Raw genomic sequence first — 57,671 nt, 5'->3', positions numbered from 1 at the left:
ACGGTGCGCCAGTCGGTGATCAAGGGTGCCGACAGGTACCTGGCCACCCTGACGTCACAGCCGTACGGCATGCCGTATGCCCCCGAGGACAACCTCTACGACTGGGGCTCCAACCACCAGATCCTGCACAACGCGGTCGTCATCGCCACCGCCTACGACCTCACCGGCGCCTCGAAGTACCGGGACGGCGCGCTGCAGAGCATGGACTACGTCCTGGGCCGCAACGCGCTGAACATCTCCTACGTCACCGGCTACGGCGAGGTCAGCTCCCAGAACCAGCACAGCCGTTGGTACGCCCACCAGCTCGACCCGAATCAGCCGAACCCGCCCAGGGGCACGCTCGCCGGAGGCCCCAACTCAAGCATCCAGGACCCCTACGCACAGAGCAGGCTCCAGGGCTGCGTCGGCCAGTTCTGCTACATCGACGACATCCAGTCCTGGTCGACCAACGAGCACACCGTCAACTGGAACTCCGCCCTGACCCGGATGGCGTCCTTCGTGGCGGATCAGGCCTGAGGTTCCCCCGCTCCACCTCCACCGGTCGCCCTGGCCGCTCATGGGCGGTCAGGGTGTGGCGCCGGGCCTGATCGAGCGGCTGGTGCACCTCGACGTACTCGCCGTGCGGCAGCCGCTTGATCACGCCGGTCTCCCGGCCGTGCGCCACCAGCTCCCTGTCCCGGAGCTGGAGGCCGAGGCAGACGCGCCGGGTGACGGTGAAGACGACCACCGGGACGACGAACACGGCGATCCTGACCGCCCACGTCACCGTGTTGACCGACAGATGGAGCCGGGTCGCCACGATGTCGTTGCCGCCGCCCGCCAGCAGGATCAGATAGAGGCTGATCCAGGCCGCGCCGATGCCCGTACGGACCGGGCGGTTGCGCGGGCGGTCCAGGAGGTGGTGCTCCCGCCTGTCGCCGGTGATCCGGGCCTCCAGGAACGGATACACGCCGATGAAGACCAGCAGCAGCGGGAAGACGACGACCGGGACCAGCACGCCCATGACCAGTGTGTGACCCCACAGACCGATCTCCCAGCCCGGCATCACCCGGACCAGCCCCTCGGCGAACCCCAGATACCAGTCCGGCTGGGCGCCCGTGGAGACCTGATCGGCGCGGAACGGGCCGTACTGCCAGACCGGGTTGATCGTCGCGACCGCCGCGATCAGTGTGAGCACGCCGAAGACCAGGAAGAAGAAGCCGCCCGCCTTCGCCATGTACACCGGCATGAAGGGCGAGCCGACGACATTGCGCTCGGTCCGGCCGGGGCCCGCGAACTGCGTGTGCTTGTGGTAGAAGACCAGCAGAACGTGCGCCACCACCAGCGCGGCCATGATGCCGGGGACCACCAGGATGTGCAGCGAGTAGAAGCGGGCCACGATGTCGTCGCCGGGGAACTCGCCGCCGAACAGGAACATCGTCAGATACGTCCCCACGATCGGCACCGACAGCAGCGCGCCCTCCACGAACCGCAGCCCCGTCCCCGACAGCAGGTCGTCCGGCAGCGAGTAGCCCATCAGCCCCTCGAACAGGCCGAGGAACAGCAGGGACCAGCCGAACAGCCAGTTGACCTCACGCGGCTTGCGGAACGAACCCGTGAAGAAGTGCCGCATCATGTGCGTCAGCATCGCGGCCACGAAGATCAGCGCCGCCCAGTGGTGCAGCTGCCGGATCAGCAGCCCGCCGCGCACATCGAAGCTGATCTCCAGGGTGGAGGCGTACGCCTCGGACATCCGGACGCCGTTCAGCGGGACGTAACCGCCGTGGTACACCACCTCGTTCATCGAGGGATGGAAGAAGAAGGTGAGCCACACGCCGGTGAGGATCAGCACGATGAAGCTGTACAGGCAGACCTCGCCGAGCAGGAACGACCAGTGGTCGGGAAAGACCTTCCGCAGGTACTTCCTGCCGAGCGTATGGGTGCCGAGGCGGCCGTCGAACCAGTCGGCGAGCCGCTCGCCCTTCCCGGGCCGCACGGTGGTGGTCACTCCTCCTCCTTGCGGACGTGCGTGAGCTTGTCGGGATTGGCGACGATGTAGACGCCGGACACCCGGTCGCCCTCGGGGGTGAGATCCATGACCAGCACCGCGTACGGCTCGTCGCCCTGGAACAGCACGATCGCCTCGTCGCCGTTGACCCGGCGGTGGTGCAGTTCCAGGCCCCGCCCGGCACCCCGGGTGCCGAGCGAGCCGATGAGGCGGACCGCCTTGTCCCGGCCGTGCACCGGGCGCAGTCCCGCGCCCTTGCGCTTGCCGCCGCCGTCCGACCACACCGTCACGTCCGGCGCGAGGATCTCCATCAGCGCGGCGATGTCCCCGCCTAGGGCCGCCTGCACGAACCGCTCGGTCGCCTCCCGGCGCACCCGCGGATGCGCCTGGTACAGAGGCCGGCGCGCATGCACATGCGCCCGCGCCCGGTGCGCCAACTGCCGTACGGCCGCCGGGGTGCGGTCGATCAGCTCCGCGATCTCGGTGTGGGGGTACCCGAACACCTCGTGGAGCACGAACACCGCACGCTCCAGCGGCGTGAGCGACTCCAGCACGACCAGCATCGCCAGCGACACGGACTCGGCGCGCAGCGCGGGATCGTCGGCGCCGTCGCCGGCGACCAGCGGCTCCGGCAGCCAGGGGCCGACGTAGGTCTCACGGGAGCGGCTGAGCGCGGCGTGCCGTCCCAGGGCGTGGTTGACGGCGATACGGACCAGATACGCCCGGGGGTTGCCGATCCCGTCGAGGTCGCGGCCCCGGCCACGGGCCGTCCAGGACAGCCAGGTCTCCTGAAGCACGTCCTCGGTGTCCGCGACACTGCCCAGGATGTTGTAGACGAGGCCGAACAGCAGCTCACGATGGTCGACGAAGACTCCGGTCGCCTCGCTGAGCCGCTCGTCGGTGTCGGGCACAGGGAACTCGGACATGGGCAGGCCTCCGCAGTGGTGCGCTCACTACTGGGAGGGCCGGGGGGATCCGGGTTGTGACACCGACGGCCGGATTGTGACCTACGTCTCACCACCTGCCCGGCGCGGCTCAGGACGCGTCGTGGAAGACGAGCCCCGGCGAGCGCCGGCGGCCGGAGCGCACCGGGCTCACCCCGTGCCGCATCGCCCCGGCCGACCAGCCGCGCCGGATGCGCACGGGCCGGTCGCGGGTCGTGAAGACCAGGCCGTGGCCCTGAACGAGCGCGGTGGCGGTGCCCCGGGGCTGGGCCCTGGGCCGCCGCTCATCAGGGTGCAGCGCGTTCCAGTCGCCCTCCCCGTACCGCGGCAGGATCTGCGCCGACCGGTCCCGCCCGGCCGCATGGCAGCGCTCCGGCCACTCGTCGAGCGAGTCCGGCCAAGGCGCGGGGCGGTCGAGCCGGGCCGACCGGGCACGGGCGATGGGCGGCAGGCGCGGAAGTGCGCGGCGCGCAGGGCGGCCACCGGGGCGGGCAGGTCATGGGTGAAGCAGCGGTATGCCGCCAGGTCACGGCACTCCGCGGGGGTGGGCAGCCGGCCCGTCCGCGCGCTGCCGTACGCGTCCAACTCCTCGGCGGGGGCGGCCCGGTCCGTCCCGTCGACGCGTCGGCGGGCCCGGTCCGTGTGCCGGGTGTGCCGACCTTGCGGTACCGCAGTAGTGGCGTCGTGACCTGGGGGTATTTACGCGTAAGTACCTGCGCGGTACCCTGAAGTGCATGCCAGCCCTCAACGTGGAGTTCAGCGACCGCGAACTGGAGGACCTGCGGCAGATCGCCAAGGAGCGGGGTACGTCGATGAAGGCGCTCGTGCGTGAGGCCGCCGCCGCCGACATAGCTCGCCACCGTGCCCTCCAGGAGGGTGCGGAGGCCTTCCGCCGATTCTTCGCGTCCCATGCCGACGAGTTCGCGGCCGCGTTTCCCGACGACGAACCGAAGGCCAAGAGCGAGGGGCAGGTCGCCTGACCGATGGGTCCCGTCGTCCATATCGACGTGCCGTGGCTGCTCCAGCGCCACGAAGAGGTCCTGCCCGACCAGCCGACCATCAACGACTTCTCGGCCCTGGTCGCGGCCGTCGCCCGCCACCGCGTCGACCCCCCGCGCCTCGGCGTGGACTCCGACCCGGCCTGGCGGGCCGCCGCCCTGCTGCACACCCTCGCCCTGCTCAAGCCGCTGCCGTCGGCCAACGCCCGCTTTGCCTGCGCCACCGCCGTGGCCTACATGTTCGTCAGTGACGTAGGTATCGACCCGCCGTACGGCGCCCTCGTCGACCTCGCCCGCGACCTGATCTCCGGCAAGGTGGACGTCTACGGCGCGGCAGACCGGCTGCGCTCATGGCAGATCTGACACCTCCATTGGGCTGCGCGGGGCGTGCGCCGGGGCGCGTGCGCGGCGCACTGGCGAGTGCGCCCGATTCGCACGAGGCACATGGAGAATCGGGAAAACGGGTGCCCAGAGGTGAGTTGGCGCTGCTTCTGACCTTCTTCCAATGAGGCGGATGTTGCCCAAGTGCCTTGTTGGTATGAGTGTGTTGTGCAAGGGTGAACAACACATGTGGGGGGCATTGGTGGAGCCGCATTCGTCCTGGGGGGAACAGGGCCGGATCGGCACTCGTGAATTCACGCTCCCCGCGTCGTCGCCCAAAAGGTACGCACCAGGCTGGAGTTCCTTTTTCGGCGGCCAGCACATCTGAGAGTCACCTGCGCGTGGGAAGGAATCCGCTCAGTGCCCACCCCCCACCCCCCTCGGCCTCCCTACCCCCCGCCCGGCGGGGTTCCCGGAGAATCCGACGAGGGCCTCGCCACCCGGCTCAGAGGCCGTACGGACGCCGAGGCCTCGCCTTCCGTCGCGCTGCTGATGGCGCGGCACTGGCGGCCCGCTCACGAATACGCGGTCATCTGCCTCGCCGCGAAGTCGGACGTCGCCTCCATGGTCACCGCCGCCGCGTTTCACCAGGTTCTCGGCCGGCTGGCGCTGGGCGAGTCGGCCGACGCGGTGCGCCCGCGGTTCCTCGTGGCCGTACGGGACACCGTCGGACAGTGGTCTGCCGAGGAGCGAATATCCGGTGTACTGCCGGATTTGGTGAAACCCGCCGGCGGCCGCGGTATGCGTGCCGCGAAGTCCATGACGCCGGAAAATCGCAAGCTGGCGGAGCGTTCATTCCACGCCCTTCCCGGACTCTCCCGGTGCCTGCTGTGGCACACCGAGGTGGAGGCGGAACCGATAACCGTTCCCGCCGGGCTGCTGGGCATGGACACCGTCACCGCGGCGGCCGCTCTCGAACAGGCCCGTGAAAAATTCCGCGAGGGTTGTGTACATGCCCATCGGGAACTCGCGCCGAGTAAGGATTGCCGCTTCTACAACCGTCTCCTCGACGTCCCGATCCGCCGGGGCGGCGCACTGCTGCCGGATGTCCAGCAGCATCTCGGAGAGTGCCGCTACTGTCGTTTCGCCGCCGAGCAACTGAGCCATTTCGAGGGCGGATTGGGTGTGCTGCTCGCCGAGGCCGTGCTCGGCTGGGGCGCGCGCCGCTATCTCGACTCCCGTCCCGGCCGCGCCGAGCAGGGCGCACGGCCACGCGGCTCGGGCCGGCACGGCAAGGCACGCCAGCGGATCCTGTCCCGCATCCCCGCGCCCGCCCGTCGTCGTATCGCTCAGGCGCCGCGGCCCACCCGGGTGCTGCTCACGAGCGTGGGTATCGCTTCCGCCGGGCTCTTGGCGAGCGTGCTCGTGTCCAGCCTGTGGGCCTCGGACGATGGAATCGACCCGAGCGAGTCCGCCGCCGCGACCGGTTACCCGGGAACGGCCTCCCGGCCGGGCACCGCCCAACTCCCCCCCGCGCCGCTGCAGTCCACGCTGCGCAACGAGGCCGCCGACCTGTGCCTGGACATCCGGGGCGAGGCCGAGGCCGGCGCCGGGACCGAACTGGCCGCCTGCTCGTCCGCCGAGACCCAGCAGTGGTCGTACGAAGTCGACGGACTGCTGCGCAGCGTGGCCAACCCGGACCTGTGCCTGGACTCGCACGTGGACGCCGGCGTCGTCATCCTCGGCACCTGTGCCCCTGAGGACTCCGAGCGCGGCGACGACGTGCGCTACGACCTCACCGTGCGGGGCGAGTTGCTGGCCCGCTGGCAGGAGGGGCTCGCGCTGACGTCCACCACGAAGGACGAGGGCGCCGACATCGTCGTCAAGGTCGGTGACGGTTCCGCCGAGCAGCGCTGGCTGACCGACCAGGCGTCCACGGGGACCGCGCAAGGCCCGTCCGGCGGATCAGGCCGGCTGCAAGGAACGCCGCCCCGTCAGCGCACGTGAGGCGGCGGCGGTCACCGCGGCGCAGTCCGTAGTCGGCGCATGGCACCGGTTCCGACTCCGGCGCGGCGAGGATACGCAGACCATGCCGACCGGCAGGCAGGAGGGGAGGGTCAGGGCCGGGTCGCCGACTCGTGCAGGATGCGGGCGAGTTCGCGGGGCTGGGAGAACATCGGCCAGTGGCCGGTGTCCATCCGCACGAGTTCCCAGCGGTCGCTCTTCAGCGCCTCGGCCACCGCGTCCATGGGCTCTTCGCCGTCGAGCAGGCATTTGATGTACGTCGCCGGGAGGTCGGCTACCGGGCGGGCCAGGACGGCCGGTTCGGTGAGGGTAGCGCCCGGGTGGGGTGTCGCGCCGACGACGATCCGGGCGATCTGCTCGTCCGTCAGGCCCTGGCCCGCGAAGTCGTCGACCCCCGCCGATGGCCAGAAGCCGTCGTGCGCGGCGATCTCCTTGCGTACCTGCTCGCTCGGCCAGCCCGACAGGAAGCACTCCCCGTCGACCGGGACATTGGAGTCGACGAACACCACACGGGCCAGCCGGTCACCGATCCGCTCCGCCGCCTGCCCCACCGGCACGCCCGCGTAGCTGTGTCCGACCAGTACGACATCCCGCAGATCGAGGCGCTCGACCTCGTCGACGATGTCCTGGACATGGGTCTGCTGCCCGGCCGTCACGCCCCGCTTCTCGGCCAGGCCCGACAGCGTCAGCGCATGCGCCTCATGACCGGCCGCGCGCAGGTCGCCCGCCACCTCGTCCCACGCCCATGCCCCGAGCCATGCTCCCGCCACCAACACGCAATGAGTCATGCCCGCACCGTAGTCGAGGGGTCTGACAACGGCGCGTCGCTCCCTCCTCCCTACTCGCTGTCTGCCGGAGTGTCTTCGGCTTCCGTGTCGGGTCCCTGGGCGCGCACCCGCTGGACGTGTTCCAGGGAGTCCCTGAGTTCGGCCAGCCAGTCGTCGGTGTGCCGCTGGACCAGGCGTACGCACCAGGCGAGGGCGTCGCTGCGGCTGCGGGCGACCCCGCCGGCGATGAGCGTGTCCAGGACCTGACGTTCGGGCTGGCGCAGCCGGGTCATGACGGGCGCGGCCACATGCGTGAACAGGGCGCGCTCACCGCCGCACTCCACGCCCCAGGACACCTTCCGGCGGAACCGGTGCTCGGCCTCGCGGGCCACCGCGATCCGGGCCTCCCGGGTGCGCTCCCGGAACTCCTCGATCCGGCCCTGCACGGCCGCCTCACGCTCGGCCGCCGGGGCGTCCTTTGCGAGGCGGGGTCCGGGGATCCGGCCGATGACGGTGACCTCCTCGCGGTCCACCGCCACCTCGACCAGCTCTTCGAAGAGATCGTCCGGCAGGCGGCCGGCGAACCAGCCGCGCAGCTTCTCTCGTTGCTCTTTCGTAATCATGTAACAACGATTACGCCGTTCTGGAGGGAAAGCAAGAGACCACGACGGAGTGCGCCCAGGGCGGAACCGGAATGTTTCAGGACGATTGACAAGCACCGGGAAACCGGCCACTCAAGCGCTTTCGACGATCAGGAGTGGCTTGGTCAAGGGCTTGGAACGTTCGAGTTCCGTGACTTCACGCCACTGATTCAACACGCAATGTTACTGAAACCCGTGGGTTCGATGTGACCTCCGGCGGCGGAGTCGGCAGACTCGCGCTCGCCGATCCGGCACCGATCGAGCCGGCTGAGGCACACCCCGATTTCGAGCGGAAGGAAGCACACAATGCGGAACACCGCGCGCTGGGCAGCGACCCTCGGCCTCACGGCCACCGCCGTCTGCGGACCCCTCACCGCAACCGCGCTCACCGCCCCGGCCGCCCCGGCCTCGCTCTACGCCCCCTCGGCGCTGGTGCTCACCGCCGGTCACGGCGAACGCGCGGCCACCGTCACCCCGGAACGCGCGGTCACCCTGACCTGCGCCCCGACGGCCTCCGGCACCCATCCGGAGGCCGCCGGTGCCTGCGCCGAACTGCGCGGCACGGACGGTGACTTCGGCGCGCTGAAGAGCAGAGACGGCGTGCTGTGCACCAGGCAGTACGACCCGGTGGTCGTCACCGTCGACGGTGTCTGGCAGGGCAAGCGCGTCTCCTACGAGCGCACCTTCGCCAACGAGTGCGTGAAGAACTCCTACGGGACGAGCGTCTTCACGTTCTGAGGGACCGGGATCGCACGGCCCCCGTGATCACCAGCAGGGCGCGTGGCTGGGGAGTGCGAGCCCTGTGACGGGGGCCCTGTGATCTCGCACAAGGCCGGCGGGCGGAGTGGGGCCGCTCGCCGGCCCTTCGCTTCACTCCCGTTCCTTCGGGAGACCGGGAAGCGGAGGGAAGCGGTTCAGCAGTCCCGACGCGCGCAGCAGCCGGCGCAGGCGTGGATCGGTCGCGACGATCCGCAGCCGGCCGCCGCGCGCCGAGGCGCGTTCCTCGGCCCGGCACAGCACACGCAGGCCGGAGCAGTCGAAGAAGGCCACGCCCCGCAGATCGGCCAGCACATCCGGCTCCGGCCCCGCGGTCGCCGCGTCGAGATGCTCCGCGAGGAACCCGGCGGTCGCCAGATCGATGTCACCGGCGGCCTCGACCACGATGAACGGACCGTGCAGCCGCGTTCGGGCATGGTTGTTCCGCGTGGGCGGCGCCGCCCCGAAGGCGTCCACGACCGTGCCTTCGGCCGGCTCGCGGGCTCGGTCGTCTGCTTCCGGCGTCATGTCCGCTCCACCTCGGCAGGGGGCGCATTCGATCTCGGTAGGTACCCCGGTGCGGTCTTGACCATCCCTGTGGAGCGGCCCGCAGGATCTGGTTCACCCGACCTGGTGAACTTCCCTTTAGGGTATTGACTTTCGGTCACTTCTCGCGCGTGCGCCGCGTCCGCTTGCGGTGGCTGGTGTCGCACCAGGGGTGACGGCGGCTGCGCCGGCAGGTGCACAGGGCGACCCGGAAGCGGTCGGAGGTCACGGTGGTGCCGTCTTCCAGTTCCACCTCGACCGGTCCGTCCACGAGGAGTGGGCCCGGTTCGTGGAAGGTGATGCGACGCGGCCGGTCAGCGGGGGCGTTCGGCACGGATGACCACCAGCTCTTCCTTGTCCTGGGCCGCGGTCAGCAGGCCCCGCTCCCGCAGCCAGCTCTGCCGGGCGCTCAGCACCGGGCCGAACGCGATGCGACGCCGCAGTGTCACGGTGGTCCTCAGGCCGGATCCACGCAGACGTTCGAGGGTGCGGCCGGGGCCGCTCAGTGCGGAATGGACGACCAGCAGGACTCCGCCCGGGCGCAGCAGGGCGGGCGCGTCCCGGCAGAGCGGGTCGAGCACGAACCGGCCGTCGCGGCCCGCGTCCCAGGACCGCGCCTCGCCGCGCGGCTGCGGGCGGGCGCCGGGCGCCGGCACGTACGGAGGGTTGGCGAGGATCAGGTCGAACGTCTGCTCGCGCACCGGGGCGAAAAGATCCCCGTGCCGGATGCGGACCGGAAGTCCGGCCAGGCGGGCGTTCAGCCGTGCGGTCCACACCGCCCGCCATGACACGTCCACCGCGGTCACCCGCGTGCCCCGGCGTGCGGCCTGGAGTGCCAGCGCGCCCGTGCCGGTGCCCACGTCGAGGACCTCCGCGTTCGGCCGGAGCCGTTCCTGGGCCAGGGCTCCGGCCAGCAGGGCGGTGTCGTCCTGCGGGGCGTACACGCCGGGTGGGGCCAGCGGAATCGCCAGAGCGCTCATGCGTCCCCAGGTACCCGTAATTTCATGAGATACCGGATATGCCTTGATTCAGAGCCCTCCGCGGAGCGACGACCGGCCCGTGCGCCACTCCGTGAGCAGGGCGGCGGCGAGACGGTCCTCCAGGTATCCGGTGACGTCGACGCCGAAAGCCACGTCGCCCGCGAGGTGCGGTTCCGCCTCCAGCAGGCCGCCGATCACATCGTGGCGTACGACCTGCTCGTGGACCGCATCGGCCTCGACGTGCTCGTCGTAGAAGAACGCGGCGGCCAGGCCGGCTCCCGTGCGGCGCATGGCGTCGGCCAGGCGCCGGGATCCGGGCGACGAGGTGATCTCGACCGCCGCGAAGTGGCCCACCAGGGCGCCGCGCAGGGACCGGTGCAGGCCGAGGAGGGACATCAGGTTCACCGTGGCGAGGGCGTCGGCGGAGGCCGCGTCGAGGTAGCGGCCGTATGTCGGGTCCATGCCCAGGTCCGTCATCAGGTCGGCGAACAGGCGGGCGTGCAGCCGCTCGGGGCGGCCTCCGCCGTACTCGTCGAACTCCACCGCCGCCATGGCCGCCTTGGCCCGGCCCGACAGCCGCGGCAGGACCCAGGCGTGCGGGTCGGCCTCCTTGAGGTGGTACAGGGAACGCTGGGCCGCGTACTCGCGCAGCTGCCACAACTCGCCCTCGTCGCGCAGGTAATGGGTGACACCCGAGCCGTCGACGGGTTCCACGAGAAGCTCCGCCAGCGAGCCTTCGAGGGTGTCGTGGACCGGGGTGTCCTCGCGCAGGGCGGCCAGGAAGCGGTGTTCCAGCGCGGCGCGGACGCGCAGCAGGTCCGGGTCCCACTCACGGTCCGGGGGCACGTCGGCGAAGCCCCGGTAATGCAGCTCGTAGCACAGGTACAGGGCGAGCTGGAGGTCGTCGCCGTAGGCCGGTACGGCGGTGGTGTCCTCGTCGCGCGGCAGCGGTCCCGTGCCGAGGAGGTGCTCCTCGACCGCTGCGGAGATCCGGCCGCGGGCGGACGGCAGGGGCGGTTCCGGGCGGTGCTGGTCCATACGGCCCGAGTACCCGGGCGCCGCGGCGCCACCCGCCCGGTTGGTGTCGGCCCGCGGGGGTACTCCGGACCGGCTTGAAGTCGCTCATGATCAACTGCACCGCGGGACTGTCCCGGCGAGGGGCGTGGTCGTGAGGGGCGGGCCGTGGCGGTCAAGGTGTATGGAGTGGAGTGGGCGGGGGTGCGCGCGGGTGTCCGGGGCGGCTCGGCTGCGTCAGTCCGGCGCGGTCGCGACCCGCAGGGGTACCGGGTCCCAGGGAGCAGGTTCCCGGGCGTGCCGGGCGATCTCCGCCCACCAGGAGGAGCCGTCTTCGAGGTGCCGCAGCAGGATGCCCTCGCGGAGTGCCCAGGGGCAGAGGGTGACCGTGCTGAGGCCGGTCAGTTTCATCGCGGTGTGCCCGACCACCGCGCCGGCCAGGCTCTGCGCGGCGCGCGGCGCGGAGATGCCGGGAAGTTCGGCGCGCTCGGCGGCGGGCAGCGCGGCCAGCCGGCCGATGGCGGCGCGCAGGTCCGCGCGGTGCAACAGCCGTTCGGCGAACGGGCCCTTACGGCCGGGCGGGGCTCCGCACAGCCGCCCCAACTGCTGGAACGTACGTGAAGTGACGACCGCGGTGCGTGGCCCTTCCCAGCGGATCCGGGCCGCCACGTCCCGCAGTTGGTGCCGGACCTTGCGGCGCAGCGCCTTCACCGAGTCCATCGGCGGTGGATCCTGGCCGTCGAAGAACTCACGCGTCAGCCGTCCCGCGCCGAGCGGCAGCGAGGCCGCGAAGTCCGGCAACCGGCCGCGGCCGAAGGCGACTTCGAGGGAACCGCCGCCGATGTCGAGCAGCGCGAGCGGCCCCGACTGCCAGCCCATCCAGCGCCGGGCGCCCAGAAACGTGAGCTCGGCCTCGACCTCGCCCGGCAGGGTGCACAGCTCGACTCCGGTGCGCCCCTGCACGGTGCGCAGGACGTCCTGCCGGTTCGGGGCGTGGCGCACCACAGCCGTGGCGAAGGCCAGCGGATCGGCCGCACCCCACTTCGCGGCGGTCGCGCTCGCCTCGAAGACCGCGTCGATGAGCCGTTCCACGGCCGCCTCGGGAATCCGGCCGCCGGGCCTGACCTCCTCGGACAACCTCAGGCGCCACTTGGCGGTATGGACCGGCAGCGGCACCCCGCCGGCCGCATCCGCCACCACCAGCCGGACCGTGTTCGACCCGACATCCACCACGCTGATTCGCATGGATCCAGGGGTACCCAGCTGACGGACGGACGAACGGGAGCACTCCCGGCGCAACGGTGTCAGCCGCGGCCATCGGCCCGGCGCGGCCCGCCGGTTGCGCTCGTGCGCGGTACCGGACCGGCCTGCGCGGGCGGGCTCCTCGTACCGACGCGCCAACGCCCACCACCCGACTCCGGCGAAGGCCCCGCACCAGAACAGCACGGAGGCCACCGATCCCCGGCAGCGATGAGGGGCCGCCGTCTCCCTGCAGACGGCGGCCCCTCGGTCAGGAGGCGGTACGGGTCACATGTGGACGACCGGCGCGGCGTCCGGGTCCTGCTGCGGCACCCCGCGGCGGAAGAGCAGGAACGCGATCACCGCGCCTGCCGCGAAGAGGCCCGCCGACCACCAGAAGGCGGTGGTGTAGCTCTCGATGGTGGCCTGTGCCTGCACCGCCTCGCTCGTGGCGTCCCGGCCGGAGAGGTAGTCCGTCGCGGCGCTCGCGGCGAGCGTGTTGAGCAGCGCCGTACCGATCGAACCGCCCACCTGCTGCATGGCGTTGACGGTGGCGGAGGCCACGCCCGCGTCCTCGGCCGCCACTCCGCCGGTCGCCATCTGCATGGCCGGCGGTATCACCATGCCGAGGCCCAGGCCGACGACGATCAGCTGCGGCAGCACCGCGCTCACATAGTCCGAGCCGACCTCGATGCCGGTCAGCCAGGCCATGCCGGCCACGCCGATCGCGAAGCCCAGCGGGATCACGGCCTTGGGGCCGATCCGCGGTATCAGCACCGTGGTGCCGACCTGCGCCGAGACCATCAGCGCCGCGACCATCGGCAGGAAGGCCACGCCGGTCTTCGTCGGGCTGAAGCCCAGGTTCAACTGGAGGTAGTAGGTGAGGAAGAGGAACACACCGAACATTCCGGCGCCGGTGATCAGCACGGCCAGGAACGAGGCCGCACGGTCCCGGTCGAGCAGGATGCGCAGCGGCAGCAGCGGGTGCGACGCACGGGTCTGCCACCAGGTGAAGGCCACCAGCAGCACGCCACCCGCGACCAGGAAGCCCCAGGTCTGAGGCGAGGACCAGTCGTGCGTCTCGGCGTTCGAGAAGCCGTAGACCAGGCTGAACAGACCTCCGGCGACCAGGATCGTGCCCGGTACGTCCAGCTTGGAGTTCGCGGCGTCGCGGTGGTTGCTCAGCAGCATCCAGCCGCCGATGACGGCGACCACGGCGATGGCCACGTTGACGTACAGCGTCCAGCGCCAGTCCAGCGCGTCGGTCAGGATGCCGCCGAGGAGCAGGCCCACCGCGCCACCGGCGCCCGCGATGGCGCCGTACACGCTGAACGCCCGGGCGCGCTCACGGGCGTCGGTGAAGGTGGTGTTGAGCAGGGAGAGCGCGGCGGGCGCGAGCAGGGCGGCGAAGACACCCTGGAGGGCACGGGCGACGACCAGCATCTCGAAACTGGTCGCGGCGCCGCCGAGCGCGGAGACGGCACCGAAGCCGACGACCCCCACGAGGAAGGCGGGCTTGCGGCCGAACAGGTCGGCGATCCGTCCGCCGAGCAGCAGCAGGGAGGCGAAGGCGAGCGCGTACGCGGTCACGACCCACTGCCGGTCGCCGTCGGAGAAGCCGAGGTCGGCCTGGGCCGACGGCAGGGCGATGTTCACGATCGTGGCGTCGAGAACCACCATCAGCTGGGCGAGCGCGATGATCGCGAGGATCCACCACCGCTTCGAGGAGGCCTCGGTCGGTGCCGCGGCACCCGTGCGGGTGTCTTCGGCCAGGGTGTTCTGGGACATCGGGAACCACTCCAGGGAAGTCGTTCGAAGGGCACAGGCGTCGTCGAAGGCAAAGAGGCCATAAACGAAACTGTTTCGTACACGTAGAGGCTATGCCGGTTCCTGCGAAACGGCAACGTTTCGCTGGGGTGGGAACGTGTGACGTGCGCTACGCCATCTGCCGTTTCACCAGCTCGTGCAGCCGTCCGCCGGTGTCCGCGAGCAGCTGCGCGGGCGGACCCTGCTGGGCGACCTTGCCGTCCTCCATCACGATCACGCGGTCGGCGTCCAGCACCGTCGACAGGCGGTGGGCGATGACGATGCGGGTGGCGTTGAGCGCCTTGGTGCTCTCGATGACCGTGCGCTGCGTCTCGTTGTCGAGGGCGCTGGTCGCCTCGTCGAAGAAGAGGATGCGGGGCCGGCGGATCAGCGCCTGGGCGATCATCAGCCGCTGCCGCTGGCCGCCGGATATCGCGCCGTTGCCCGCGACGATGGTGTGCAGCCCCATCGGCATCCGCTGGATGTCCTCGGCGAGCCCCGCCATCGCCGCGGCGGCCATCGCCTCCTCGGGCGTGTAGGGCTCGGTGCCGCAGATGACGTCCAGGATGGAACCGGTGAACGGCTGCGCGTGCTGCAGCACCACCCCGCACTGCCTGCGTACGGCGGACTGGTCGAGGGCCGCGAGGTCCTGGCCGTCGTACAGCACACTGCCCGAGACCGGTTTGTCGAAGCCGATGAGCAGCCGCAGCAGCGTCGACTTGCCGCAGCCGCTGGGCCCGACGATCGCCACGAACTCGCCCGGCCGCACCTCGAACGACACGTCGTCCAGGACCAGCGGGCCGTCGTCCGAGTACCTGAACGACAGCCGCCGTGTCTCGATCGCCCCGGTCAGCGGTCCCGGCCGGGTGCTCGCCGTGCGCACCTCGGGCGTCGCGTCCAGCACCGGCTTGATCTCCTCGAACAGCGGCAGCGCGGCCACCGCCGACACGAAGGCGCCGGTGAGCTGGGTGACGGAGGTCAGCAGCATCGTCACCGACGTGCTGAAGGTGAGGAACGCCGCCGCCGACATGTCACCGCGCGCCGGACCGGCCAGCAGCATGAACATCAGCAGCGTGCACAGCGGCAGATACACCGCGCTCAGCACCGCGTTGAGGTTCTTGACGTGGCCCGCCTTCTGCTGCAACTCGCGGCTGCGGGCGAACTCCGACGCCCAGGCGGCGTACGCGTAGTTCTCCGCCGCCGCGACCCTGAGCTTCGGCAGGCCGCGCAGCGTCTGGAAGGCCTGGTTGTTGAGCTTGTTGCCGAGCACGACGAGCCGCCGCTGCCAGCGCACCTGCCACAGTCCGAGCCCCAGGAACACGGCGGCGATCACCACCAGCATGCCGATCGCGGCGAGGGCCATGGAGACGCTGTACCAGAACAGCAGCGCCAGGTTCATCACACCGACGGTCAGCGACTGGGCGAGAACCGGGCCGACTCCCGCCATGAGCCGGCGGATGGAGCTGATGCCCATGGCGGCGCTGGCCAGCTCGCCCGTCGACCGCTCGGTGAAGAACTTCGTCGGCAGCCTGAGCAGGCGGTCCCACACGGCCGGCTGGAGCGTCGCCTCGATACGGCCCTCCAGGCGCAGGATCGTCAGGTTCTGCAGCAGCATGAAGGCCGCCGCCACCACGCTGCTGACCATCACCGCCAGACAGACCTGCACGATCAGCCCGGTCTGGGCCTTCGGCACGAACTCGCCGAGCACCTTGCCGGTCGCGATCGGCACCAGAGCGCCGATGGCCACCGTGACCAGGCCGCTGACGACGAGGCTCGTCAGATCGCCGCTCGTGCCCCGCATGCTGAACCGCAGCAGCCGCAGCGGGCTGAGCGCGCGGTCCGGCAGCGGACGGTAGAACATCACCGCACGCGGCTCGAACTCCTCCGCGTTGGCCTTCTCGACCGGCGTCTCCCGGCCGGTCGCCGGATGGACGGCGACATAACCGCCACGCCGCCACAGCAGGGCGACCGGCGCTCCGGACAGCGCCCGGTGGCCGACCATCGGACCGACGTTGTCCCGCCACCAGCGGCCGTCCAGGCGTACGGTCCTGGTGCGCACGCGGGACGCGACGGCGACCTGCTCGACCGGATCGAGCCGGTCACTTCCGGTGCCGGTCTGCGCGGGCTGCGCGAGGGTGATTCCGGCGGCCTGGGCGACCAGCTTGCAGGCGGCGTAGGAGGCGTCCGCGTCGGCGGCCGTCGCACGCTTCCCCGACGACTTGCCGATCGACGCGAGCAGTGTCCGGTCGGCCTCGGCGCGGACCGCCTCACCGGCCTTGATGCCGGCCGCGGTCCGGGTCTCGTGGGTGCGCTCCAGCTGCTCGATCCAGCGGTCCAGCGTCGACAGCAGCCGGTACTGCTGGTCGACCATGCCCTGCCAGACGCCCGGGTCCATCAGCAGGTCGGCGGCTGCTTCCGCGCCGTACAGGGAGCCGTACTGCACGCTGCCGGGCGGCACCTGCATCCAGAACACGTCGTCGTCGGTGGGCGCGGCGGCCGTGTCACCGGCCATCGGTGCCTGGAAGAGGATGGACAGGCTGCGGCCGACGCCGAGGGCGAGGGCGTACTCCAGCGGGCTCGTCGTGGGCGGGACGTACTGGGGGTTGCCGTACTCGTCGTACGACCAGGTCTGGGTGTTCGCGGGCTGGTACAGCTCGCGCAGCCCGATGCGGTGCACGACGCAGCCCCGGGCCGGGCGGGCGACGAGCGTGTGCTGCGGGCCCGGGACCGGGCCGAGCAGCAGCGAGCCCGTCTCCAGGCGGCCGAGGTGGTGCCAGTGGCCCTGCTGCCCGGCGTCGACCGCGAACAGGTCCATGGCGCCGGACGCGACCAGCCACAGCACCTGCGGGCCTTCGAGGTCGAGGCGGCCCTGCCCGGTGCAGTCGATCGGCGTGCCCATCTGACCGAGCGCGCCGAGGACCAGGTCGCCCTCGTGAACGGACGTCATCTCACCGCTCCTTGACCAGCGCGGCGTACGCGCCGCCCGCTGCCACCAGGGCGTCGTGCCGCCCGCGTTCCACGACCGTGCCGTGCTGGAGTACGACGATCTCGTCGCTGTCGCGCACGGTGCTGAGCCGGTGGGCGATGACCACGCAGGCGCAGCCGCGCTTGCGCAGGTTGTCCATCACTTCCAGCTCGGTCTCCGCGTCCAGGGCGCTGGTCACCTCGTCGAGGACGAGGATGCTCGGTCTGCGCACCAGCGCCCGGGCGATCTCCAGGCGTTGCCGCTGCCCGCCGGAGAAGTTCCGGCCGTCCTGCTCCACCCGGCTCCGGATCCCGCCCGGCCTGCGCATGACGACGTCGTGCAGGGCCGCGTCCCGCAGCGCGTCCACCACCGCCTCGTCCGGGATCGACGGGTCCCACAGGGCCACGTTGTCCCGGACGGTGCCCTCGAAGAGGAAGACGTCCTGGTCGACGAAGGAGACGGAGGCGGCGAGCGCGCCGCGCGGGATGTCGTCGAGGCGCTGTCCGTCGATGCGGATGACGCCGTCCCAGGGGGTGTAGAGGCCCGAGATGAGGCGGGACACCGTGGACTTGCCGCTGCCCGAGCCGCCGACCAGCGCGACCTGCCGGCCCGGGCCGACGGTCAGGTCGAAGCCGGTGAGCAGGGGCTTGTCGAGCGGGTTGTAGCCGAAGGTGATGTTCTGCAGCTCGATGTGCCCGTGCAGTCGGCGCGTCGAGTCGCCGGTGCCGGAGCGGCCGTAGAGCGGGTCGGCCTGGAAGTTCTCGACGTCCTTCAGCCGGGCCACGTCGGCGGCGAAGTCCTGGATGCGGCCGGCGACGCCGTTGAGGCGGGTGATCGGCGCGGTGAAGCGGGTGACCAGCGCCTGGAAGGCGACCAGCAGGCCGACGGATATATGGCCCTCGACCGCCCGCATGCCGCCGATCCACAGGATGAGCGCGCTGTTGAGGGTGGCGAGCGTCGGCGCGACCACGCCCAGCCAGGCGCTCGGCACGCCCAGCCGCTGCTGTTCCTCCAGCGTGGTGGCGTGCTGCCCGGCCCACTTGCGGAAGTAGCCGTCCTCGCCGCCGGTCGCCTTCATCGTCTCGATCAGCTGCAGACCCGTATAGGCGGTGTTGGTGAGCCGGGCGCTGTCGGCGCGCAGCTTCGCCGTCCGGGTCGCGCGGAGCCGGATGACGACCCGCATCGCCACCACGTTCAGCAGCGCGACGCCGATGCCGACGAAGGTGAGCTGGGGGTCGTACGTGTAGAGGAGGACGGCGTAGAGGACCACGACCACCGCGTCCACGCCCGCCGCCGCGAGATCGCGGGCGAGCGTCTCCGCCACCTGGTCGTTCGACTGGAGGCGCTGCACCAGGTCGGCCGGGCTGCGCTGGGAGAAGAACGTCACCGGCAGCCGCAGCAGATGGCGCAGGAAGCGGGCGCTGGAGAGGGTGGAGGAGATGATGCGCCCGCGCAGCAGGTTCGCCTGTTGCAGCCAGGTCAGCACGAGCGTGAGCAGCACGCACGTCCCCATCGACAAGAACAGCACGCCGAGCAGGGAGGTCTGGCCCCCGATGAGGAACATGTCGATGTAGGTGCGGCTCAGCGCGGGCACCGCCGCGCCGACCACCACCAGCAGCAGGCTCGCCAGCACCGCGGCGGGCATCGTGCCCGCGGTGCCCCGCAGCCGGGCGGGCATCGTGCCGAGGACGCCCGGCTTGCGGCCGCCCTTCTCGAACTCCTCGCCCGGCTCCATGACCAGGACGACGCCCGTGAAGCTGGTGTCGAAGTCCTCCATGGGCACGAAGCGGCGGCCTTTACCGGGGTCGTTGATGTGCACCCCGCGGCGGCCGAAGCGGCGCCCCATGCCGTCGTAGACGACGTAGTGGTTGAACTCCCAGAACAGGATGGCGGGGGCCTTCACCTCGGCGAGGGCCGCGGTGTCCATCTGCATGCCCTTGGCGGTCAGGCCGTAACTGCGCGCCGCCTTCAGCAGGTTGCTGGCGCGCGAGCCGTCCCGGGACACGCCGCACGCGATGCGCAGCTCCTCCAGCGGGACATGCCGTCCGAAGTGGCCGAGCACCATCGCGAGGGAGGCGGCGCCGCACTCGACGGCCTCCATCTGGAGCACGGTGGGGGTGCGGACGCTCTTGCCCCGGCCCTTGGGCACCGGGCGGCGCTTCGGCGGCGCGGCCCGGCGCCTGCCGCGGGTCTCCTGTGCGGCGCTCACGGCAGCAGCCAGTCGACGGGATGCTGATCGGCCAGCCGGATCTGGCCCTCGGCCGCGGTCATGGAGGTCAGGGCGAACGGCGGCCCGTCCGCGGACGACCACTTGTAGCCGCTCTTGGTGCTCTTCTCCTTGTCGAGCCTGACCAGTACGGCCACCGGCCTGCCGTCCTCGGTGAACTGCTCGCCCAGCTGGCTGTCCCCGAGGAACGCGGCGATCTGCTGCGCCGACTGGGCCGAGCGGTCCACCGACTTCACATGGCCGCGCAGCACGCCGTACTCCTGGGTCGGCACGGACTGGACGGTCAGGTCGACGGCCGCGTTCGCGGGGATGGAGGCCGCGTTCTGGGCGGGCACGTACACCGTCGCGTACAGCGGGTCCTTGGCGCGGGCGACCTTCTCCACGGCGGCGACGTTCGCGCCGGTGGAGATGATCTGCCCGATGGTGGCGGCGAGCGCGGTGAGCCGGCCGGCCGCGATGGTGCGCACGACGGTTTCGCCGTCGTTCGTACGGACCTTCAGGACCGGCGAGTTCGCGGGCAGCCGCTCGCCCTCCTCGGCGAGGATCGCGGTGACCTGGCCCGCGACCGGGCTCTGCAGGATGTAACTGCCCTGTCCGTGCGTGAGGATGGCGGGCGCACTGACCGTGGAGGCCACCGAACCGGTCACCGCCCACACCGAGGCGGCCGCCATGACGACCACCGTCACGGAGAGGACGAGCCAGCCCTGGGGGCGGGCGAAACGCACCGGAAGGTCGAGTTCCTCCGGTGACTGGAGTCTGGCGAGGGCCTGCTGGCGGAACTGCACGGAACTTTCCCTCACCTGCAGACGACAACGGACCGGTTCTCACGAACCGGCTGGATGACGGCAACCGAAAGACCCGGAGCCGGGGTACGGCTCCGGGACTCTACGGCACAGGCTGCGGTCAGAGACCGGCGACCAGGCTGGTGACCGGGGCGGTGTCCAGGCCGGTGGTGCCCTCAACCGTGCCGACGGCCGAGTTGACCAGGCCGGAAACCGGAGCAACGCTGTCCACGAGACCGGTGACGGTGCCAAGGGCGTTCAGGGACAGGCCGCCCGAGACGTTGTCCAGCTCGGCGTCGGAGATCTCGACGGTCTCAACCTGGGGGGTGGAGTTCATGATGGAACTTCCCTTCGTATGGATATTTCACAAGGGGGGAGCGGCCCCCTTCTGGGGACAGACCGAAGGCCGCGAACCGCAGGTGCACGGGCGCCCGTTTCCGGGGTCCCTTCGCGGCCCCCGCGGTGCAACGGATCAAAGCACGCGGCCACCGTGGGCTTCCAATCAACCAACGGTCCCACCAGCGCACTTGAGTCACACGGGCCCCGTTCCGTGCAGGTCTGCGCACGGCTCGGTGGCGAGTTCTTCACATCCGGCACGGCATCGGCGCGTGCCGCCCTCTTCCCGTCGCGCGGGAGAATCCGACACTCCGGCCCCAAAGGCGTGCCGGGAGGCGTGAGTTTGTGCAGAACTCTCGTTCCCGGTGACTTGGTTGCGCAGTCAGTGTGCAGATTCCCTGAAGCCGGGATTCCGTTCGTGATTCCAAGCAGACCGTAATTGATCGAATACTGAACGTGTCGGTCGCGCGGCGTGCGCGTGCGGAGAGCCGACCGTGGCCGAATCGGCGTGCCCGGAAAGCGGAATTGAACGCACCGGGCGCCCCCTGCGTACCTCTGGCCATCCAGGCGCCCCAACAGTTGCCGCACGGCAGCACAGACCCCGTCCCCGGGAGGTCGAGAAGTTTGAGTCACAAGCGAATTCCGAAGCGCAAGGCCGCGATAGCAGCGGGCGGCGTCGCGGCGCTCGGTGCCGCCGCGATCCTGCTGCCCAACGCGAACGCGTCCCAGGACGGCGCGTCGGACGCCGCCGCGCCAAAGACTCTGCAGGCGGCGGACGCCTCGGATCTCGCCTCGCAGCTCGCCGAGCTGCTCGGCGACGCCTACGCCGGTTCCTACTACGACGAAGGCGATCAGCAGCTGATCATCAACGTGATCGGCGACAACAACGAGGTGATCGTGCAGGCCGAGGAGGCCGGCGCGGAGGTCCGCCAGGTCGACAACAGCATGGCCGAACTGGAGGCCGGCGCGGCGACCCTGAAGGCCGAGGCGACCATTCCGGGCACGGCCTGGGCCGTCGACCCGCGCACCAACAAGCTCCAGGTCACCGCCGACTCCACGGTCACCGGCGCCAATTGGGACAGACTGGAGTCGACCGTCCAGAGCCTCGGTTCGGACATGGCGACGATCACGAAGTCCGCGGGCACGTTCAAGACGTTCGCGTCCGGCGGCGACGCCATCTTCGGCGGCGGCGCGCGCTGCTCCCTCGGCTTCAACGTCACCGCGGGCGACGGCACCCCCGCCTTCCTCACCGCGGGCCACTGCGGGGTCGCCGCGGCCGAGTGGTCGGACTCCGAGGTGGGGGCGCCGATCGGCACCGTCGACCAGGCCGTCTTCCCCGGCGAGGGCGACTTCGCGCTCGTCAAGTACGACGACCCGGCGACCGTGGCCCCGAGCGAGGTCAACACCGGCGACCAGACCGTCGCCATCACCCAGGCCGCGGAAGCCGCCGTCGGCCAGGAAGTCTTCCGGATGGGCAGCACCACCGGCCTCGCCGACGGGACCGTCACCGGCCTCGACGCCACGGTGAACTACCCGGAGGGCACGGTCACCGGCCTCATCCAGACGGACGTCTGCGCCGAGCCCGGCGACAGCGGCGGCTCGATGTTCACGCAGGACGGCAGCGCCATCGGCCTGACCTCCGGCGGCAGCGGCGACTGCACCGTCGGCGGCGAGACGTTCTTCCAGCCGGTCACCACGGCGCTGGCAGCGGTCGGCGCGACCCTCGGCGACGGCGGCGCGGCGGGTGGCGCCGGTGACGAGGCCGGCGGTGAGGACGCGGGCGCCGGTGAGGATGCGGGCGCCGGTGAGGATGCGGGCGCCGGTGAGGATGCGGGCGCCGGTGAAGAGGCCGGAGCGGGCGAGGAAGCCGGTGCCGGTGAAGAGGCCGGTGTCGGTGAAGAGGCCGGTGCCGGTGAAGAGGCCGGTGCCGGTGAGGAAGCCGGTGCGGGCAACGCCGATGGCACCGGCAACGGCCTCGGCGAGATCGTCGGCAACGGCGTCGGCGTGAACTGACCCGCCGATTCCGCCGATTCCGGCGCACGGATCCCAGCAGATCCGCAGGAACGTGGTCCGGCCCTCCGGCGGGAGGGCCGGACCACCTGTGCGCGGGGGCCGCGCTGACGCTCCCTCACTCCCGCGCCCGCAGCAGCAGCAACGCCACGTCGTCCAGCCGCTCCTCGGTCGCCGCGCTCCGCTCCACCAGCCGGTCCGCCAGCTCGTCGAGGGGCAGGTCCCCGGCCTCGCCGAGCCGCTGCCCGAGACCGGCGAGCGCGTCCTCGATGTCGAGGCCGGGGGATTCGATCAGCCCGTCGGTGTAGAGGGCGAGCACACAGCCGGGCGCGAGATCGACCTCCGTCGTCGGATACGTGGCCGAGGCATCGATGCCCAGCAGCGGACCGCCCGCCAGGTCGAGCACCCGGACCCGGCCGTCCGCCCGGCGCAGCAGCGGCGGCGGATGCCCGGCCCGCGCCATCACGGCCATCCCGCGCGCGGGATCGAGCCGCAGATACAGACAGCTGGCGAACAGATCGGCACCCAGGTCGATCAGCAGCCGGTTGGTGCTGCGCATGACCTCCTCGGGAGCCTGCCCGACGGCCGTGTACGCACGCACGGCGGTACGGAGCTGCCCCATCAGCCCCGCCGCCGTCACGTTGTGTCCCTGCACGTCCCCGATCACCGCGGCGGCCAGCGGCCGGCTCGGCACCAGGTCGTAGAAGTCACCGCCGATCTCCATGCCCCGCGTCGCGGGCAGATAGCGCGCGGCGGCGTCGACGCCGGGCAGCCGCGGCAGCGAGTGCGGCAGCAGCGCCGCCTGCAGCCCGTGCGCGAGCTGGTGCTTGGCGTCGTAGAGCAGCGCCCGCTCCAGCGCCTGCGCGATCAGCCCGCCCAGGCTGGTGAGCACGGCCCGCTCGTCGGTGGGGAAGGGGTGCGGCTCGGCATAGGCGAGCACACAGGTCCCCACCGGCCGGCCGGAGGCGATCAGCGGCAGATACGCCCAGGCCGCGAAGGGGTCCGGGGGTGTGTGCCGCACCGGGTACAGGCGCTCCAGCTGCTCCCGCGACTCGAAGAACGCGGGCACCCCGCTGCTCAGGGCGTGCGTGCCCGGCGTCCGCTCGGTCAGCGGCAGCCCGTCGAACCGCTCCACGAGGTGCCGGTCCGGGTAGCCGCGATGCCCGAGCACATGCAGCCGGCCCCCGCGTGAGCCCAGGACCACCAGGGCCTGGCTGCCCACGGCCGGCGCGATCTCGTCGGCGACCAGCTGCACCACGTCCTGCACACTCACGGCCTCGGTGAGCGCGCCGGCCAGGCTCAGCACCTGGGAGATGGTGACCAGCCGGGTCGGCGCACCGCCCGGCTGCGGCCCGCCCCTGCTCAACTCGGACACGGCCCGCGCCCGGCTGATGCGCACACTCAGCCCGGTCGTACTCGGATACAGCCGGAACGACAGCCAGTCGCCCGGCGGGCGCAGCGCCACGAACGACGTGGACTGCTGGCTGATCAGCGCGGCCCGGTAGCGGTCCTCGTACACCGGATCGTTCAGCCAGGGCACCGCCGCCCACAGCTGCGTGCCCAGCAGACCGCTCGCCGGCACCCCGATCAGCTCGGCCGCCGCCGCGTTGGCGAAAGAGATCCGGCCCTGCATATCCAGCGAGCACAGGCCGTACGGCAGCCGCGCCACCATCCGCGCCGCCTCGACCGTACCGAGCGTGCCGGCCGTCCCGCCGAGCGGCGGCTCCGCCAGCAGATCCGGCTCGGGGTGCGGCGGGTGGCTGTCCCGCACGGCGCGCTCCAGCCGTACCGCCAACCGGTCGCAGGCGGCCGTCAGGTGGTCACGCTCCCGCTCGGACAGCTCCGGCGGATGGGTACCCGGCCAGGTCACGAAGACGGCCCCGTACTGGGTGGCCGGCGTCGCCACCGGCAGCGCCGCCAGCGCGAACGGGTAGGGGAGTACCACGGCGATGCGCGGATAGCGGCGTGCCATGTCCTCCTCGCCGCCGACCCAGACCAGCCGCCGCTCCCGCAGCGCGTCCGCCACCGGGACCGGGGCGCTCAGACCGATCCGCTCCCACGGGGCGGCGAACGCCCGGGGCAGCCCCGCCATCACCGCCATCTCCAGCACCGGCTCGTCGGCGGCCAGCAGATACACCGCTCCGGCGTGCGCGTGGACCTCGTCCATCATCGAGGCCAGCGCGAGCGACAGCAGCGGACGGCCGACCCGCGTCCTGGCGGCCGCCGGCACGCGTGCGGGCGACCGCTGCCCGTCGGACACGCCGACCACCTCCTCGCACGGCCGCGCGGACGGGTTCTTGGGATCAAATCTCTCTCGTGCCCGGCCGTCGCGCACGGCGAGCGCACCACGAGCGGGGCCCGGCAGGCGCAGGTGGAGGCACGTCGTCGCCGAGCGGTCACAGGGGCTGCGCGCGCGCCCCATACGCGCTGTAATGACGGACGTGGTCACTGAGGGCGATGCGGAACGCGGAACGCGAACCCTGCGTGCCGAAACCGCCCTCAAGACGCTGACGGCCGATCCCGAGGCCCCCGGCCGGCTGCGCCGGATGCTCGAACAGGTCCTCGTCTTCGCGCGGGCCTCGTTCGCCGCCGTGTACACCCCGAGCGAGGACGGCGAAGTGCTGTGCCTGGTCGAGTCGGCGGGCGTGCCCCGGACGCTGTACGGCCTGCGCGACAGCTATCCGGTGTCCGGCCGGTCCCCGCTGGCCGGCGCGCACCGCTCCGGGCAGGCCGTGTGGCTCGGCCCGCAGGAACTCGCCGAGGGAGCCGAGTCGCGGCGGGTGCCCTCCCGGGAGTTCCACCTGGCCGCCCTGCCCGTGCGCGGTGACGGCGGCGGCGCGCTCGTCGCGCTGAGTGACAGCCCCGAGGGCTACGACACCGAGGACCGTGCCTGCCTCGAACTGATCGCCGACGCGGTCGCCTCGCCCGTCCCGCCGGCGTCCGCCGAAGGCGGCGAACTGCCCGCGGGCGCGTTCAGCCTCGCCATGGACACCGGCCGCGTCGAGATCGGCGACGACATCCTGGAGCTGTTCGGTCTCGACCCGGCGGACTTCGACGGCCGGGTCGAGACCCTGCTGGGCCTGACCGTCCCCGAGGACCTGCCGTCCCTGATGTCCGTCGTCGAGGCCGACCACATGTCCATCGGCGACCGCGAGCTGGAGTTCCGGGTCCTGCAGCCCGCCGGGCCGCCCAAGTGGCTGCGGCTGCGCGGCCGACTGCTGCCGGGCGGCGAGGGCCGCCAGGCCCGGCTCGTCGGAACGGTCGCCGACGCGTCCAAGCTGCGCTCCGACGTCACCGACGTGGCCCGCGTCCAGCGGCTGGCCGCCGCGCTGGCCATCGCCGGGACCGTACGCGACGTCGGCCAGGCCGTCGTGTCGGCGCTGCGCGGGCCGCTGCGGGCCGACCGGATCGCGCTCGCCGAGCTGGAGGCGGAGCGGCTCGTCGTGACCGTCCTCGATCCGCCCGAACCGGAGTCCTGGCCCGAGCTGTGGCGCTCGGAGTGGCGCTCCGAGTGGCCCGACGCGCCCGTGCGCGCGATGCCCACCCTCGCCGCCGCCCTGCGCGAGGGCCGCGCCCGGATCTGGCCCGCCGGCACCGCCCTGGAGCCCGCGCTCGCCGAGGTCGGTCCGGGCGGGCTCGCCGTCCTGCCGCTGCCCGGCGCGGGCCGGATGGCCGGCGCCTGCCTGATCGGCTGGGACACCCCGCACGACTTCGGACCCGACGAGCGTGCCCTGCTCACCGCCTGCGCCGGCCTCGCCGGGCAGGCCCTGATGCGGGCCCGCGCCTTCGACGCCGAACACGAACTCGTCGGCATGCTCCAGCGCCAGCTGCTGCCGCGCCGCCTGCCCCGGCTGCCCGGCGCGGAAGCCGTCGCCCGCTACCTGCCCAGCACCGCGGGACTGGAACTCGGCGGCGACTGGTACGACGTGATCCAGCTGCCCGACCACCATGTCGCCCTCGTCATCGGCGACGTCCAGGGCCACAGCGCCGGCGCCGCCACCCTGATGGGCCAGATGCGCACGGCCCTGCGCGCCTACGCCGCCGAAGGACACCCGCCCGACGTCGTGGTCTCGCACGCCAACCGGCTCCTGATGGAGCTGGAGACCGACCTCTTCGCCACCTGCTGCTATGTCGACATCGCCATGGAGGAGGGCTCCGCCTGGTGCGTGCGCGCCGGCCACCTGCCGCCGGTACTGCGCCACCCCGACGGCAGCACGGAGATCGCCGAGGCGGAGGGCGGGCCGCCGCTCGGCGTGGTCACGCAGACCGAGTTCCCGATGAACCCGCTGCGGCTGCAGCCGGGCACGCTGGTCGCCCTGACCACCGACGGCCTGGTCGAGTCCGCCGACGCCGACATCGACGACGGCATGGACCGGTTCGCCCGGGCACTCGCCGCCTCCGACCCCGCCCACCTCGGCCTCGTCGCCGACGCCCTCCTCGGCAACGCCCGCCGCAGCGACGACGTGGCCCTGCTCCTGCTGCGCTACGACGGCATGGCCGTACGCCCGCTGCGGGAGAGCTGGACGGTGTGGCGCGTCCCCGAGGCCGTCCGGCACGCCCGCCGCTTCACCCGGCGCACCCTGCGCGCCTGGGGGGTGACCGAGGAACAGGACGCCGTCCTCCTGGTGGTCTCCGAACTGGTCACCAACGCCCTGGTGCACACCGACGGCCGGGTCCGCCTCGACCTCACCCTCGTCAGCAACCGGCTGCGCGTCGCGGTCGCCGACGCCTCGCCCCGCAGCCCGATCAAGCCGGCCAGCATCGGCTGGGAGGCCACCGGCGGTCGCGGCATCCTCCTCGTCGAGGCCATGTCCGGGTCCTGGGGGACCGTTCCGGTCAGCGGCGGCAAGCAGGTGTGGAGCGAGATCGCCCTTGAGCGGACCAAATGAAGGGTGAACGTTCCCTTTCCGGCGATCGAGGCTATGGTGAACCAGATGAAGGCTCTCGTGTTGTCCGGGGGCGCCGGTACACGGTTGAGGCCGATCACCCACACATCGGCCAAACAACTCGTTCCGGTGGCCAACAAGGCTGTGTTGTTCTACGGGTTGGAGTCCGTCGCCGCCGCGGGCGTAACAGAAGTGGGCATGATCGTCGGCGACACCGCGGCCGAGATCCAGGACGCGGTCGGCGACGGATCGAAGTTCGGCCTGCGGGTCACCTACATCCCGCAGGAGCGGCCGCTGGGGCTGGCCCACGCGGTGCTGATCGCCCGTGACTACCTCGGCGACGACGACTTCGTGATGTACCTCGGCGACAACTTCGTCGTCGGCGGTATCACCGAACTCGTCGACGGCTTCCGCAGAAACCGCCCCGACGCCCAGATCCTGCTCACCCGCGTGCCCGACCCGCGCGCCTTCGGCGTCGCCGAACTCGACCCGTCCGGGCAGGTGATCTGCCTGGAGGAGAAGCCGGAACACCCCAAGAGCGACCTCGCCCTGGTCGGCGTCTACCTGTTCACCCCGGCGATCCACGACGCCGTACGGGCCATCGAGCCGTCCTGGCGCGGCGAGTTGGAGATCACCCACGCCATCCAGCACCTCATCGACGCCCACGCCGACGTCCGCTCCACGGTCATCCGGGGCTACTGGAAGGACACCGGGAACGTCGTCGACATGCTTGAGGTGAACCGGACCGTCCTGGAGGGCCTCGATCGCCGCATCGACGGCACGGTGGACGAGCGGTCCGAGACCATCGGGCGGGTCGTGGTCGAGGAGGGCGCGCGCGTCACCAACTCACGCGTCGTCGGCCCCTGCGTCATCGGCGCCGGAACCGTCGTCAGCGACTCCTACGTCGGCCCGTTCACCTCCGTCGCGGAGAACTGCCGTATCACCCACAGCGAGTTGGAGTTCTCCATCGTCCTGCGGGACTCCTCGATCGACGGAGTGGGCCGGATCGAGAGCTCCCTCATCGGCCGGCACGTCCAGGTGACCCCGGCGCCGAATGTGCCCAGTGCTCATCGACTCGTCCTCGGAGACCACAGCAAGGTGCAGATCCACTCATGAACCTCCTCGTCACCGGCGAAGTGGCGCCTGCCGGCCGGCGTCGCAGCGACATCAGCCGCTGCCCCGGCGGGCGCCCCCTCGCCACACCGGGCGGGAGTCCGAGTACGTCCCGTACGAAGGCCTCCGCCCGGCCCGCCGAGAGCACGTTCCCCGACGCCCGAACCCGAGCGCGTGCGGGGGGACCCCCATCGCCGCCCGCTCCGCCCTCCGGGCGGACGACGCCACTCCCGACTCAGGCCTCAGCCGCCGACGGCCCTCGCGCACGGCCGGTGGCAGCAGATCGGCCTGCCGGCCCCGCGTGACTGGCGGGACGCCCTGAATGAAGCAATGCCCCATATTCGCAAGGAGATTGCCTGTGCCGATTCGAGCAGCCATGAAGACCGCACTGGGTGAGAAGAACGTGCGGGTGCTGCGCCGGCTGAAGCGGCGCCTGTCCGGCCAGAAGCCCCCGTCGTCCCCGCCGCCCGCGCCACCGAAGCCGACCGGACTCGCGGCGATCTCCGGCGATCTCAACAAACTTGCCCTGCACTTCAAGACCGACAAATGGGGTGCGCACCGTTACACCCAGCACTACCAGCGTCATCTCCAGCATCTCAAGGACGATTCGTTCAATCTTCTGGAGATCGGGATCGGCGGTTACAGCCGGGCCGGCCAGGGAGGGGCCTCGCTGCGCATGTGGAAGGCGTTCTTCCCGAACGCGCAGATCTTCGGAATGGACATCCAGGACAAGTCATTTGTCGACGAGGACCGCATCACGACCTTCGTCGGCGACCAGTCGGACCCCGAGTCCCTGAACGCCGTCGCCGACAAGATCGGCGAACTCGACGTCATCATCGACGACGGAAGTCACCGCAGTCCGCATGTGATCACGACGTTCGCCACGCTCTTCCCCCGCCTCAAGGACGGTGGCATCTATGCCGTCGAGGACACACAGTCGTCGTACTGGCCCGAATGGATGGGCAGCGAGGACCTCGACGCCCGGGACACCAGCATGGGACTGCTGAAGCGGCTGACCGACGGGCTGAATTACGAGGAATTCGTGGACGAGAACTATGAGCCGACGTACACGGACCGCAACATCGTCGCCGTGCACTTCTACCACAACCTGGTGATCATCGAAAAGGGCAAGAATGCCGAAGGCACCAACAAGCGGCGTGCCCTGAAGGAACGCTACGCGAAGTCCTGACCCTCGCGGGAAACCCTCGCGGGAAATGACCGGAGCCCCCGCCGGGATCGAGTGCAGCGAAGCACTCGATCCCGGCGGGGGCAGTCGCGCATACTGACGTATGCGGACGCGTCCTTATCCGACAGCACCGACGGGATGTCCCGCACCCCGCGTATCCGGTGGCGTCGCACGATCGTTCACGCCCTCCGATTCCTGAGGGCGCCCGCCGCCTTCCGTACCGTCCTGCCCACCGAGCGCCGCAGCGGCCGCAGCACGCCGGGAGACTCCTTCCGCACCACGCGCACCCCGCCGATACCGGACCTGAGCGCGAACGGCAGCGCGAGGAAACGCGGTGCCGTGGTGCGCGGGCTGATCGCCACCTTCCAGGCCGCGCCGCCCTTCAGACGGCCGGCGGGCACCGCGGCCTCCAGCCGCGCCCCCGATCCGTCCGCGTACAGGGTTCCCGGCCCGTCGACCTTCGCGTCACCGGACCCGACACGCAGCAGGACCTCGGTCTCACCGGCGACGTACAGCGGCAGCGCGGCGCGGAGCCGGCCGCCGGAGACCGAGACGGCGTCCGGCGACAACCCGCCGGGGCCGAGCCGCGTGCTCGCGCGGTCGATGTCCAGGGAGAGGCCGGCGTTCGGTTCGTTCCAGTGCGGCAGCACCACACGGCCGCCCACGACAGCGGCGTACGGGGCCCGGCGGGCGTCCTGAGGGGCGGGACCGAGCCGGCACTCCTTGGTCCAGCCGCCCAGCCGGACACGGACGAACGCGTCCCACACACCGTCGCCCGCGACGGCTGTGGGATCCACGGTGGCCTTGGCCTTCAGCACCAGCCGTACCGCGTCCCCGTCCTCGATCCGCTCGCGGGTGAACTCCACCGGCTGGAAGTACCGGGCGGCACTGGAGCGCTCGCGCAGCAGCAGATCCACCCGGGCCTCGCCGAACCGGGCGACGGTGTCCGCGGCGACCCAGGCGAGCGCATCGGACACGTCCAGCGGCCTGCGGACCCCGTCGGCGGGAAACAGCAGCGGAGTGCCGCGCGAGACGTACTCGGCGGTGAAGGCGATCCGCAGCGTGCCGTCCTGCCAGGTCAGGGACTCCGGCACGGCCTTCGGTACGACGGAGGCCTCCCATTCCGCGAAGGCCTCGACGTCGGCGTACCGGTCGGCGGCGATCAGCGCGGCGACGACCTGCTGGGTCGGCTGCATCCCGGCCGCGACACCCGGGCCGAAGCGCTCGACGACGACACCGCGCATCGCGTCGAACAACTCCTTGCGGTAGTCGGCCGGCCACCCCAGCAGCCGGCGGCCACGCATCCGCTCGACCATCTCCACCCGCAGCCAGCGCCGGTGCAGCCGGTCCCGCACCGGCCCCGGCTCGGTGTAGCGGTCGACGATGTCGAGGGCCTCACACAGGTTCTTGAAGTATGCGACGGGGTCGAAGCGCTGGAAGCCCGCGTTCGCGGCGTCGTCCCGCTTGATGTGGTAGTAGCAGACGTAGTCGCTGAGCACCGAGACGTTGTCCGCGCGCAGATACGCCTCCGTGATGAAGACGTGGTCCTCCAGCCGCCGCCGGCCCTCGGGGAAGCGCAGGTCGATCCGGTCGAGGAACTCCCGGCGGATCATCTTGTGCGGGGTGAGGCTGTCGATCAGCGGGGCGTTCTCGACGGTGGCGTGCGGATGGTTGCGGCGGAACAGCTCCACCGGAACCCCGCGGCCCTTGCCCGCCATCTTTCCTACGACGACATCGGCTCCGTTGGCCACGCCGTAGTCGTACATCCGCTCCAGGGCCTCGTCGCCCAGGTAGTCGTCATTGTCGACGAACATCACGAACTCGCCCTTGGCGGCGGCGATGCCGACGTTGCGGGGCTTGCCCGACCAGCCGGAGTTCTCCTGGTGGATGACCTGGATCAGACCGGGGTGGGCGGCGGCGAGCGCGTCGAGGCGGGCCGGGGTCTCGTCGGTGGAGCCGTCGTCGACGAAGATCACTTCGTATTCGTCGGGTGGCAGCGACTGTCTCAGCAGCGAGGCGATGCAGTCCTCGACGTACGGCCCCGGGTTGTACACCGGGATGACCACGCTGACCTTGACCGGCATTCCGGCTTGAGCCCCCTTTAGTTCGCTTCCCGTTTCCACTCTTACACGGCGGGCGTTGCCCGATGCTAACCCGTTCGCCTGGGTCGGCACTGACCGGCTCCACCGCGTGGCGCCGATCGTCGCGGCCTAGGCTGACGATGTGCGCCTGCTCCTGATGTCCGACACCCATCTCCCCAAGCGGGCCAAGGCGCTGCCCGCGCAGCTCCTCGCCGAACTCCCGTACGCCGACGTGGTGTTCCACGCGGGCGACTGGGTCGACACGGCCACGCTCGACCTGCTGGCGGCCCACAGCCGCAGGCTGATCGGCGTGTACGGCAACAACGACGGCCCCGACCTGCGGGCCCGCCTCCCCGAGGTGGCGTACGCCGAACTCGGCGGCCTGCGCTTCGGGGCCGTCCACGACACGGGCGCCGCGCCGGGCCGGGCGGCCCGCTGTGCCGCACGCTTCCCCGACCTGGACGTCCTTGTCTTCGGCCACAGCCACATCCCGTGGGACACCACCGCCCCGAACGGGCTGCGCCTGCTCAACCCCGGCTCCCCGACCGACCGGCGCCGCCAGCCGCACTGCACGTACATGACGGCCACAGTGGCCGACGCCCACCTCACGGAGGTGGAACTGCACCGGCTGCCGTCCCGGCCGGTCCGCTGAGCCGACGGACCACCGCGCGGCGGTGCGGCGACGAATGCGCGGCCCTCGGAGAAACGTCGACGGCCTCTTCGCAGAGCCGGGTCACACAGCCGCGTCGGCCGCCTGAAGACGGGTGAGGAATTTCAACGCGCCTTACTGCCAGGGGCGTTGACACCGCGGACCGGTCCGGGGCCGGTCGATACCCGGAGCGCACCGGCGAGGTGTGCTTGCGGAGGCTGTGCGGAACCGGTCGGCGTACTCGGTGATCCGGTCGGGCAGTGGCACATCGACCGGGGAGCTTGGGGCGTCGTTCCGCCTGGTCGACGGCTTCAGGGGGCGAGGTCGGCCAGGAGGGTGTCGAGGACGGCCTCCTCCTCGATGCGCACGCCGAGTGCGGCGAGGGCCGGACTCAGCTCCGGGTCCCATGCGGCGGCGGTGGGTGCGCCGGTCAAAAGCGGTGCCAGGGGCGTGACGGCGGCCGCGGCGCGGTAGTCGGCGGCGGTGTAGCGCCAGGGGCGCCAGGGGACGCGGTGCAGCAGGGCGCCGGCGATGCGCAGGCCGCCCCAGTCGAAGTCGCCGTGGTAGCGGAGCAGGGACCCCTGGGCGTGCAGGTGGCGCAGCAGGGTGAGGGCGGCGGCCGAGGGCTGGCCCTGGAGGCAGACCAGGGGCGGGCAGGTGGGCCCGTGGACGTCGGCCGCGGTGGCGAGGACGGTCGGGTTCTCGCACACGTACACGACCCTGGGTGCCGTTCTCGGCGGGCTGTGGGTGAGCTGGCGCAGTGTCAGGACGGTCGGTTCGCCCGTGTCGGCCATCCAGTCGAGCGCGGCAGTGCCGCGCAGGCTCAGGCTGAGGACGGTGGAGGAGAGGGCATCCCTGAGGAGACCGGCCGAGGCCCAGGCCTCGCGGCGCCATTCGGCGCCGCTGCCGTCCGGGAAGCCGGTCAGGGCGCGGACACCGGACAGGACGAGGGCGGCGAGGGGGGTGCCGTCGTCGAGGGCGTGGGCGTCGCCGAGTGCGCCGGCGGCGAAGGCGGGCAGGGACACGGCGGGGTCGGCGGGCAGGGTCCGCAGAGCCGTCGCGGTGTCGGTGAGCAGGGCCTTCGCCGAGGGCGGGGTGCGGGCGAGGCGGCGTACGAGGCCGTCCCTGCGCAACCGGTCGGCCCAGTCGGCCAGTTCGGGCCGCAACGCGGTGAGCGGGGCGTACGCGTCCTGCCAGGCGTTCGCCTCCCGCTCACGTAGGTCAGCGAGCCGGGCGACGGGGCCGGTGAGGGCGGTCACGGCCGCTGCGAGGCCCTCGGGGCTGATGCCGGAGCGGCGCAGGACGGCGTCCACCGCGTCGAGGCGCACGGTCAGCGAGCGTCCGGCGCGTGGAGCACGGCCCAACAGGCGTTCCGCGGCGGCACGCTCCGCGGGGGTGGGAGCGGCCAGGCTGACCTGGCCGGTGAGGGGTTCGTCCCGCTCCAGGCGGCGGCGTACCCGCTCGACCAGCCAGACGAGGCCGGGGTCGCCGAGCAGGCGGCCGAGGCGGTCGTGGTCGATGCGCGGGCCGGGGTCCTTGGGCCTGCTCATGCTCACGAGAGGCCCCGGCCGGTGTCTTCAGCGGGCCTGATCGCTGCCGCACTCACCGGCGCGGCAGCGGGCTCGGCCGGTGCGGGGAGTACCGCCAGGCGGTGGTCCGGTTCGGTGCCGCGCAGGCGCTCGGTGCCGTCCCATTCCCAGCGGGACACCAGGACCGCGGCGATCTCGTCGACGCGGGAGAGCTGGGCGATGGCGATGCCGGGAACCTGCGGGTAGCAGGCCCATTCGCGTTCGCTGGTCATCACCACGTCCAGGTCGAAGGCGTGCAGCAGTCCCAGGCACTTGGCGCGCGAGTCGTCGTCCACGCCCGCGAACGCCTCGTCCAGGGTGACCAGGCGCGGGGCGTGGGGGGCGGCCGTGGCGTAGTGCGAGGAGGCGGCGGCGAACAGCGGAACGGACACGGCCAGGACGCGTTCGCCGCCGGAGGCGGGGCCGGTGGCCGGAACCCAGGTGCCGTGCTGGTGGCGTTCGATGCCGAACTCGTGCCAGGCGCGGTAGTCGAGCGCCGCGGTGAGCACCTCCAGCCAGCTGCCCGCCGCGTCGTCGCTCTGCCGGCGGGCGATCTCGGCCTGCAGGAACTCCCCGACCGCCGACCGGTCCTCGGGTGCCCAGGCGTCCGCGGACTGGCGCAGACGTTCCCGTGCCTGGGCCAGGCCCGTCGGGGCCTTGCGCGAGGCACGCCACACCAGACGCAGTCTCATGCCGGTGGACGTGGGCCGCTCCTGGAGTTCGGCGTTCATCGCCCGCACCTGGCGCTCGGCCGCCTGGATCAGTTCCTGCAGGGTGCCCGCGACCTCGGTGAGCAGGTGGGTTTCGAGGATCTCGCGTTCGTGCGCGGACAGGATGCGCGCCAGTTCGGCCACTTCGGCGGCGAGCGCACCGGCCAGTTCGGGGACGTTCCGGCGGCGGCCCTGGTAGACGATGTCGACGACCATGCCGTCCTCGACCATGCGCGCGGTGGCGGTGTGGCCGCCGCGGGAGAGGGCGTCCTGGAGCTTCTTGTACTCCTCGCTGAGCCGTTTCTGTACGCGTTCCCAGGCGCCGTCGGAGTCGTCGGTGCCGGACGGGCCCGACAGCTGTGCCTCGACGGCGCGGGCCAGCGCGATGGCCGGAGTGGCCGCCCATGGGCCGTCGTCCAGCGGGGGCACGGCCGCCTCGGGCAGGGCGACGGTCAGCAGGCCGGTGGCCGCGAACCGCTGGAGCGCGGCGATGGCCTCGGCGCGGGCGGCGGCGGCCTCGCGTACGTCCTTCTCCAGTTGTTCGATACGGCCCTCGGCGCGACTGGCACGCCGGTCGGCGGCGGCGTGTTCCTCGCGGGCCAGGCGCTGCTCGCGGTCGCAGGCGGCCAGGTCCTCGGCGGTGGCGGCCAGGCGCCGCTCCAGCTCCGCGACGGCCGTGCCGACGGTGGCGTGCAGGGTGCTGTGCCGTTCGTCGGCGGCGGCCGCGAGGCGGGCCGACTCCTTGGCGCGCAGGACCAGTTCGGCCACCCGGGCGGCGGCCCGCTCAGCCTCCGCACGCTCGTCGGCGAGGGCGTGCCCGGCGTCGGCGCGCTCGCGCAGGGCGGGCCACAGGGCCGCGAGGACGGCGGTGTGGTCGGCCAGCGCCTCGCGGACGGCGGCCAGCCCAGGCCGGCCGGCGGGCAGGTTCACGGCTGCGGCCGTGTCGGTGAGTTCGGTGGCGGCCTCGGCTTCCCGCCCGGCCGCCGCGGCCAGTTCGGCGGAGCGTTCGTCCTGGCGGGCGCGGGCCCGGTGGGCGGCGTCCGCAGCGGCTGCGGCCAGCGCGTGCGCCTGGCGCAGGGCGGCGTCGTCGGGGAGGGCGGCCAGTTCGGCGTCCAGGGTACGGCGGCGCCGGGCCACCGTGGCCCGGTCGGTCTTCCACCGGTCCAACTGGCGTCCCAGGGCGTCGAGTTCGCCGCGCAGGACGGCGATCCGGGCCCGGCGTGCCTCCTCACGGGCGCCCTCGCCCACGTACTCGGCGGCCTCCTTGGACCAGATGCCGGTCAGGGCTCCGACGCGGAAGCGGCCGTCGGTGGCCACCCAGGTGTCGCCACCGGACCCCAACCCCACGGCGGAAAGGAGGCGGGCCATCGTCTGCTCGCCCACCTCCACGGCGCGAGCGTCGCCGTGGTCCACGGCCGGGCGCAGCACCTCGCCGAGGGTGCTCCCGGCGAGCGGTGCGCCCGGCGACAGCAGCACGTCGTGCCCGTCCGCGTGCAGGGCGGTGCCGTCCGGGCACACCCAGGCGTCCAGCAGACCGGAGGCCTCCAACGCCGCCTCCAGGCCCGCGCGTTCAGCGGCGGCGACATGGTCGTGGAAGTCGACCAGCCGCCACAGGGGTGCCCCGGGAGCCTGGTCGCGCACGCCGGGCGTACGCGTGTGGGGCGCCGTAGGGCCGCGCTGTCCGCCCGCGTCCAGGCCGGCCAGCTCCCGCTCCAGCTCGGCGCGTCGGCCGTCCAGTCGGGTCAGCCGCTGACCGAGGGCGGCCGTGTGGTCGGCCAGGTGCGCGGCCCGGGCACGATGGGCGTCGGCGGCGTGCACACGCGCGGGGGAGGGGCCTTGCAGGTGCGTGACCCAGTCCTGCAGGCCGTCCAGCAGGCCCGCCGGGTCCTGGGGCGTCAACTCCTCGCAGGAATCCAGGTGTTCACGTACGGCGGTGACCAGGCCCCGGCCCGTCTCGGCCGCGGTGTCCTCCGCCTCGGCCTGTCGCCCGGCGGTGTGCCCGGCCTCGGTCTGGGCCTCGTCCAGGCGGCGGGCGGCTGCGCGCCGCTCGGCGGCGGCCTCCTCGGCGCGCGCGGCCAACTCCTCCACGTGGTCGACGGTGCGCCGCCTGCGCGCCACCGACTCCTCGGCCATGCGGCGCAGTTCGGCCTCCGGAGCGCCCTCGGTACGCAGCTCCCCGTCGAGGCGGGCGGCCGAGGCCGCCTCCCGCGCGCGGGCGAGCGTCTCCGCGACCTGCTGCCCGGCCACCGCGAGCCGCCGCCCGGCGGTCTCGGAGCGGCCCAGGGCGCGAGTGTGCGCCTGGGACGCCTGCTCCCGGTCCGCCTCGGCGCGAGTCAGGTCCCCGGCGGTGCGGCGGGCGTCGGCCGCCGCCTGCTCCAGCTCCCGGGCACTGCGCATCTCGGGGCCCTCACGCAGCGCGGCCTCCTGCGCCGTCAGCCGTGTGGCGGCCTCCTCCAACTCCACGATCCGCCCGGCGATCCGCTCCCGGTCCTCCTGCGCCTGCGACCGCTCCGCCTGGGCCTGGGCGAGGTCGCGGCCCAGCTGTTCGTAGCGGGCGTGCTCGTGGCGCGGGAGCCGGGCGCGGCGGCGGGCAGCGACGCGGGCGTAACGGCGGTAGTGGTCCAGGAAGGCGGAGGCGGCCCGCTCGGCCTCGGTGGCCGCTCGCAGCTCGTCCTTCTCCTCCTCCAAGGACCGGAACGCCTCGGCCACGTCGGCGATCACGGCCTGGTCCATCGGCGGCAGCGCCTCGGTCAGCGCCCGTGACAGCGCCGCCTCGTTGGGCCGCTTCGACAGCTGTGGCTGGCGCAGCTGGACGAGCAGGTCCACCAGGGCCGTGTACCGGCGCTCGCCCAGCCCGAACAGGGCTTCGTCGACCGCTCTGCGGTACGCCGTGGCCGTGTCGTACACCATGCCGTGCCCGGCGACGGCCTCCGCGAGCCGGTCCCGTGACAGCGCGGTGCCGGTGGCGTCGAGCAGGCTGAACTCCGCGCCGATCCGCTGGTCGGTGACGGCGTACCAGTGCCGGGCCACACCCCGCCCCGCCACCGCCTTCAGTCCGCACACCAGGGTGAGGAAGCGGTCCTGTCCGGTGGCCGTGTCCTGACCGTCCCGGCGGCCGAACTCGATCCAGGTGTAGCCGAGCCGCTCGGGGTGCGGGTGCTGCCCGCCCAGCAGCAGGTTCCACTCCATGCGCTTGCCCGGGTCGGCGTCGGGCTCCACGCGGCGTGCCGACAGGTCGCCGTCCAGCAGGAACGGCAGGGTCAGCGCGAGGACCTTCGACTTGCCGGTGCCGTTGTTGCCGCGCAGCAGCAGGCGGCCGTCGCGGAACCAGAACTCCTCGGTGTCGTAGTAGAAGAGGTCGACCAGGCCGATGCGCAGCGGCCGCCACCGGCCGGGCGCGGGGACGGGCAGGGCGGTCACGGCTGCTGCGCCTTTCGCTGAGAGGTACGGACTCCCGGTTCTCTTACGACAGTCTCGCCGACCGCGTACCGGGCCAGCGCCGGCAGCCGGGCGACGCCGCCGGGCACGGCGGTGACCAGGCCGAGCGCGGTCAGCTTGGCCAGCGCCTGCTCGACCAGCTCCCCTTCCGCCCCGGGCTGTTTAGCGCTCTTGGACCAGAACCCGCCGTGTTCCACGGCCAGTTCCCGCACCCTTTCCTCCAACTCGCCCCGGCTCACCGCGCCGTCCGCGGCCGCGAGGTGCTCGGCGAGCAGCAGGGTGATGTGGCCGTGGGTGCCCTGCTCGGGCATCCGCACGTCGGTCAGGTCGTCCAGGGGGTCGACCATGGCGATGCCCTCGGCGCGCACCTCCGCGACCAGGCCGGTCAGTTCGGTGATCCGCGCGGTGATGAAGGCACGCTGCCGGGTCAGGTAGGCCTGTTCCTCGTCGGTCAGCTCGCCGTAGTACAGCACCGGGTCGTCCAGCAGGCGGCGGGTCAGTCGCCGGCGGATGGCGCGGAAGCGCAGTTCGTCGCTGTCCAGGGCGCTTTCGGCGGTCAGCTCGGCCAGCCGCTCCTCGAAGGTCCCGGCGGTGATCATCGACGGGCCGCGGTGGGCGGCGAGCAGTCCGGCCAGGACGCGGCGCTGGACGTCGTAGAGCACATCGCCCGCGCCGCTGACGTAGGCGTCCTCGTCCCCGGCCACCCGCCGCAGCACCCCGTACCGCATGAGCAGCCGCACCACTGCCGCCAGATCCAGCCGCTCGTCGCGCCGCTCCAGGGTGAACTCGACCCCGGCGGCGGCCAGCCGGGGATCGGCGGCGTCCAGGACCACCTGCTCGGCGAGCCGGCCGAGCGCGATCTGTGCCTCGCCCCGCTCCAGCGCGGCCAGCGCCAGGCACAGCAGCACATAGCGGCGCCGGGTGAAGGGCGCGCGAGCGCGCGAGGCCTCGCGCGCCGGGTGTGTGGGGTCGGCCAGGGTGCCGGGTGTTCTGCCCAGCCGGGCGGACTCCGCGTCCACCCGCAGCGCCCAGCCGGTGTTGCGGTCGAACCAGTCGCGCAGGTCGGCGGCGTGCTGCCGCACCAGACGGAACTCGTCGGCGTGCGGGCCGTGCGCGAGCAGCAGCGGCTCCTTCAGCAGGGCGCGGGCGGCCTTCTGGAACTCGGCGGTGCGCCGGCCGTCCAGCACCTCCCCCAGGGGCGTGGTCATCGCTCCCCTCCCGCGGGGGTGCCGTCGGCCCGCACCCGGCCGGTCCGGGTGAGATCGGTGATCTCGACCGTGTGATCGGGGCCGCTGAAGGTGCCGAAGGGTGTGCGGATCTCGGCCGTCGCACCGTCGGCCAGGACGGTGAGCCGGATCTGCATGGTGCCGTCGTTGCTGGTCGTGACGGTGGTCGTGACGCCCGGCCGCCAGGTGGCCAGGGCATCGCCGAGCAACTGCAGGAAGAGGCCGAAGGCGAGCGGGTCGATCTCACCCAGCGCGGACAGCCGCGTGGTGCCGTCCGTCGCGAGGCGGGCGCGGGCGGCCGCGATCTCCTGCGCCTGCTGCGCGGCGATCTCGGCCAGGCGCCGCCGCTGCTCGGACCGGTCCTGCACCCTGCGGGCCTTGCCGCGCCGCTCGTAGCTGCCGGTGCGGCGCAGCTGCGGGCTGATCCGCAACGGCTCGGCCTCGGCCCACGGGGTGGCGGCGGCCACCGGTCGGGCCGCGCGCCGGTCGAGGGTGTCGGCGTCGACGGTCAGATGACGGGCGGGGTAGAGACCGAACGCGGCACGCCACAACCGGTGCCGGGCCTCCTCGTCCGGGGCCTCGGCGAACCAGCGGGCCAGGGTGCGGAAGTCCGCCGAGCGGTCCGAGCGCCCGGCCCGCCGTTCGTTCAACTGCCTTACGACCGCGAGGAGTTGCGGGATCGCTCCGAGGGCGCGACCGCGCAGCAGGCGAGCCTGCGACTCGCGTCCGTCCGCGGACACGAACCAGGCGGCGAGCCCCGACCACCGGGCCACCCACCACGCGTACGCGCGTGCCTCGGCGCTCTCGGCCTCGTCCGGAGCGGCGTCGGCCGCCTCCCGGGCCGCCGCCAGCCGCAGCAGTACGCCGACCCGGCCGTGCTCCTCCAACTCGCCGATGAGCAGGGCGATCCGCCCGCCCAGGGTGATCAGGTCCTGGATGAACCGCTCCAGATACTGGATCAGCCGGTCCTTGTAGGCGAGGAACACCTCGACGTCCACATCGTGCAGGTCGATGGTGCGCTGGAGCGACCCCATGAACGCCCGTGCGTTCTCCGCCAGCGCCTCGAACCGGCCGGTCAGCGCGGACAGCGCCAGATGCGCCTTGGCCGCGTCCGGCCCGGCCTCCTGCTGCCCGGCGGCGATCACCAGCAGGGCCTGCAGCTGGGTGACGATGTCGTGCAGGGCGACGGCCTGCAGCGCGCCGCGCCGCCCCAGCGCCTCGTCGTACACGGACAGCGCCTGCTCGGCGGCCTCGCCGGCCTGCGTGAGCTGGTAGATGAAGCGCTTGCGGTAGAAGTCCTCGACCGCTGTGACACGGGAGGTGTCCGGATCCGCCCGCAGATTGCCCCAGTCGACGAGGCTGTCGAGGGCCTTGACCACGGCGTCCAGGTCGGCGGGCCGGTACTCCGGCGGCAGCGCCGCGTGGACGTCCTCGGGACGCAGGTGTACCGCGAAGCGCTCCTTGGCGGCGAGGAACGCACCCATCACCCGGCGGTAGAGGGCTGCGTTGGGCGTGGTGAGGTGGGCGAAGGGTGCGTACCCGGCCCGTGCCGGCCCGGATGGCGTCGACGTCATGGTTCCGGCATTCTCCCCGACGCATACCCGGCTCCGGCAATCGTGGCCATCTTTTCACACAGGGTCGCCGCCTCTTCCGGCCCCCGCTTCGCCCCCGGCCGGCTCGTCCCGCAGGGTGCCCGCGGACAGCGGCCGCAGACGCCCGGCCGAGACCACGTGCCCGCGGCTCGGCCGACCCGGGGCCGGTCTACGGCATGGTCCGCGCCGGTCCGATCGCAACTGCGTGGCCGGCCCCCACCCTGCCGACGCCACGGCGCCGTCCGCCCCCGCGGCCAACGCCGTCCGAGCACGGCGACGCCGCCTCTCCTTCGTCGAGCCGCGCCGTCCCGGGATCCGCCGCACCCCTACGACGACCAGCATGCGAGCGGCCCTCACCTCATCCCGGCGGCGACCGGCACCGCCCGCCTGGTGAGCACGTGCGAGATGCGCCCGGTACTGCGGCGACGCGGAGGCGTCCCGGCGGGCTTCGTTGACGGTTAATCCATTGCTGCGGGGCGTCCGGTTCTGCTGGACTGCTGGAGGAAATACGCCGGATTCGATGTCCCACACGAGGAGCACAGATGCGCACTGCGTGCATGTCCACCCAGGAAGGAATCCCTCCGACGACCAAGGACATGACGCTCAGTGCACGTGCTCAATCTCGGCATTCTGGCCCACGTAGACGCCGGTAAGACCAGCCTGACGGAGCGGCTGCTGCACACCGCCGGAGTCGTCGACGAGATCGGCAGCGTCGACGCCGGCTCCACGCAGACCGATTCCCTCGCGCTGGAGAAGCAGCGCGGGATCACCATCAAGTCGGCCGTCGTCTCGTTCCCACTGGACGACGTGACGGTCAATCTCATCGACACGCCCGGCCATCCGGACTTCATCGCCGAGGTCGAGCGGGTCCTCGGCGTGCTCGACGGCGCCGTCCTGGTCATCTCGGCCGTCGAGGGCGTCCAGCCGCAGACCCGCGTCCTGATGCGCACCCTGCGTCGGCTGCGCATCCCCACGCTGATCTTCGTCAACAAGATCGACCGGCGCGGGGCGCGCTACGACGGGGTGCTGCGCGCGGTCGCCGAGCGGCTCACGGCATCGGTCGTACCGATGGGCACGGTCGCCGGGCTCGGCACGCGCGGCGCCCGCGTCACCGCCGGGCTCGCCCCGGCCGCCCTCGACGTTCTCACCGGCCACGACGACGACCTGCTGTCCGCCTACGTCGAGGACACGGTCTCGTACGACCGCCTGCACGCCGCCCTCGCGACCCAGACCCGGCAGGCGCTGGTCCACCCCGTCTGCTTCGGGTCGGCCATCACCGGCGCGGGCGTGGACACGCTCATCGCCGGGATCAAGGAACTGCTGCCCGCCGCCGAGGGCGATCCGGACGGGCCGGTGTCGGGCACCGTCTTCAAGGTCGAGCGGGGCCCGGCGGGGGAGAAGATCGCCTATGCGCGGATCTTCTCCGGGACGCTGGCCGTCCGCGACCGGATCGGTTTCGGGGACGGCGACAGCGAGGGCAAGATCACCGGGATCAGCGTCTTCCAGGAGGGATCGGACTCCCGGGACGAGACCGTCCCGGCGGGCCGCATCGCCAAGCTCTGGGGCCTGGACGCCATCCGGATCGGCGACGCGATCGGGGAGCCGCGCAAGGCGTACGAGCACTTCTTCGCGCCCCCCACCCTGGAGACGGTCGTCGTCCCAGGTCCGGGCGTGGGCAAGCGGTCCCTGCATCTCGCCCTCACCCAACTCGCCGAACAGGACCCGCTGATCGGCCTCAGGCACGACGAGATCCGGCAGGAGACCTCCGTATCCCTCTACGGCGAGGTGCAGAAGGAAGTCATCCAGGCCACGCTCGCCGACGACTTCGGCCTGGACGTCACCTTCCGGGAGACATCGACGATCTGCATCGAGCGACCCGTGGGCACGGGAGCGGCCGTCGAGTTCAACAAGAAGCACCCCAACCCGTTCCTCGCGACGGTCGGTCTGCGCGTCGACCCGGCACCGACCGGCTCGGGCGTCGACTTCCGCCTGGAGGTGGAACTCGGCTCCATGCCGTACGCCTTCTTCAAGGCCGTCGAGGACACCGTGCGCGAGACCCTCGCACAGGGCCTCAGCGGCTGGCAGGTCACCGACTGCACGGTCACCATGACCCACTCCGGCTACTCGCCCCGCCAGAGCCACGCCCACCAGGGCTTCGACAAGAGCATGTCGAGCACCGGCGCCGACTTCCGGGGCGTGACCCCGCTGGTCCTGACCGAGGCGCTGCGCAGGGCGGGCACCCTGGTGTACGAGCCCATGCACCGCTTCCGCATCGAGACGCCCGTGGACACCCTGGGCGCACTGCTCCCGGTCCTGACCGCGCTGCGGGCCGTACCGCAGACCACCGGGACGCGGGGTGGCACCGGTGTTCTGGAGGGGGCCGTGCCCGCGGGCCGGGTGCATGAACTGGAGCAGCGGCTGCCCGGACTCACCCGGGGCGAGGGCGAGTTGGAGAGCGCCTTCGACCACCACGCGCCGGTCCGCCGCGGCACCGTGCCGCGGCGCCCGCGCACCGACCACAATCCGCTCAACCGCAAGGAGTACCTGCTGAACGTCACGCGCAGAGTGACCGGTTGAGCTGACCGAGACCGAACTTACTCCAGAGTCAGAGGTGTTGACGATGTTCTGAAACCGCCGGATTGTAGTGAACATGCCGAATAGACGTGCGCGTGTGCTCGTTGTTCTGGTTCTCCTCTGTGGATTCCTGTCGGTGGCGGGCGCCCGTCCCGCCACCGCCGCCGCCCTCCCCGACTCCCTCTGGTTCGACGAGTCCCCGCTCACCGTGCAGAACGGCCGCTTCGTCGACGGCCAGGGCCGCGAGGTCGTGCTGCGTGGCTACAACGTCTCCGGCGAGACCAAGCTGAAGGAGAACAACGGCCTGCCCTTCGCCTCGGTCGCCGACGCGGAGAAGTCCGCGACCGCGCTGAGAGCGCTCGGCGGCGGCAACTCGGTCCGCTTCCTGCTGTCCTGGGCCTACGCGGAGCCCGTGCGCGGCCAGGTGGACAGCGCCTATCTGGCCGCCGCCACGGCCCAGATCGGCGCGTTCCTCGACGCCGGGATCCGCGTGTACCCCGACTTCCACCAGGACCTCTACTCCCGCTGGCTGTTCGACCCGGACAGCTGGTACACCGGCGACGGCGCCCCGAAGTGGGCCGTGGACCTCGGTGACTATCCGGACGAGTACTGCGGGCTCTGCCCCTTCTGGGGCCAGAACATCACCTCGAACGCGGCCGTGACCGAGGCGTCGTACGACTTCTGGCACAACACCTACGGTCTGCAGGACTCCTTCCTCGACACCGCCCAGAAGACGATGGCGTACCTCAAGCAGAACCTCACCGCCGCTCAGTTCGCGGGTGTCGTCGGCTTCGACCCGTACAACGAACCCCACGCGGGCGTCTACGACTCGGGCCAGACCAGCCGCGCCTGGGAGAAGGACGTCCTGTGGCCCTTCTATGTGAAGTTCCGGGCCCGGATGGACGCGGCCGGCTGGCAGGACAAGCCCACGTTCGTCGAACCGAACCTGTTCTGGAACGCCAACCTCGACTTTCAGAAGCAGGAGGGCGGCCTGCTCGACGCCGGCACGCTCGGGCCGCGCTTCGTCTTCAACACCCACTTCTACGACCAGCGGGCCATCTCCGGCATCTTCATGTGGGGCAAGGCGGTGGACGGACAGTACGCGGGCGACTTCGGCACGGTGCGTGACCGGGCCGCCGCCACCGCAGCGCCCGCCATCGTCAGCGAGTTCGGCCACCCGCTGACCGGGACGGTCTCCGACAAGGCGCCGACGGTCCTCAAGGCGATGTACCAGGCCCTCGACTCCCGCGTCCCGGGGGCGAGTTGGTGGTCCAACCCGGCCGGTTCCGGTCCCGTCCTGTCCGGCAGTCAGTGGCAGTGGGACATCTACAACGGCCGCCACGAAGAGCTGATGAACGACAACCCCGACAACGTGCAGACGGAGGGCGACGCCTGGAACGGCGAGGACCTGTCCGCCGTACGCCTCGACGACTCGGGTTCGGCCGTCCTGCGCCAGGACGCCCGGCTCGTCGACCGCGTCTACCCGAGCGCCACCTCCGGCACGACCGTCGCCTTCACCTACGAGGACCGTTCCCGCGACGGCTCCACGACCCTGACCTGGAACCCGGTCCCCAGCTCGCTGCCGAATGTGGCCCAGCTGGTGGGCTCCGGGCAGTACGGTCTGCACGTATGGCGCTCCGGCAGTGGCTCGGCCCCCACCGAACTGCACCTTCCGGCGTCCTTCCCGACCTCGTCCACCACCGTCGTCTCCGACCTGGGCACGGTGTACGCCCCGCCCTCGTACACGGCGACGACCCCCATCGCGGCGGCCCCGGAACCCGGCGGCGCCGACAGCCGCCGCCTGCTGCTGACGGACTCCGACTCGGGCACCCTGCACTACGCCCTGATCACCAACGGCGCGACGAATCCCTCCTCGTCCCTGCTGAACGCGGCCAAGGCCGAACTGGCGTCCTGGGTGGCCCAGCGCATCGGCTGAAGCAGGCCCGGCCCGGCCGGCGGGCGCGGGGAGGCCATCGTAGGATCAGCCACCGCTGACGGATACGTCCATGGGGGAGACGACGTTGGAGAGACCCGACGACCGACGCGCGGCCGGCTGGCGCTTCGCGACCGAACTCGTCGCGTGGGTGGCGACGCCGTGGGCGCTGACCGGGTACTCCTGGCCGCTCGCGGTGGTGTCCGTGGTGGTGCTGATCGGGCTGCCGACCGTCTTCACCACGCCGGGGGACAAGACCCACGGGATCGTGCCGGTACCCGGGCCGGTCACGATCCTCCTGGTGCTGCTCCAGCTGGTCGCGGCCGTGGTCTCGGCCTGGCTGGCCTGGCCCGTGGGGGCGGCGGTCGCGGTGTCCCTGCCGGCCGCCGCCACGCTGGTCACGGAGCGCCCGCGGTGGCGGTGGCTGGTGTCCGGGCGCCGCGCCACCGCCTGAACCGGCTCGGGCCTCAGGGCCTCAGCCGGTGGTGCCCGTCCAGTCCGCGGCCACCTGGCCCAGCCGCACCCGCTGCGGGTGGTCGCCGACCGGCACCGACACCGTCTTCCTGCCGGTGGCGAAGTCGATGGCCGTGACCTGGTCGGTGCCGCTCTCCGAGACCACGCAGCTCTTGCCGTCACCGCTGACGGTCGCCCAGTAGGGCTTCGAGGCGGTGACCAGCGGGCCCTCCTGGAGGGTGGCGCGGTCGACGACCGTCGCGTAGTCGTCCATCGTGCCCGCGACGCACAGCTTGCTTCCGTCGGGGCTCATCGCGATGCCGTGGTGGCGCGAGTCGTTGACGAACGTGGTGCGGTCGTCGCTGGTCGCCGGGTTCTTCGGCAACGTCTTCGTACGGGTGATCTTGTCGGTCGCGATGTCGTACTCGAAGAAGCCGTTGAAGAACGAGACCTGGAAGTACAGCTTGGACTCGTCGGGCGAGAACACGGCGGGCCGGATGGCGTCGGAGTAGTCCGCGAGGCCGATGGCGTCCAGCCGCTGCCGCATGTCGATCACCTTGACCCGCTCGTACGTGGTCGCGTCGACGACGGTGATGTACCGGTTGCCCTTCGTCCAGTCCAGCCAGGGCTCGTCGAGCGCGGTGGTCACATCGCCGATGCCCATGTTCCAGAGGTACTTGCCGTCCTTGGTGAAGATGTTCTCGTGCGGCTTGTCGGCGGTGGCGAACGAACCCAGCTGTCTGCCGGTGCCGATGTCCAGTACGTGCACGGTGTTGGAGATGGAGGCCGACACGGCGACGCGCTTGCCGTCGGGCGAGACCGCCATGTGGTCGGAGCGGTAACCCGACACGGGGAAACGCCAGTTGATGGCACCGGTGGCCAGGTCGATCGAGACCACGTCGGCGAAGCTCGGGCGGGAGACCACCACGGACGAGCCGTCCGGGGTGGTGTACATGTCGTCCACGAACTGGTCGTGCCCCTCGCCGACGCTGTTGCGGATGGCCATGAAGTAGATCCACTTGATCGGGTCGGCGTTGATCTCCGCCATCCGTGCGTCCTTGTCGGGGATGACGTTGATCCGGCCGATCTTCGCGTGGTCGCCGGTGGACTTGATGACGTCGGCGGTGCCGTCCCAGTTGTTGCCCACGAACAGCACCTCGCGCAGGGCGGCGGTGTCCGAGGCGCTGGTGGCGGCGGAGGCCGCGGTCGCGGGGGCGGTGACGGTCAGGACGAGGGCGGCGGCCATGGAGCAAAGGTGCCTGGGTCTGATGACAGGCATGGGTGCTCTCCTCTGGGCGGCTCGGGGGGTGGTGAATCTGAACACACGTGCTTTCAGAGTGGACTTACTGAAAAGTAAGGAAGGGGTGTCCTTTCGACAAGACCGCGTACACGACAAAATTGGCCGACGGGACGAGCGAGGGAACGGGGAGGGGACCGTGGCGGGCAGGCTCAGGGCGCCGACCGGCCGGTACGGGGGCAGGTCCGCCGAGGAGCGGCAGGCCGAGCGCAGACGCCGCTTCCTGGACGCCGCGCTCCAGTTGTTCGGTGACGCACCCGGCTACCGGGGCACGACCGTCGCCGCGCTCAGCGAGGCCGCCGGGCTCTCCACCCGCCAGTTCTACGAGGAGTTCCGCACCCTTGAGGACGTCCTGGCCGCCCTTCACCTCCAGGTCAACGACTGGGCCGAAGAGGCCGTGCTCGCCGCGTTGGCCGCCGCGGGAGACCTGCCGCTCGCCGAACGCGCCGCCACGATCTTCCGCGCCTACGCCGCCAACGTGACCGCCGATCCACGCCGTATCCGCATCACCTTCGTCGAGATCATCGGCGTCAGCCCGCGCCTGGAACACCAGCGCCTGGCCCGCCGCGCCCGCTGGGTCGACCTCGTGTGCGCCGAGGCCGGAGCGGCGGTCGCCCGCGGCGAGGCGGCGCCCCGCGACTACCGGATCGCCGCGACGGCCTTCATCGGCAGCGTCAACGGCCTGCTCCACGACTGGAGCGCCGGGTGGGTGGACGCCACGCTGGAGGAGGCGGTCGACGAACTGGTCCGCCAACTGCTGGGCATTCTGCGGCCGGCTGGGTGGGAGGCGGGGTGACGGGCCGGGGAGGGGGCGGTCTGGGGTGGTTGTGGTGAGGGGGGAGGGCGGGGCCTGGGCCGGCCGTGGTGACCCGGACCGCGTGATCCGGAGCCTCAGGTGTCACATCCGTTGACTTCCGCCCCTGGCGGCTCTACTTTCAGCGCGCCACTTCGTTCGGATAGTCGATCCATGTTCGGCATATCGGCAAAGGAGCCGCATGTTCCGCACCCTCGTCCTGCGCACGATCTCCTTACTGGCCGTCGCGGCCGCCGTACTCCTGGTCACCCACCCGGCCGCGCCGCTCAGGGCGGCACCCGCCGCCGTGGCGACCCGTCAGATACCGGTGCCCACCGCCCCGATGGGCTGGGCCTCCTGGAACAGCTTCGCCGCGAAGATCGACTACAACGTGATCAAGGAGCAGGTCGACGCGTTCGTCGCGGCCGGTCTGCCGGCCGCCGGATACACGTACATCAACATCGACGAAGGCTGGTGGCAGGGCACCCGCGACAGCGCGGGCAACATCACCGTCGACGAGGCCGAGTGGCCCGGCGGCATGAGCGCCATCGCCGACTACATCCACAGCAAGGGCCTGAAGGCCGGTATCTACACCGACGCCGGCAAGGACGGCTGCGGCTACTACTACCCGACGGGCCGCCCCGCCGCTCCCGGCTCGGGCAGTGAGGGCCACTACGAGCAGGACATGCTCCAGTTCTCGGAGTGGGGCTTCGACTTCGTCAAGGTCGACTGGTGCGGCGGCGACGCCGAGGGCCTCGACCCGGAGTCGACGTACCAGGCCATCAGCGACGCGACCGCCAAGGCCACGGCGACCACCGGCCGCCCGCTGACCCTCTCGATCTGCAACTGGGGCAGGCAGAACCCCTGGAACTGGGCCCCGGGCCAGGGCACGATGTGGCGGACCAACGCCGACATCGTCCTCTGGGGCAACCAGCCCTCCATGACGAACCTGCTGGCCAACTACGACGCCAACCTCCACCCCACCGCCCAGCACACCGGCTACTACAACGATCCCGACATGCTGATGGTCGGCATGGACGGCTTCACCGCCGCCCAGAACCGCACCCATATGAACCTGTGGGCGATCTCCGGCGCACCGCTCCTCGCCGGCAACAACCTCGCGACGATGACCGCCGAGACCGCGAGCATCCTCAAGAACCCCGAGGTCATCGCCGTGGACCAGGACCCGCGCGGCCTCCAGGGCGTCGAGGTCGCGGAGGACACCCCGGGAGCGCAGGTCTACGGCAAGGTCCTGTCCGGCACCGGCAACCGCGCCGTCGTCCTCCTCAACCGCACCTCGGCCGCGAAGGACATCACCGTCCGCTGGGCCGACCTCGGTCTGACGAACGCCTCCGCGACCGTCCGCGACCTGTGGGCGCGGCAGGACGTGGGGTCGTACGCCACCGGCTACACGACCAGTGTCCCGGCGGGCGGCTCGGTGATGCTCACGGTCACCGGCGGCACGGAGGCGGCGGGCAGCACGTACACGCCCGCCTCCACGGGACGCTTCACCGGCGTGACGGCGGCGAACACGGGCGTGAACGTCGTGGACGTCTCCTACACGAACGACACCTCCGCCACCCGGACGGCCACCCTCCAGGTCAACGGCCAGACCAGCACCACGGTCGCCTTCCCGCCGACCGGATCCGCCGCGGGCACCGTCTCCGTCCAGGTCTCCCTCTCCCAGGGCGCCGCCAACACGCTCACGTTCACCGGCGGCCCGACCACCGAGGGCATCGCGGTCCGGCCCCTGCCCGGCACCGACGGCTCCCTCGTCGTCGGCGCCCAGTCGTCCCGCTGCCTGGACGTCAACGACAACACGATCACCAACGGCATCCAGGCCGAGCTGTGGGACTGCAACGGCGGCCGCAACCAGTCCTGGACGTACACCTCGCGCAAGGAACTCGTGGTGTACGGCAACAAGTGCCTGGACGCCTACAACCTCGGCACGACCAACGGCACCAGGGTCGTGATCTGGGACTGCAACGGGCAGGCCAACCAGCAGTGGGACATCAACAGCGACGGGACGATCACCAACGTCCACGCCGGTCTGTGCCTGGACGCCTACAACGCGGGTACGGCCAACCGCACCCCGCTGGTGCTGTGGTCCTGCGGAACGGGCGACAACCAGAAGTGGACCCTGACCTAGCGGGGACGGCGTCACCGCCCCGGCCGTCGTGGCCGGGGCGGTGTACGGCTACTCGTCCCACGCCTGGATCATGGTCTGCTCGGCGATCTTGCCGTTCCGCAGCGACACCATCGACTCGGAGAGGACCCGGACCCCGTCCGAGTACTCGCAGGATTCGCTGAACGCGACGTCGTCGCCCTGCACGACACACCGCTCCAGCCTGTGCGTCTTGATGTCGCGGCTGTAGACGTCGGCGAGCATCTCGGCGATCTCGTCCCGGCCGTGCAGGACCTTGGGGTGGCTGGGCTGGGTGTTGCGGTCCACGATCCGCAGCTCCGCGTCGTCCGCGTAGAGCGAGAGGAGCGGCTGCTCGTTGTTTCCTTCAATGGCCTGGCGCAGTGCGTTGCTGTCGAACGTGCCCATCATCGACCTCCTTCGAAGGCCGTGACCCGACGAGGAGCGGGCCACGGAAGGCCCCACTTCCGAGCCTCCTCCGCCCCGCCGGACCCGGCAAGCCGAGCCATGGCCCCGGCCTGGACAGCAAGCCCGCCGTCCTAAAGCAGGGCGGCCGCGGCATCATCACCGGGGCTTTCCGGGTACGCCCCCTCTGATTCAGCCCGCCGTGGCCAGGAACTGTGTGGCAGCCAGCTCCGCGTACAGCGGGTCGGCGGCCACGAGTTCGCGATGCGTGCCCACCGCGCGCACCCGGCCCGCGTCCATCACCACGATCCGGTCGGCCATCGTCACCGTGGACAGCCGGTGCGCCACGACCAGCACGGTGGTCGTCCGGGCCACGTCCGCCACCGTGTCCCGCAGTGCCGCCTCGTTCACCGCGTCGAGCTGCGAGGTCGCTTCGTCCAGGAGCAGCAGCCGGGGGCGGCGCACCAGAGCGCGGGCGATGGCGACACGCTGACGCTCACCGCCGGACAGCTTGGTGCCGCGGTGCCCCACCAGCGTGTCCAGCCCCTTGGGCAGCCGGGCGACCAGACCGTCGAGGCGGGTCGTCTTCACCACCCGGGTGAGCACGTCGTCCTCCGCGTCCGGATTGCCCAGCAGCAGGTTCTCCCGGAGCGACCCCGACAGCACCGGGGCGTCCTGCTCCACGTAGCCGATCGCGGACCGCAGCCGGGACAGCTCCCATTCCTCCAGGTTCCGGCCGTCGAGGGTGATCGAGCCGGACTCGGGGTCGTAGAACCGCTCGATGAGCGAGAAGACGGTGGTCTTGCCCGCGCCCGATGGCCCGACGAACGCCGTCATGCCCTGGGCGGGCACGGCGAACGTCACCCCGTGGTGGACGTACGGGAGGTCCTCGGCGTACCGGAAGCGCACATCGGTGAAGGCGAGAGCGGCGGGCTCGGCGCCGGGGGAGGGCAACGGGGCGGGCTCGGCGGCCGGTTCGGCGGGCAGCCGCAGCGCCTCCTGGATCCGGGCCAGGGCGGCGGCCCCCGTCTGGTACTGGGTGATCGCGCCGACGACCTGCTGGATGGGCGACATCAGATAGAAGACGTACAGCAGGAACGCCACCAGCGTGCCGATGTCGATGGCGTCGGTGGCGACCCGGGCCCCGCCGACCGCCAGGACCGTGATGAACGCGATCTGCATCGCGAGACCGGCGGTATTGCCCGCCGCCGCCGACCACTTGGCGGCCCGTACGCTCTGCCGCCAGGACTCCTCGGCCGCCTCGTGCAGCCTCAGCTCCTCCCGGTGCTCGGCGCCGGACGCCTTCACCGTGCGCAGCGCGCCGAGGATCCGCTCCAGCGAGGCGCCCATCACCCCGACCGCGTCCTGCGCCTGCCGGCTGGCCCGGTTGATGCGCGGCACGATCACCCCGAGGACCGTGCCCGCGGCCAGGATCACCGCCAGGGTGACGCCGAGCAGCACCGGATCCACGAAGCCCATCATGGCCACGGTCGCCAGGAGCGTCAGCCCGCCGGTGCCCAGGCCCACCAGCGAGTCGGTGGTGACCGCACGCAGCAGGGTGGTGTCGGAGGTGATCCGCGCCATCAGGTCGCCCGGTTCGGAGCGGTCCACGGCCGTGATCCGCAGGCGCAGAAGATACGACGACAGGGCGCGGCGCGCGCCGAGTACCACTGACTCGGCGGTGCGCCGCAGCACGTACGAACCCAGCGCCCCCACCCCCGCGTTGGCGACCACCAGGGCCGACATCAGCAGCAGCGCCCCGGTGATCGTGCGGTCGTGGGACAGATCGTCGATCAGCTCTCTGGCCACCAGCGGCAGCAGCAGGGCGGTTCCGCCCGTCACGAGCGAGAGCAGAGCACCGGTGAGCAGGGCCCACCGGTGCGGCCGGACGTATCCGAGGAGCAGCCGCCACGTGGGCGGACCGGTCTCCGTCTCGTTGTCGCTCACTCTGCTCCTTCGGGCCTGCCGGTCGAGGCCTTCAGGCTACGTCGGCTCCCGCGTGCAGGCCGCGCCAGTCACGGGCTGCCGCCAGCACGGGCGCCGGTGACCGCGGGTCGGGCAGGCAGCCCTCCAGCATGCGGACCAGGACCTCGCCCGGCCCCAGTTCGAGCCAGGCGGCCGTGCCGTCCCGGTGCATTCGGTCGACGGCGGCCGCGAAGCGCACCGGCTCGCGCAGCTCCCGCACCCAGAACTCGGGCATGGCGGCCTCGCTGCCGACGCGGCGGGCGGTGATGTCGGAGACGAGCGGGATGTCCGGCTCGCGCAACTCCATGGACCCGAGGAGCAGGCGGAACTCCTCCAGCACCGGATCCAGTTGCGGCGAGTGGGCCGCCATGTCCACCCGCAGCACCCGGGAGAACCGTCCGCGCTCCGCCCACTCCCGCTCCGCCGCGGCCACCGCGTCCCGGTCTCCCGAAAGCACCACGGACCGGGGGCCGTTGATCGCGGCGATCACCAGACCGGGGCCGAGCCGCAGCTCCTCCTCGGCCGCCTCGACCGCCACCATGCCGCCGGTGTCCGGCAGCGAGCCGAACAGCCGGGACAGCGTGCCCACCGCCCGGCAGGCGTCCGGGAGGGAGAAGACCCCGGCGGCATGGGCCGCGGCCATGCGTCCGGCCGAGTACCCGAACAGCGTGCCGGGCCGCACGCCCCAGCTCTCCAGCAGCCGGTACTGGGCCACCTGAAGCGCGAAGACCGCGGGATTGGCGTACGTGATCCGGTCCAGGAGGGCGGCGGTTCGCGTTCCCGGCTCCGCGAACATCACGTCCTGCAACGGCAGGTCGAGGTAGGGCGCCAGGAGGCCGCACACCTCGTCGAGGGCCCGGGCGAACACCGGGAAACGCGTGTGGAGTTCCCGTCCCATACCGGGCTGCTGGGAGCCGCCGCCGGAGAACAGGAAGGCGGTGTCGCCGGGTGGCAGACGTACCGGCTCGGCCCGCACAGGTGCGGAGCCGGTGGCCGTCAGCCTGGTGACGATTTCCTCCGCCGACGTGCACACCACGATCCGCTCCAGGTCCCCCGGATGCAGGAACCCCTCGTCCCGCGCATGCTCCAGGAACGCCAGCAGCGGACGGTAGAAGCCTGCGGGGTCCAGGAGCAGGCACGGTTTGCGGTGGATCCGCAACTGTGCCCAGGACAGCACCTCCAGCAACTCCTCCGCGGTCCCCAGCCCGCCCGGCAGCGCCACGAAGGCGTCACCCAGCTCACCCATCCGCGCCTTGCGGGCGTGGACGTCGTCGACGACGTCCAGGCGGGTCAGCCCGGTGTGGGCGATCTCGTACGGCAGCATGCGGCGCGGCACCACCCCGGTCACCTCCCCGCCCGCGGCCAGGGCGGCGTCCGCGACCGCGCCCATCAGGCCGGTGCGGGCGCCGCCGTAGACCAGGTGCAGTCCCGCCCCGGCCAGGGTGCGGCCGATGTTCCCGGCCACCGTGAGATGGCCGGGGGCGCGGCCGGGAGAGGCGCCGCAGAACACGGTGACGGTCTTCACGTCCACAGCCCGTACCCCCGGGTGAGGATCCCGTGGGGATCGTGGCGGGCCTTGGTCCCGGCGAACTCCCGCCAGACCGGGCCGAAATGGTCGCGCCAGTCCGCCGGCGTCATGGGGACGGCGCTCATCGGGTGCAGTACACCGCCGACGGCCTTGGCCCGGTCGTACACCGCGCGGTTGGCGTCGACCAGCCGCCGTACCGCCACCGGGTCCGTGGCGGTGGCCGTGCGCATCAGGACGAGCAGGCACAGCCGGTCCGCGGCGGGCCTGCGCAACAGGGAGGCGCCCAGGGTGCGGCCGGTCAGCGGGCGGAGCTGGACCACACCCGAGGTGCGCAGACCGTGCTGGGCGGGGTCGTTCAGCACGTCCGGGACGAAGGAGGCGACGGCGTCCTCCGGGAGCAGCAGGGAGAGCCAGGGATGCGGGCGCTGCCACTCGCCGGTGGTGCGCAGCAGGCGTTCGTCGCGTTCCGGGCGGTGCAGGAACTCCTCGTAGGGCAGGTCCTCGATCTCCACGGTGTCGCGGTCGTGGTCCAGGCTGTCGGGCAACAGGCCGTCGCCGCCGGGCAGTTCGCGGGTGTGCGGGGCGACCGCCTCGATCATGTACGTCCAGGTGCCGCCGACGTCGGGGCGCACCTGGCCGACGACGTGACTGAAGCGCGGGTCCTCGCAGAGCCTGCGCTGATCGGCCACATAGCTCCGCGGTGAGGAGTGGTAGAGGCGAAAGCGCCGTACGCGGTCGGGCGCGGGCGCCAGACGGAGGGTGGCCCGCAGGATCAGCGCGCACTGGCCGAGACCCGCCGGCACCGCGTCGAACAGGTCGGGGTGGTGCTCACGCGAGCAGGTCAGCACCTGGCCGGCCCCCGTGATGACATCGATGTCCACCACCTGGTCCGCGACCAGACCGTGGCGGTGACTGGTGCCCCCGAACCCTCCGGCGCTCAGCAGCCCGCCGACGCTCGCGTCGAGGTGGTCGGGTCCCACCGGCGGTGCGAGCCCCGCGGCCAGAGCCGCCCGCACGACCTCGCGCCACGGTGCGCCCGCACCCGCGCTCAGGGTCCGCTCGGCCGGAAAGCAGCGCACGTCGTCGAGCGGACGCATGTCGACGACGTACCCGCCGTGGGCCTGTCCCTGCCCGTAGGGCGCGTATCCGCTGCCGCGTGCCGTGACCGGCAGGCCTCGCGGACCGGCGAAGGAGATCAGGTCCCGGACGGCGTCTTCCGAGTGCGCCGCCAGAACACCCCGGGGGCGTGATCTGATAATGTGCCCGAAGTCGTCTGTGGCGCTTTGCATGCCTCCAGAACGGTCAGTGTATGCCGAAATTACCTCGGCCGTATTGTTCATGCCACACACTCCGCCACGGATTTACCTGTTTCCTTCGGCGTAATCCAGTCCTCGAAGAGCGTGGTGAAAACACCGTACTGAAGTACCCCGTGCTCCGCATGCCGTTCTCCGATGAGCGCTGCCATACGGGCAAGGACATCGTCGGGCAGTCGCCCGTCGGCGATGGTGTCCACGTCGATGCCGTACTTCGCGCAGCATTCGAGCACGGCCTCGAAACCGTTCACGGACGCGGCGAGCCATCGTTGCCGGGGATCGCGCCAGAGTGCGTCCAGTTCCTCCAGGAGACTGCGGTCGGGCGGGGGAGGGGCGAGCATCGTATGCGCCCGGCCGGTGAGCGTGGCGACATACGCGTCGAGGTCGGGCAGCGGGAGGAGCTGGACCGTCAGCTCCCAGGGAAGCTGAGGCAGACGTCCGGCCAGCTCCCGCAGGAGTGAGATCGAACCTCCCTCCACGATCACCGAGGGGTGTCGGCTGCCGAGCTGGTTCACCAGCCCGACCAGCGCGTCCGTGGCGTTGGCCGCGGACAGGTCGCCGTCCGCGAAGGTGCGGTCCCCGAGCCAGTGCCGGCGTACCCCCGGCACGTCAGCGCCCGCCCGGGCGCTGGTCGTGGCGATATCGGTGAAGCACTGCAGCCGGTCCGCGACGACGATCGGCGCCCCGGTCGCCCGGGCCAGTGCGGTCGCGGTCGCGCTCTTTCCGACTCCGGTCGGCCCCGCGATGAGGTGGACCAGCGGGTGTTCATGGTTCGGGCCCCCGTACGTCATGACGACGTCACCTTCCTTTGTACTCGCCGGGAAATGCAGTGGCCAACCTATGTCGACCAGCTGAACCCGGAGGCAAGAAAATGCCTGGCTGAGGTAAAGAGAGTACAAGATCTCCGCATGGTGCTCAAACATTAAATCACTTGTCTTGGGGGTGGTCAGGGGAGTTAGGGTGATGCCAGTGGGGCGTCGAGAAGCGGAATAACGAATTCTTGGCGTGCCCGGAGAAGCCCTCATGCCGGAGGTAGTTCGTGGAATCCGAGATGCTGCTCGCCATCGCTGACGCAGTCCCGTCGTCGTCCGGTGAGGGCGGTGTCGTCGTCGGCTACGGAGCGGAGGCCGAGCTGGCCAGATTCGCCGCCGACCTCGCCTGGACCCTGCATGTGCCCGGACATCCCGCGGAGGCGCGGCAGTCGATCCTGGATGCCGTGGAGCGCGGGGAACGGGCCTACATCCATGTGACCGCCGAGGCCAACGCCGAACCGCGCGGCACCGGCGAGGGGTTCGAACGGGTCCAGGAGGGCCGTGCCGGGGTGGTGCTCGCGGTCGGCGCGACGCTCGACCCGGTGCTGCGCGCCACGGCGGGCCTGGACCTGACCGTGCTCTACGCCGGCACCCTGCGGCCCTTCGACGACATCACCCTGCGCACGGCGGTCCTGGCCGCCGACCACGCGGACGTGGTGGTCGTCGCACCCGGAGCGACCGCCCTGGTGGCCACCCGCGTGGCCAGGACACTGGTCCACGTCCCGCACCGGATGCTGTCCTTGGACAACGGCAACCGCCTGGAGGACGAGGCGATCGCGCGGGCCGTCCGGGACTTCGTGCGGTGACCCACCCGGCCCTGCTGCTTCCCGTGCCGTTACTGATCAGTTGCCCGTAGGGTCGACAGGGAAGGCAGAGCACTAGCGGAAGGGGCCGACCCCATGACGCAGGAAGTACACGGTGTGATCGCACCGGGCAAGGACGAGCCGGTGCGGGTGGAGACGATCGTCGTGCCGGACCCGGGGCCAGGGGAGGCTGTCGTCCAGGTGCAGGCCTGCGGGGTCTGTCACACCGACCTGCACTACAAGCAGGGCGGGATCAACGACGACTTTCCCTTCCTGCTCGGCCACGAGGCCGCCGGTGTCGTGGAGGCGGTGGGCGAGGGGGTGACCGATGTCGCGCCCGGAGACTTCGTGATCCTCAACTGGCGTGCGGTGTGCGGCAATTGCCGGGCCTGTCTGCGGGGGCGGCCCTGGTACTGCTTCGACACGCACAACGCGAAGCAGAAGATGACCCTCACCGACGGGACCGAGCTCTCGCCCGCCCTCGGTATCGGCGCCTTCGCCGAGAAGACGCTGGTCGCCGCCGGACAGTGCACCAAGGTCGACCCGGCGGCCTCGGCGGCCGTGGCCGGGCTGCTCGGCTGCGGGGTGATGGCGGGCATCGGGGCCGCGATCAACACCGGCAAGGTCGGGCGCGGCGACACGGTCGCGGTGATCGGCTGCGGCGGCGTCGGGGACGCGGCGGTCGCCGGATCGAGCCTGGCCGGCGCCGCGAAGATCATCGCGGTGGACATCGACGACCGGAAGCTGGAGAAGGCCCGGACGATGGGCGCCACCCACACGGTCAACTCCAGGGAGACCGACGCGGTCGAGGCGATCCGCGAGCTGACCGGCGGCTTCGGCGCCGACGTGGTCATCGAGG

The 57,671-nt window shown here is 71.7% G+C and carries 43 protein-coding genes and 1 pseudogene (1 of these 44 running past the window's edge); 17 read left to right on the top strand and 27 right to left on the bottom strand.

Features of this window, described 5'->3' with window-relative positions; genetic code table 11:
• A protein-coding gene (locus tag GFH49_RS02965; RefSeq protein WP_155054159.1) for a glycoside hydrolase family 9 protein crosses the window boundary here: on the top strand, positions 1-516 show its 3' portion. The gene continues 1,719 nt to the left of window position 1, outside the view; only the last 516 of its 2,235 coding nucleotides appear in the window; the start codon falls outside the window, past its left edge; it ends in the stop codon at positions 514-516.
• On the opposite strand, the gene qcrB is transcribed toward GFH49_RS02965, so the two are convergent.
• The 3 genes and pseudogenes from qcrB to GFH49_RS02950 all read right to left on the bottom strand — a co-directional run bounded on the left by qcrB (position 461) and on the right by GFH49_RS02950 (position 3,516).
• Positions 461-1,987, bottom strand: a complete 1,527-nt coding sequence (qcrB, locus tag GFH49_RS02960; RefSeq protein ID WP_155054158.1) for a cytochrome bc1 complex cytochrome b subunit — start codon at positions 1,985-1,987, stop codon at positions 461-463. The two genes, GFH49_RS02965 and qcrB, sit on opposite strands and share 56 nt — an antisense overlap.
• Complete coding sequence (gene sigJ / locus GFH49_RS02955) at positions 1,984-2,913, bottom strand: RNA polymerase sigma factor SigJ (RefSeq protein WP_155054157.1); 930 nt, start codon at positions 2,911-2,913, stop codon at positions 1,984-1,986. Before sigJ ends, qcrB begins: the two co-directional genes overlap by 4 nt.
• A gap of 109 nt (positions 2,914-3,022) precedes the next feature.
• Positions 3,023-3,516, bottom strand: a pseudogene (locus tag GFH49_RS02950) (2OG-Fe(II) oxygenase).
• Positions 3,517-3,665: 149 nt separating this feature from the next.
• Between GFH49_RS02950 and GFH49_RS02945 the strand changes: the two are divergent.
• The 3 genes from GFH49_RS02945 to GFH49_RS02935 all read left to right on the top strand — a co-directional run bounded on the left by GFH49_RS02945 (position 3,666) and on the right by GFH49_RS02935 (position 6,257).
• Positions 3,666-3,911 carry a hypothetical protein gene (locus GFH49_RS02945; RefSeq protein ID WP_155054156.1) on the top strand — a complete coding sequence of 82 codons (246 nt, stop codon included), beginning with the start codon at positions 3,666-3,668 and terminating at the stop codon, positions 3,909-3,911.
• Between the two features lie 3 nt (positions 3,912-3,914).
• Positions 3,915-4,292, top strand: coding sequence for a toxin Doc (locus GFH49_RS02940; protein ID WP_155054155.1), 378 nt, complete (start codon positions 3,915-3,917; stop codon positions 4,290-4,292).
• Between the two features lie 378 nt (positions 4,293-4,670).
• Positions 4,671-6,257 (top strand): RICIN domain-containing protein, encoded by a 1,587-nt coding sequence (locus GFH49_RS02935; protein ID WP_155054154.1) that lies wholly within the window; start codon positions 4,671-4,673, stop codon positions 6,255-6,257.
• A gap of 110 nt (positions 6,258-6,367) precedes the next feature.
• Here GFH49_RS02935 and GFH49_RS02930 read toward each other — a convergent pair whose 3' ends face one another.
• Together GFH49_RS02930 and abmR are read right to left on the bottom strand one after the other, a co-directional pair.
• Positions 6,368-7,063, bottom strand: coding sequence for an alpha/beta fold hydrolase (locus GFH49_RS02930; RefSeq protein ID WP_155054153.1), 696 nt, complete (start codon positions 7,061-7,063; stop codon positions 6,368-6,370).
• 50 nt (positions 7,064-7,113) lie between these two features.
• The gene (gene abmR, locus GFH49_RS02925) at positions 7,114-7,665 is read right to left on the bottom strand and encodes an ATP-binding transcription factor AbmR (RefSeq protein WP_155054152.1); all 552 of its coding nucleotides are present in this window, start codon (positions 7,663-7,665) and stop codon (positions 7,114-7,116) included.
• A 324-nt stretch (positions 7,666-7,989) separates the two neighbouring features.
• Between abmR and GFH49_RS02920 the strand changes: the two genes are divergently transcribed.
• The gene (locus GFH49_RS02920; protein WP_155054151.1) at positions 7,990-8,421 is read left to right on the top strand and encodes a protease inhibitor; all 432 of its coding nucleotides are present in this window, start codon (positions 7,990-7,992) and stop codon (positions 8,419-8,421) included.
• Between the two features lie 132 nt (positions 8,422-8,553).
• Here GFH49_RS02920 and GFH49_RS02915 read toward each other — a convergent pair whose 3' ends face one another.
• The 10 genes from GFH49_RS02915 to GFH49_RS02870 form a co-directional block, all read right to left on the bottom strand.
• The gene (locus GFH49_RS02915) at positions 8,554-8,967 is read right to left on the bottom strand and encodes an anti-sigma factor antagonist (RefSeq protein WP_155054150.1); all 414 of its coding nucleotides are present in this window, start codon (positions 8,965-8,967) and stop codon (positions 8,554-8,556) included.
• A gap of 136 nt (positions 8,968-9,103) precedes the next feature.
• Entirely contained in the window at positions 9,104-9,319 is a 216-nt protein-coding gene (locus GFH49_RS02910) for a CDGSH iron-sulfur domain-containing protein (protein WP_155054149.1), read from the bottom strand.
• Positions 9,300-9,965, bottom strand: a complete 666-nt coding sequence (locus GFH49_RS02905; RefSeq protein WP_155054148.1) for a HemK2/MTQ2 family protein methyltransferase — start codon at positions 9,963-9,965, stop codon at positions 9,300-9,302. The genes GFH49_RS02910 and GFH49_RS02905 overlap by 20 nt, the downstream gene beginning before the upstream one ends.
• 48 nt (positions 9,966-10,013) lie before the next feature.
• Positions 10,014-11,003 (bottom strand): iron-containing redox enzyme family protein, encoded by a 990-nt coding sequence (locus GFH49_RS02900; protein ID WP_155054147.1) that lies wholly within the window; start codon positions 11,001-11,003, stop codon positions 10,014-10,016.
• Positions 11,004-11,216: 213 nt separating this feature from the next.
• Positions 11,217-12,224, bottom strand: a complete 1,008-nt coding sequence (locus GFH49_RS02895; RefSeq protein WP_155054146.1) for a Ppx/GppA family phosphatase — start codon at positions 12,222-12,224, stop codon at positions 11,217-11,219.
• Positions 12,225-12,506: 282 nt separating this feature from the next.
• On the bottom strand, positions 12,507-14,006 hold the full coding sequence (locus GFH49_RS02890) for an MFS transporter (RefSeq protein WP_155054145.1): 1,500 nt from the start codon (positions 14,004-14,006) through the stop codon (positions 12,507-12,509).
• Between the two features lie 148 nt (positions 14,007-14,154).
• Complete coding sequence (locus GFH49_RS02885; RefSeq protein WP_155054144.1) at positions 14,155-16,971, bottom strand: NHLP bacteriocin export ABC transporter permease/ATPase subunit; 2,817 nt, start codon at positions 16,969-16,971, stop codon at positions 14,155-14,157.
• A gap of 1 nt (position 16,972) precedes the next feature.
• Positions 16,973-19,198, bottom strand: coding sequence for an NHLP family bacteriocin export ABC transporter peptidase/permease/ATPase subunit (locus GFH49_RS02880; RefSeq protein ID WP_155054143.1), 2,226 nt, complete (start codon positions 19,196-19,198; stop codon positions 16,973-16,975).
• Positions 19,195-20,001: an HlyD family efflux transporter periplasmic adaptor subunit gene (locus GFH49_RS02875; RefSeq protein ID WP_155054142.1), complete on the bottom strand. Its 807-nt coding sequence runs from the start codon at positions 19,999-20,001 to the stop codon at positions 19,195-19,197. Before GFH49_RS02875 ends, GFH49_RS02880 begins: the two co-directional genes overlap by 4 nt.
• 118 nt (positions 20,002-20,119) lie before the next feature.
• A complete protein-coding gene (locus GFH49_RS02870; RefSeq protein WP_155054141.1) occupies positions 20,120-20,335 on the bottom strand; it encodes a type A2 lantipeptide in 216 nt (71 codons plus the stop codon).
• 623 nt (positions 20,336-20,958) lie between these two features.
• On the opposite strand from GFH49_RS02870, the gene GFH49_RS02865 reads away from it, so the two are divergent.
• Complete coding sequence (locus tag GFH49_RS02865; protein WP_155054140.1) at positions 20,959-22,347, top strand: S1 family peptidase; 1,389 nt, start codon at positions 20,959-20,961, stop codon at positions 22,345-22,347.
• Positions 22,348-22,462: 115 nt separating this feature from the next.
• Here the strand turns inward: GFH49_RS02865 and GFH49_RS02860 are convergent, their stop codons facing one another.
• Positions 22,463-24,613, bottom strand: coding sequence for a SpoIIE family protein phosphatase (locus GFH49_RS02860; protein WP_155054139.1), 2,151 nt, complete (start codon positions 24,611-24,613; stop codon positions 22,463-22,465).
• A gap of 163 nt (positions 24,614-24,776) precedes the next feature.
• On the opposite strand from GFH49_RS02860, the gene GFH49_RS02855 reads away from it, so the two are divergent.
• The 3 genes from GFH49_RS02855 to GFH49_RS02845 all read left to right on the top strand — a co-directional run bounded on the left by GFH49_RS02855 (position 24,777) and on the right by GFH49_RS02845 (position 29,532).
• Positions 24,777-27,233, top strand: a complete 2,457-nt coding sequence (locus GFH49_RS02855; RefSeq protein ID WP_155054138.1) for a SpoIIE family protein phosphatase — start codon at positions 24,777-24,779, stop codon at positions 27,231-27,233.
• Between the two features lie 45 nt (positions 27,234-27,278).
• Positions 27,279-28,346, top strand: a complete 1,068-nt coding sequence (locus GFH49_RS02850; protein ID WP_155054137.1) for a glucose-1-phosphate thymidylyltransferase — start codon at positions 27,279-27,281, stop codon at positions 28,344-28,346.
• Positions 28,347-28,701: 355 nt separating this feature from the next.
• Complete coding sequence (locus GFH49_RS02845; protein ID WP_155054136.1) at positions 28,702-29,532, top strand: class I SAM-dependent methyltransferase; 831 nt, start codon at positions 28,702-28,704, stop codon at positions 29,530-29,532.
• Between the two features lie 176 nt (positions 29,533-29,708).
• Here the strand turns inward: GFH49_RS02845 and GFH49_RS02840 are convergent, their stop codons facing one another.
• Positions 29,709-31,613 carry a glycosyltransferase family 2 protein gene (locus GFH49_RS02840; RefSeq protein ID WP_155054135.1) on the bottom strand — a complete coding sequence of 635 codons (1,905 nt, stop codon included), beginning with the start codon at positions 31,611-31,613 and terminating at the stop codon, positions 29,709-29,711.
• Between the two features lie 139 nt (positions 31,614-31,752).
• Here GFH49_RS02840 and GFH49_RS02835 point away from each other — a divergent pair, with 139 nt between their 5' ends.
• On the top strand, positions 31,753-32,262 hold the full coding sequence (locus GFH49_RS02835; RefSeq protein WP_155054134.1) for a metallophosphoesterase family protein: 510 nt from the start codon (positions 31,753-31,755) through the stop codon (positions 32,260-32,262).
• A 308-nt stretch (positions 32,263-32,570) separates the two neighbouring features.
• Here GFH49_RS02835 and GFH49_RS02830 read toward each other — a convergent pair whose 3' ends face one another.
• The 4 genes from GFH49_RS02830 to GFH49_RS02815 are packed head-to-tail and all read right to left on the bottom strand — an operon-like array spanning position 32,571 to position 40,775.
• On the bottom strand, positions 32,571-33,809 hold the full coding sequence (locus GFH49_RS02830; protein ID WP_155054133.1) for a TIGR02679 family protein: 1,239 nt from the start codon (positions 33,807-33,809) through the stop codon (positions 32,571-32,573).
• A gap of 2 nt (positions 33,810-33,811) precedes the next feature.
• The gene (locus GFH49_RS02825) at positions 33,812-37,957 is read right to left on the bottom strand and encodes a TIGR02680 family protein (protein ID WP_155054132.1); all 4,146 of its coding nucleotides are present in this window, start codon (positions 37,955-37,957) and stop codon (positions 33,812-33,814) included.
• Positions 37,954-39,183: a TIGR02678 family protein gene (locus GFH49_RS02820; protein WP_155054131.1), complete on the bottom strand. Its 1,230-nt coding sequence runs from the start codon at positions 39,181-39,183 to the stop codon at positions 37,954-37,956. Before GFH49_RS02820 ends, GFH49_RS02825 begins: the two co-directional genes overlap by 4 nt.
• Positions 39,180-40,775: a TIGR02677 family protein gene (locus GFH49_RS02815; protein WP_155054130.1), complete on the bottom strand. Its 1,596-nt coding sequence runs from the start codon at positions 40,773-40,775 to the stop codon at positions 39,180-39,182. Before GFH49_RS02815 ends, GFH49_RS02820 begins: the two co-directional genes overlap by 4 nt.
• 624 nt (positions 40,776-41,399) lie before the next feature.
• On the opposite strand from GFH49_RS02815, the gene GFH49_RS02810 reads away from it, so the two are divergent.
• The 3 genes from GFH49_RS02810 to GFH49_RS02800 all read left to right on the top strand — a co-directional run bounded on the left by GFH49_RS02810 (position 41,400) and on the right by GFH49_RS02800 (position 45,754).
• Positions 41,400-43,370, top strand: coding sequence for an elongation factor G (locus GFH49_RS02810; protein ID WP_155054129.1), 1,971 nt, complete (start codon positions 41,400-41,402; stop codon positions 43,368-43,370).
• Positions 43,371-43,443: 73 nt separating this feature from the next.
• The gene (locus GFH49_RS02805; protein ID WP_155054128.1) at positions 43,444-45,303 is read left to right on the top strand and encodes a cellulase family glycosylhydrolase; all 1,860 of its coding nucleotides are present in this window, start codon (positions 43,444-43,446) and stop codon (positions 45,301-45,303) included.
• Between the two features lie 70 nt (positions 45,304-45,373).
• Complete coding sequence (locus tag GFH49_RS02800) at positions 45,374-45,754, top strand: hypothetical protein (protein WP_230396128.1); 381 nt, start codon at positions 45,374-45,376, stop codon at positions 45,752-45,754.
• A gap of 21 nt (positions 45,755-45,775) precedes the next feature.
• Here the strand turns inward: GFH49_RS02800 and GFH49_RS02795 are convergent, their stop codons facing one another.
• Positions 45,776-47,032: a YncE family protein gene (locus GFH49_RS02795; RefSeq protein WP_155054127.1), complete on the bottom strand. Its 1,257-nt coding sequence runs from the start codon at positions 47,030-47,032 to the stop codon at positions 45,776-45,778.
• 157 nt (positions 47,033-47,189) lie between these two features.
• On the opposite strand from GFH49_RS02795, the gene GFH49_RS02790 reads away from it, so the two are divergent.
• Positions 47,190-47,846 carry a TetR/AcrR family transcriptional regulator gene (locus GFH49_RS02790; RefSeq protein WP_155054126.1) on the top strand — a complete coding sequence of 219 codons (657 nt, stop codon included), beginning with the start codon at positions 47,190-47,192 and terminating at the stop codon, positions 47,844-47,846.
• Positions 47,847-48,045: 199 nt separating this feature from the next.
• On the top strand, positions 48,046-49,992 hold the full coding sequence (locus GFH49_RS02785; protein WP_155054125.1) for an RICIN domain-containing protein: 1,947 nt from the start codon (positions 48,046-48,048) through the stop codon (positions 49,990-49,992).
• Between the two features lie 48 nt (positions 49,993-50,040).
• Here GFH49_RS02785 and GFH49_RS02780 read toward each other — a convergent pair whose 3' ends face one another.
• The 5 genes from GFH49_RS02780 to GFH49_RS02760 form a co-directional block, all read right to left on the bottom strand.
• Positions 50,041-50,394 carry a nuclear transport factor 2 family protein gene (locus GFH49_RS02780; protein WP_155054124.1) on the bottom strand — a complete coding sequence of 118 codons (354 nt, stop codon included), beginning with the start codon at positions 50,392-50,394 and terminating at the stop codon, positions 50,041-50,043.
• Between the two features lie 189 nt (positions 50,395-50,583).
• The gene (locus GFH49_RS02775) at positions 50,584-52,338 is read right to left on the bottom strand and encodes an ABC transporter ATP-binding protein (protein WP_155054123.1); all 1,755 of its coding nucleotides are present in this window, start codon (positions 52,336-52,338) and stop codon (positions 50,584-50,586) included.
• Between the two features lie 31 nt (positions 52,339-52,369).
• Positions 52,370-53,887: a TIGR00730 family Rossman fold protein gene (locus GFH49_RS02770; protein ID WP_155054122.1), complete on the bottom strand. Its 1,518-nt coding sequence runs from the start codon at positions 53,885-53,887 to the stop codon at positions 52,370-52,372.
• Entirely contained in the window at positions 53,878-55,173 is a 1,296-nt protein-coding gene (locus GFH49_RS02765; protein WP_155054121.1) for an FAD-binding protein, read from the bottom strand. The genes GFH49_RS02770 and GFH49_RS02765 overlap by 10 nt, the downstream gene beginning before the upstream one ends.
• Before the next feature lie 47 nt (positions 55,174-55,220).
• Positions 55,221-55,988 (bottom strand): isopentenyl transferase family protein, encoded by a 768-nt coding sequence (locus GFH49_RS02760; RefSeq protein ID WP_155054120.1) that lies wholly within the window; start codon positions 55,986-55,988, stop codon positions 55,221-55,223.
• A gap of 248 nt (positions 55,989-56,236) precedes the next feature.
• Here GFH49_RS02760 and GFH49_RS02755 point away from each other — a divergent pair, with 248 nt between their 5' ends.
• On the top strand, positions 56,237-56,815 hold the full coding sequence (locus GFH49_RS02755; protein ID WP_155054119.1) for a transketolase: 579 nt from the start codon (positions 56,237-56,239) through the stop codon (positions 56,813-56,815).
• A 93-nt stretch (positions 56,816-56,908) separates the two neighbouring features.
• A partial coding sequence (locus GFH49_RS02750) for an alcohol dehydrogenase catalytic domain-containing protein (protein WP_155054118.1) occupies positions 56,909-57,671 on the top strand: 763 nt, incomplete at its 3' end.

Source organism: Streptomyces blattellae (genome assembly GCF_009709555.1).
Taxonomy (GTDB): Bacteria; Actinomycetota; Actinomycetes; order Streptomycetales; family Streptomycetaceae; genus Streptomyces; species Streptomyces blattellae.
This window is presented reverse-complemented; position numbering and strand designations above follow the sequence as displayed.

Coding starts and splice junctions, on each gene's coding strand:
- sigJ (WP_155054157.1), bottom strand. CDS start 2,913: ATGTCCGAGTTCCCTGTGCCCGACACCGACGAGCGGCTCAGCGAGGCG.
- GFH49_RS02945 (WP_155054156.1), top strand. CDS start 3,666: ATGCCAGCCCTCAACGTGGAGTTCAGCGACCGCGAACTGGAGGACCTG.
- GFH49_RS02940 (WP_155054155.1), top strand. CDS start 3,915: ATGGGTCCCGTCGTCCATATCGACGTGCCGTGGCTGCTCCAGCGCCAC.
- GFH49_RS02930 (WP_155054153.1), bottom strand. CDS start 7,063: ATGACTCATTGCGTGTTGGTGGCGGGAGCATGGCTCGGGGCATGGGCG.
- abmR (WP_155054152.1), bottom strand. CDS start 7,665: ATGATTACGAAAGAGCAACGAGAGAAGCTGCGCGGCTGGTTCGCCGGC.
- GFH49_RS02920 (WP_155054151.1), top strand. CDS start 7,990: ATGCGGAACACCGCGCGCTGGGCAGCGACCCTCGGCCTCACGGCCACC.
- GFH49_RS02915 (WP_155054150.1), bottom strand. CDS start 8,967: ATGACGCCGGAAGCAGACGACCGAGCCCGCGAGCCGGCCGAAGGCACG.
- GFH49_RS02905 (WP_155054148.1), bottom strand. CDS start 9,965: ATGAGCGCTCTGGCGATTCCGCTGGCCCCACCCGGCGTGTACGCCCCG.
- GFH49_RS02900 (WP_155054147.1), bottom strand. CDS start 11,003: ATGGACCAGCACCGCCCGGAACCGCCCCTGCCGTCCGCCCGCGGCCGG.
- GFH49_RS02895 (WP_155054146.1), bottom strand. CDS start 12,224: ATGCGAATCAGCGTGGTGGATGTCGGGTCGAACACGGTCCGGCTGGTG.
- GFH49_RS02890 (WP_155054145.1), bottom strand. CDS start 14,006: ATGTCCCAGAACACCCTGGCCGAAGACACCCGCACGGGTGCCGCGGCA.
- GFH49_RS02885 (WP_155054144.1), bottom strand. CDS start 16,971: ATGACGTCCGTTCACGAGGGCGACCTGGTCCTCGGCGCGCTCGGTCAG.
- GFH49_RS02870 (WP_155054141.1), bottom strand. CDS start 20,335: ATGAACTCCACCCCCCAGGTTGAGACCGTCGAGATCTCCGACGCCGAG.
- GFH49_RS02855 (WP_155054138.1), top strand. CDS start 24,777: ATGACGGACGTGGTCACTGAGGGCGATGCGGAACGCGGAACGCGAACC.
- GFH49_RS02850 (WP_155054137.1), top strand. CDS start 27,279: ATGAAGGCTCTCGTGTTGTCCGGGGGCGCCGGTACACGGTTGAGGCCG.
- GFH49_RS02840 (WP_155054135.1), bottom strand. CDS start 31,613: ATGCCGGTCAAGGTCAGCGTGGTCATCCCGGTGTACAACCCGGGGCCG.
- GFH49_RS02830 (WP_155054133.1), bottom strand. CDS start 33,809: ATGAGCAGGCCCAAGGACCCCGGCCCGCGCATCGACCACGACCGCCTC.
- GFH49_RS02820 (WP_155054131.1), bottom strand. CDS start 39,183: ATGACCACGCCCCTGGGGGAGGTGCTGGACGGCCGGCGCACCGCCGAG.
- GFH49_RS02815 (WP_155054130.1), bottom strand. CDS start 40,775: ATGACGTCGACGCCATCCGGGCCGGCACGGGCCGGGTACGCACCCTTC.
- GFH49_RS02805 (WP_155054128.1), top strand. CDS start 43,444: ATGCCGAATAGACGTGCGCGTGTGCTCGTTGTTCTGGTTCTCCTCTGT.
- GFH49_RS02800 (WP_230396128.1), top strand. CDS start 45,374: ATGGGGGAGACGACGTTGGAGAGACCCGACGACCGACGCGCGGCCGGC.
- GFH49_RS02795 (WP_155054127.1), bottom strand. CDS start 47,032: ATGCCTGTCATCAGACCCAGGCACCTTTGCTCCATGGCCGCCGCCCTC.
- GFH49_RS02785 (WP_155054125.1), top strand. CDS start 48,046: ATGTTCCGCACCCTCGTCCTGCGCACGATCTCCTTACTGGCCGTCGCG.
- GFH49_RS02780 (WP_155054124.1), bottom strand. CDS start 50,394: ATGGGCACGTTCGACAGCAACGCACTGCGCCAGGCCATTGAAGGAAAC.
- GFH49_RS02765 (WP_155054121.1), bottom strand. CDS start 55,173: ATGCAAAGCGCCACAGACGACTTCGGGCACATTATCAGATCACGCCCC.
- GFH49_RS02760 (WP_155054120.1), bottom strand. CDS start 55,988: ATGACGTACGGGGGCCCGAACCATGAACACCCGCTGGTCCACCTCATC.